Below are 57,671 nucleotides of genomic sequence, written 5' to 3' on the forward strand. Positions count from 1 at the left end.
CCGGAGGCGGTGCCGGCCGCGGAGGTGGTGGGCGATCCGTGTTTCGACCGTGTCGCCGCCAGCCTGCCCCTGCGGGCCCTGTACCGGGAGGCACTGGGCGTCAGGGGCCGCCTGCGGCTGGTCCTCGCCTGCTCCACCTGGGGGCCCGACTCGCTGCTGGGACACGGCTGGAGCACACTGGAGCGCCTGGTCGCCGAACTGCCCAAGGACGAGTACCGGACCGCCGCGCTCCTGCACCCGCACGTCTGGAACGCCCACGGCCACTGGCAGGTCCGCGCCTGGCTCGCCGAACTGGTGCGCGCGGGCCTGATCCTGGTCAGCCCGCACGCCGACTGGACCGGGGCGGTGGTCGCCGCCGACCACATCGTGGGCGACCACGGATCGGTCTCGCTCTACGGCGCGATGACCGGAGCGCCGGTGCTGATGGCCGGCCGCTCGGACGCGGCCGTGGACCCCGGCTCGCCGATGGCCGAGCTGATGTCCTTCGCACCGCGGCTGCGCGAGGACCGCCCGGTGTGGCAGCAGCTCAAACGGAGCTCCGTGCTCCGGCGTGCGCAGCGGTACGAGCGGGTCGCGGCCCGGATCACCTCGGAACCCGGCCGGTTCGCACGCCGGATGCGTGCGCTGCTCTACCGCAAGCTGCGCCTGCGCGCCCCCGCCGTCCGCGGGCCCGTCGCGGAACCCGCGGGCCTGCCCCTGACGGTGCGCTACGACGACCCCGGCGCGGGGGTGTCGCGGTGATGCCGCTCGCCGTGGCCTCTCTGACGGCGACCGCCCTGACGGCGGACCGTGCCGACGGCGGTGCGGTCCACCGGGTGCGGACCGTGCTGGTCGACCCGGTGTCCGGGGCGCTGACCGTGGATGAGCACGTCAGGGTGCGGTGCTCCGCGCCGACCGGATGGGCGATCCTCGGCGACGTGCTGATCGCGCCCGGCGCCGGTGCCCGGTGGACCGCCCGGCTCGCCTACTCCTGCCCCGGCGCCCTGGTGGTGGCGGTGCACAGCGGAGGCCGCTGCTGGCTGCGGGCGGGAGCGGGGGGAGCGGCGGCGGCTGCCGTCGGACCCGTGGCCGTGGCCGTGTCCGTGTTCGAGGTCCGCGGGCCGGGGCGTGCGCGGGGCACCTGGGACCGGCTCGCCTCGCTGGCCCACTCGTGCCTGGTGGCGGGGGTGCCGGGGACGGAACTGGGGGCGGCCGTCGCGGCTCTGGAGCCTGCGGTCGGCAGTCTGTCTCCGGGCCGTGCGGGGGCCGGACCACGGTCGGCCTACCGCCCGGAGGCATCGCCTTCCAGCCGTTCGAGCCGGTCGAGCCGTTCGAGCCGTTCGCGAAGCGCCTCGGCGCCCGCCGAGCCCGACCGGCCCGCCGAGGCGTAGAGATCCAGCGCCTCGCGGCAGCGGTCCGCGGCGAGTTGCCGCCGCCCGTGCCGCTCGGAGACCTCGGCCAGGGCTCCGAGCGCGCGGGCGGCCTCGTACGCCGACGGCGCGCGCAGGGCGGCCAGGGCCTCGGACAACTGCTCCTCCGCTGCTTCGAGCCGGCCCAGCGCGAGGTGCGCGCGCCCCAGGCAGGTGGCGGCGCGCGCGGCGTTGTACGTGTCGCCCGAGGCGGCCAGCGCGCCCCGGGCCGCACCGGCATGACGGAGCGCCTCCTCGGCCCGCCCCTCGTCCAGCGCGAGGTCGGCGAGGTTGAGGCCGGCCAGTGCGCCCGCCCGCCGGTCCCCGTGGGCCGGCAGCTCGGCGGCGGCACGCCGGAAGAGGTCCGCGGCGCTCCGCGGCTGCCCGAGCCGCTGGAGGGCGAGCCCCCGGTAGTTGAGAGTGCGGGCGTGCCCCCGCCCGTCGCCGGCCGCGAGGAAGAGGCGCGCGGCCCGCTCGAACATCTCCAGTGCGCGGCCGGGGCTCCCGGAGCCCAGTTCCCCGACCCCGCCCGACGTGAGCATCCGGCACTCGGCCGCCGTGTCCCCCAGCGCCTGCGCCGCCGCCAGCCCCGCCCGGTGCGAGGCGGTCCACTCGGGGTAGAACTTCCGCCGCAGGAAGAGCGGCCACAGGGCGTCGGCGAGCTGCCAGCAGACCGTGGGGAACCCGGCGGCGGGCGCCTGCTGGAGCACAGCCATCAGGGTCGGCAACTCCCGCTCCAGCCAGTCCAGGGCGGCTTCCGGGCCGGGGCCCACCTCCGCCACGACCACGGGCCCCGGACCGTAGTCCCGGGGCATGGTCCGGTGCTGGGGGTCCAGAATCTCCTCGGCGCGGGTGGCGCTCGCCAGACAGTGGTCGGCGATGCGCCGCAGCGCCCGCGCCCGCGCGTCCGGCGGCTCGTCCTCGGCGGCCTTCGCGGCGGCGTGCAGCCGGACGAGGTCGTGGAAGCGGTGCCGTTCTCCGGCCGCCTCCACCAGCAGACTCGCGTCGTGCAGCGCTTCGAGCAGGGCGGCCGCGTCCTCCGCGCCACGGCCCGCAACGCCTCCTCCGTCCGCACCATCTCGTCCGTCTGCACCATCTCGTCCGTCCGCACCGCCTCCTCCGTCCGCACCGCCTCCTCCGTCCCCTCCGTCCGCGGCCAGCAGGGCGGCGGCCACCGAGCCGTCGAACTCCCGGCCCGGGTGCAGCCCCAGCAGCCGGTAGAGCCGGGCGGCCGGTGCGGGCAGTGCCCGGTAGGACACGTCCAGCGTCGCCAGGACGTCGTGGTCGCCGTCGATGGCCAGTGCCTCCAGTCGCCGTCGTTCCTCGCCCAGGGCGCGGACCATCGTGCTGATCGGCCGCCCGGGACGCGCCGCGAGGCGGGCACCGGCGACCCGGACGGCCAGCGGCAGCCCGGCGCACAGCTCGACCAGGGTGCGGGCGTCGTCGGGCTGCTCGCTCACCCGGTCGTCCGACAGGGTGTCCGCGAGCAGGTCGACGGCCGCCTCGGGGGCCAGCGGCTCCAGATGGACGGGACGGCAGCCGTCGACGGTCAGCCCCGGAAGCCTCCTGCGGCTGGTCACCGCGGTCACGCTGCCGCCCGCCGGCAGCAACGGACGCACCTGGGCCGCGGTCACCGCGTCGTCGAGCAGGACCACCAGCCGCCGGTTCGCGGTCAGCGACCGGTACAGCGCCGTCCGTTCGGCCGGCCGTGCGGGGAGTTGCTGGGCGGAGACGCCCAGGGCGCGCAGGAAGCGGGCGAGCACCTCCGCCGGATGGGCCGGCCCGTCGGACGCCTGCGCCCCGAGGTCCGCGTGGAGCTGGCCGTCCGGGAAGCCGGAACGCAGGGCGTGCAGCCAGCTCAGCGCGAGAGTGGTCTTGCCGACACCGCCGAGCCCGCTCAGCGCGGCCAGGACCGGCCGGTCGTCCCGTGCGGCGCGCGCCCGGTGCCGTTCCAGCGCCGCCAGTTCACGCGAGCGGTCGATCACCTTCAGGAGAGGGGGCAGCTGCCAAGGAGTCCGCTCGGGGCCTCGCGGACCGGTGTGACCGAAGTGGATGCCGCCGTGCACGGACCCCGCCTGTACGACGGGTCCGTGCACCGTCCCGCTCAGCTCGTTGTGCGACTCCTGACCGCCGCTGCGCACCCGCGCCCCCGCCCCGTGCACGTCGCCACCGACCCCTTGGCGGAGTCTTCTGACGGATCGATCCTTTCCGCCAGGGGGCGCGGATATCCCCGGAAACGGGGACGAACACAGAGGGGAACGGTCGCAGGCGGCCACCGGAGGGTCCGATCCGGTCTCCACGCGTCGCGAAGCGCTCAGTGGCCGGTGGCCGGGAGGGTGACGGTGAAGACCGTGGCGCCCGGTTCGCCGGTCAGTTCGACCGTGCCGCCGTGCGCCCGCACCAGGGAGGCCGCGACGGACAGGCCCAGGCCGCTGCCGCCGCGGTCGCGGCTGCGGGCCTTGTCGACGCGGTAGAAACGGTCGAAGATCCGCTCCCGGTCCGCCGCCGGGATGCCCGGACCCGTGTCGGCCACCGACACCCGGGCTGCCTCGGGCGTGCCGGAGAGTGTGACCGAGACCGCGGTGCCGGGCGGGGTGTGCACCGCCGCGTTGGTGAGCAGGTTGTCGAGCACCTGCCGGACGCGCTGCGGGTCCAGGTGCGCCCGCACCGCCGCCGGCCCGGTCCGCAGCGTCAGCGGATGCCCGGGATGCCCGGCGCGGAAGGCGTCGGCGGCCTGCCGCACCAGCTCCGTGAGGTCCGTGTCCTCCCGGCGCAGCGGCGCCTCCACCTCGTCCGCGTCCAGCCGGGCGAGCAGCAGCAGGTCGTCCAGGAGCCCGCCCATCCGGGCCGCCTCGGCGCGCAGGCGGGCCAGGTGCCGCTCCCGTTCGGCGGGTTCGTTGGCCGCCGCGTACTGGAAGAGGTCGGCGTAGCCCCGTACCGACATCAGCGGTGTGCGCAGTTCGTGGGAGGCGTCGGCGACGAACCGGCGCAGGCGCTGCTCGGCCTCCGCGCGGACCGCGAGCGACGCGTCGATGTGCTCCAGCATGGTGTTGAAGGCGGTCCGCAGCTCCGCCACCTCCTGCCCGCCGTCGCGGCCGTCGGCCCGCAGCGGCAGCCGGGCGGCCGACTCGGTCAGGTCGTGCGAGGCGATGCCGTGCGCCGTGCTCGCCATGTCGCTCAGCGGCTTCAGACCGCGCCGCAGCATCCGCCGCCCGAACACCACCAGGGCCGCCAGCGCCAGCCCGAAGACGATCACCTGCACCGTCACCAGCTGGTCCACGGTGTCCTCGACGTCCCCCATGGGCGCGGCGCTGACCAGCACCACGCCGGGCTCCACCTCGCAGGCCCGCAGCAGGTACGGGCCGTGCCCGCCGATCCGCACGGTGCGGGTGATGTCCTTCTCGGAGCGGGCCATCGTCCGGGCCAGCTCGGTCAGGGAGCGGCTGTCCGCCGGCACCTCGGCGGGCGTGCGCAGGTCCGCCGAGCCGCCGGAGACGTCGTACACGGCGGTGTACCAGCCGTAGTACGGCTTGCGCTGCACCGTGCCGTGCGCCGCCGCGTCCTTGGACTGCACGACCTGCACCAGCTTCATCTGGTCGGCGAGCTGCCGCTCCAGGTAGTCCCGCATGTACGCCGTCAGCACCGTGCCGACGACCGCGAACACCACCAGCGACAGCACCCCGAGGCCCAGTGCGAGCCGGGTACCGAGCCGCAGCCCGCGGTAGGCGCGCCAGAGCCGCCGGATCACCGGGCCGCCCGGCGCAGCGCGTAGCCGAAGCCCCGCACCGTCTGGATCAGCGGCTCCGCCCCGTCGGCGTCCGGCGCGGTCTCGTCCAGCTTGCGGCGCAGCCGGCTGACGACCAGCTCCACGACGTTGGACCGGCCGCCGAAGCCGTACTCCCACACGTGGTCGAGGATCTGCGCCTTGGTCAGCACGGTCGGCGACTTGCGCATCAGGTAGCGCAGCACCTCGTACTCGGTCGGGGTCAGCGACAGCCGCCGCTCGCCCCGGCGCACCTCGCGGGTGTCCTCGTCCATGGTCAGGTCCGCCACCCGCAGCACCGACCGCTGGAAACCGGGCCCGGCGCTGCGCCGCAGCACGGTCCGCAGCCGGGCCATCAGCTCCTCCACGGCGAACGGTTTGACCAGGTAGTCGTCGCCGCCCCGGGTCAGCCCCGCCACCCGGTCGGCCACCCCGTCGCGCGCCGTCAGGAACACCACCGGCACCATCGTGCCCGAGCGGCGCAGCCGGTCCAGGACGCCGAAACCGTCGACGTCCGGCAGCATCAGGTCGAGCACCACGATGTCCGGCCGGAAGTCGCCGGCCAGCCGCAGCGCCTGCTCGCCGGAGTTGGCGGTGACCGCCTCCCAGCCCTCGTAGCGGGCGACGGTGGCCACGAGATCGGCGATGGGCGGGTCGTCGTCCACCACGAGCAGTCGTACTTTCTCCACCCGCTCATACTGCGCCACCGGCCGCCCGCGCCCCATACCGCGGGTACGGCCGTTCCGTGATCGATAACTACTTGAAAGTCGCCCGACAGGAAAACGACAGGCCGGCCGGGTGAAGCTCGGTGCCGTGACCACAGTCCCGAGCGCCCCCCACCGCCCGCCGCCGCCCGCACCGGCCCTGCGTCCCAGGGCCGTGGCCCGGACCGGCCTGTACGCGATCCTCGCCGCCAACGCCGTCGCCGTGGCCGTCCTCTTCGCGCAGGCGGGGTTCGCCGCCAACACGCTCGTCGTCCTCGGCCGCCTCACCGGCCTCTACGGGGCCCTGCTCATGGCCTTCCAACTGGTCCTGGTGGCCCGCCTGCCCTGGTTCGACCGGCGGATCGGCATGGACCGGCTGACCTCCTGGCACCGCTGGACCGGCTTCGCCGTCCTGTGGACGCTCCTCGCCCACGTCGTCTTCATCACCTTCGGCTACGGCCGCTCGTCCGGCATGGACCCGCTCAACCAGCTCGTCGACCTCGCCGAGACCGTCGAGGGCGTGCTGCGCGCGCTGGTCGAGCTGGCCCTCCTCGTCGTCGTGGGAGCGGTGTCGGCGCGCGCCGCCCGGCGCAGGATGGCGTACGAGACCTGGCACTTCCTCCACCTGTACACCTACGTCGCGGTGGTCCTCGCCTTCACCCACCAGGTCGCCGCCGGGACGTCGTTCACCTCCTCGCCCGCCGCGACGGCGTACTGGTACACCCTGTGGGGCGCGGCCCTCGGCGCGGTGCTGGCCGGCCGGGTCGTCCTGCCGCTGTGGCGCAACCTGCGCCACCGGCTGCGCGTCACCGCCGTCGTCCCCGAGAACGACCACGTCGTCTCCGTCTACCTCACCGGCCGCGACCTGGACCGGCTGCCCGCGCGGGCCGGGCAGTTCTTCCTCTGGCGCTTCCTGACCCGCGACCGCTGGTGGCAGGCGAACCCCTTCTCGCTCTCCATGGCCCCCGACGGCCGGCAGCTCCGCCTCACCGTCAAGACCGCGGGCGACGGCACCGCCGCCCTGCGCCGCATCGAGCCCGGCACCCGCGTCTTCGCCGAGGGCCCCTACGGCGCCTTCACCGCCCTGCACCGCACCCGCCCCGACACCCTGCTGGTCGCCGGGGGCGTCGGCGTCACCCCGATCCGGGCCCTCCTGGAGGAACTGCCCGGACACGCCGTGCTGGTGTACCGCGTCGCCACCGACCGCGACGCCGTCCTCCACGACGAACTGCGCGACCTCGCGCACGCCAAGGGCGCGGAACTGCACCTGGTCACCGGGCCCGCCGTCCCCGACCGGCTCGGCCCGCGCGGCCTCGCCGCCCTCGTCCCCGACGTCGCCGACCGGGACGTCTACGTCTGCGGCCCGCCCGGCATGACCACCGCGGTCCTCGCCACCCTGCGCGAACTGGGCGTGCCCAAGGCGCAGATCCACGCCGAACGCTTCAGCCTCGCCGGTTGACCCCGCCCCGCCGGACGACCCCGCCCCGCCCCGGTCCGCCGTCGTACCCCGGTCCGCCGTCGTACCCCGGTCCGCCGCCGCGCCCCGTCCCGCCGTCGTACCCCGGTCCGCCGCCGCGCTCCGACCCGCCGTCGTACCCCGGTTCGCCATCGCCCGCCGCCCTGTCCCGCCGCCCCGCCGAGAGGAACCCCGCACCGTGAAGCGCGCACTGCCCGTGCTGGTCCTGAGCATCGCCGGTCTCGTACCGGTCTGGCGCTACGCCCCGTCCCCCGAGGCCGTGACCGCCCCGGCCGCCTCGTCGGAGGCGTCGGTCGCCCCCGCCGCGCCGTCCGGCGGTTCCACCGTCGCCGCCGGTCCCGTCGTCGGCACCGAGAAGGGCCCCGTCCAGGTGGAGGTCACCTTCGAGGAGCGGCGGATCACGGCCGTACGCATGCTCCAGCAGCCCGACCACCCGCAGACCACGGCCGCCGTGCCCCGGCTGATCGAGGAGACGCTCGACGCGCAGAGCGCCGACGTGGACACCGTCTCCGGCGCCACGATCACCAGCGACGGCTACCGCGAGTCCCTGCAGGCCGCCATCGACGCGCAGGCCGCACAGGGCGCCGGTGCCTGACGTGCGGCGCGTCGAGCACGTCATGGGCTTCCCGGTCTCCCTCCGCCTCGACGATCCCGTGGGCCCCGGCGGCGTCCCCGAGGCGGCCGTGGACGGTGTCTTCGCGTGGCTGCGGGAGGTCGACGCGCGCTTCAGCCCGTTCCGGCCCGACAGCGAGGTGAGCCGCCTCGACCGCGGCGAAGTGCCCCGGCCGAGCGCCCAGCTGCGGGAGGTGCTCGACCTGTGCGAGGAGTACCGGGCCGCCACCGGCGGCGCCTTCGACGTCCGGCTGCCGGGCCGGGGCCTGGACCCCTGCGCGGTGGTCAAGGGCTGGTCGGTGCAGCGGGCGGCCGAGTCGCTGCGCGCGGCCGGGGCCCGCGGCTTCTGCCTCAACGCCGGCGGTGACGTGGTCGCCGCCGGCGGGCCCTGGCGGGTCGGCGTACGCCACCCCGAGCACGCCGACCGGCTGTGCACCGTCCTGGAGGTCGCCGACGGGGCGGTCGCGACCTCCGCCCGCTACGAACGCGGCGACCACATCGTCGACGGCCGCACCGGCCGCCCGGCGACCGGGCTGCTCGCCGTCACCGTCGTGGCCCCGACCCTCACCGAGGCGGACGCGGTCGCCACGGCGGCCTTCGCGATGGGCACCGAGGGCGTCGCGTGGGCCGCCGCCCGCGAGGGCTGCGAGGTCTTCGCCGTGGACGCCGGCCGCCGGGTGCTGCGCACCCCCGGGCTGCCGGTCGCGGGGGCGGCCCCCGGCCCCGGGCCCGCGGCCGGAAAGGAGCACACCGCGGCACCGGTGTGAACCCCCGGTCGGCGGGAAGAAGTCGCCCCGAACCGAAGGGCCCCGCAGATCCGCCGTCTACACTCGACCGGCGACGGCCCCACCGACCGCGGCCGGAGCGGGCAGCTTCTGCCAGACCCGAAGGGTATTCGGCGTTTTGATACGCATGGAATCAGTCACCAAACGCTATGCGGACGGGACGGTGGCGGTCGACCGGCTGTCCCTGGAGATACCCGACCGCGCCATCACGGTCCTCGTCGGTCCCTCGGGCTGCGGCAAGACGACCACCCTGAGAATGATCAACAGGATGGTCGAGCCCTCCGAGGGAACGATCCTGCTGGACGGCGAGGACCTCCAGCAGCAGCCCGTCACCACCCTGCGCCGGTCGATGGGCTACGTCATCCAGAACGCCGGGCTCTTCCAGCACCGGACGATCCTCGACAACATCGCCACCGTGCCCCGCATGACCGGCTGGGGCAAGCAGAAGTCCCGGGAGCGGGCCGCGGAGCTGATGGAGCGGGTCGGCCTCGACTCCTCCCTCGGCAAGCGGTACCCGTACCAGCTCTCCGGCGGCCAGCAGCAGCGCGTCGGCGTGGCCCGGGCGCTCGCCGCCGACCCGCCCGTCCTGCTCATGGACGAGCCGTTCTCCGCCGTGGACCCCGTCGTCCGCAAGGGGCTCCAGGACGAGCTGCTGCGCATCCAGGACGAGCTGGGCAAGACCATCGTCTTCGTCACGCACGACATCGACGAGGCCATCAAACTGGGCACCATGGTCGCGGTGATGCGCACCGGCGGCCACCTCGCCCAGTTCGCGCCGCCCGCCGAGCTGCTCTCCGACCCCGCCGACGCGTTCGTCGAGGACTTCCTCGGCGCCGACCGCGGCATCCGGGGGCTGTCCTTCTTCCCGTCCACCGGCCTGGAGCTGGCCACCGGCCCCGTCGTACGGGTGGACGCCACCGCCGAGCAGCTCACCGCGCCCGGCGCGCCCTACCTGCTGGTGACCGACGCGGACGACCGCCCGCTGGGCTGGGCCGAGCCGCGGGAGCTGCGGGCCGGCGAGATCACCGCCGACGCGCTGCTGCCGTACGGGCGGCCGTTCGTGGCCGGCACCGACTCGCTGCGCGCCGCCCTCGACTGCGCCGTCCTGTCGCCCACCGGCTGGGCGGTCGCGGTCGACGCCGAGGGCCGGGTGACCGGCGTCGCCTCGCAGGCGACCATCGGCGAGGCCATCCGTGCGGCCCACGGCACGGGGAGCACCGCCGGCACGCGGGCCGGGGAGCGCACCGGCGACGCGGCGGCCGACGGTCCCGCCGACGTGACGAAGGTCGCGCCGTGAACGGCTTCTTCGACATCCCGAGCGACCTCGACAACACGTACTTCGGCCTGATCGGCCTGCACCTGCGCGAGGCACTGCTGCCGGTGCTCGTCGGCCTGCTGGCCGCGCTGCCCGTCGCCCAGCTCTGCGTGCGCTTCCGCTGGCTGTACCCGCCGGTGCTCGGCGTGACCACCGTCTTCTACGCCGTCCCCTCGCTGGCCGTCTTCGTCGTCCTCATCGACTACACCGGCCAGACCGAGCTGACCGTGATGATCCCGCTGGCCGTCTACAGCCTGGTCGTCCTCGTCCCGGCGATCGTCGACGGTGTGCGGTCGGTGCCCGAGGAGACGCTGGCCGCGTCCACCGCCATGGGCTTCGGACCCGTACGCCGCTACCTCCAGGTGCAGCTGCCGATCGCCGTGCCCGCGATCCTCGCCGGGCTGCGGGTCGCCGTGTCGGCGAGCATCTCCCTGGTCAGCGTCGGCGCCCTCATCGGCAACCAGGGCGCCCTCGGCAACCTGCTCGCGGACGCCCAGAAGTACGGCCGGCCCGAGCTGGCGGTCAACTCCGTCCTCACCACCGCCGTACTGGCCGTCCTGTGCGACGCACTGCTCGTCCTGGTCCGCAACCTGCTGACGCCGTGGATGCCGCGCGGCGGGGGCGGGCGCCGCCCGAAGCAGGCCGCGGAGCGGCCCGAACCGCAGGAGGCGGCGACCCGGTGAACGTCCTCAACTTCGTCAACGCCTTCTTCAGCGACAGCGCCCACTGGCACGGCTACGACGGCATCCCGCAGCGCCTGCTGGAACACGTCCAGTACACGCTGATGGCGCTCGGCCTCGCGGCGGCCGTCGGGCTGCCCGTCGGGCTGCTGACCGGGCACACCGGGCGCGGCGGCAACGCCGTCGCCTTCGTCGCCACCGCCGCCCGCGCCCTGCCCAGCTTCGGCCTGCTGGTACTGATCGCCGTCGTCGTCGGCATCGGCCTGCTGCCCGTGATGGTGCCGCTCGTCGTGCTCGCGATCCCGCCCATCCTGGTCACCACCTACGAGGCGGTCCGCTCCGTCGACCCCTCGCCGGTGGACGCCGCCCGGGGCATGGGCATGCACGAGTCGAGCATCCTCTTCCGCGTCGAACTGCCCGTCGCCCTCCCGCTCGTCCTGAGCGGACTGCGCTCGGCGGCCATCCAGGTCGTCTCCACGGCGACCATCGCCGCCTACGTCAGCCTCGGCGGGATCGGGCGCTACATCATCGACGGGCTCTACCAGCGCAACTACGAGAAGGTGGTCGGCGGCGCCTCGCTGGTGGCCGTCCTGGCACTCGTCACCCTCGCCGTCTTCTGGGCGGCCGGGCGGCTGGCCGTCTCGCCGGGGGTGCGCAGGCGCTGACGCCGGGGCGGGCGGGAGCGGTGGCGGCGGTGGCAGCGGTGGCGGCTGGGAGCGAGTGGGGCAAACCGTAACCAGGCCGTTCTTGACTGTCGTACAGCCGGATCGTTTGGATCGGTGGATGACTTCTAGCACGAAGAGCAGCAGGTCCAGGACCAGGCACACCGGCGCGGCGGCCGTCGCGCTCACCGCTGCGGCGGCGCTGCTCGCGGGCTGTTCCTCCGACTCCGAAGACACCTCCGACAACCCGCTTGCGGGCGACAAGGCGGAGGCGGGCACCGTCGTCGTCGGTTCGAACAACTTCGCCGAGAGCACCCTGCTCGCCGACATCTACGGCGAGGCGCTCAAGGCCAAGGGCCTCAAGGTCACCTACAAGCACAACATAGGCAGCCGGGAGACGACGTACGGCCTGATGAAGAACGGCTCCGTCACAGTGCTGCCGGAGTACAACGGCTCGCTCCTCGCCTACCTCGACCCCAAGGCCGAGCAGGGGTCCGCCGACGCCGTCAACGAGGCGGTGAAGGGCAAGCTCGACAAGAAGCTCACGCTCCTCGAGTCCTCGCCGGCCGAGAACAAGGACTCGGTGACCGTCAACGCCGAGACCGCGAAGAAGCACGGCCTCACCGCCGAGTCGACCCTCGCCGACCTCAAGGACGCCGCACCGGACCTGGTGATCGGCGGCTCGCCGGAGTTCCAGACCCGGCAGCAGGGGCTCAAGGGGCTGGAGTCGGTCTACGGCCTGAAGTTCAAGTCCTTCAAGGCGCTCGACGCGGGCGGCCCGCTGACCCAGTCGGCGCTGACCAAGAACGACGTGCAGGCGGCGGACCTCTTCACCACCGACCCGACCATCGTCAAGGAGAAGTTCGTCGTCCTGAAGGACTCGGAGAACCTCTTCGGCCACGCCAACGTGACTCCGCTGGTCACCAAGGAGGGGCTGTCCGACGAGGGCGTCGCCGCGCTCAACGCGGTCTCCGCCAAGCTGGACACGGAGACGCTCCTCGACCTGGACGCCCAGGTCCAGCTGGACAAGAAGGACCCGCTGGACGTGGCCAAGGAGTGGCTCAAGTCCGCGGGTCTCTCCTGACGCGTTCCGGCACCCTCCCGACGTTCGGCGGCGTCTCCTGACGTTCGCCGACGTCTCTTGACGCCAGACGCCCGTTACGACGCCGCGGCCCCGGTCGCGGCGTCGATCAGCTGGTCGATCAGGGCGATGAGCACGTCCCGGCTGGAGGTCCGCTCCCGCGCGTCGCACAGCAGCACCTGGACGTGGTCCGGCAGCGCGAGCGCCTCGCGGATCTCCGCGGCCGGGTACGGGTGGCGGCCGTGGAAGCCGTTGACGCCGACGACGAAGGGGATGCCCCGCCGCTCGAAGAAGTCGATCGCGGCGAAACTCGACTCGGGCCTGCGGACGTCGACCAGGACCACCGCCCCGAGCGCCCCGATCGCCAGGTCGTTCCACATGAACCAGAACCGCTGCTGTCCGGGCGTGCCGAACAGGTACAGCACCAGGTCCCGGGTGATGGTGATCCGCCCGAAGTCCAGGGCCACGGTCGTGGCCCGCTTCTCCTCGATGCCGGCGAGATCGTCGATGTCGAGTCCCGCCGCGGTCAGCGGCTCCTCGGTACGCAGCGGGGCGATCTCGCTCACCGACCCGACCATGGTGGTCTTGCCGACGCCGAAGCCCCCGGCGATGAGGATCTTGACGGCATCCGGCGCGGCGGAGCGCGCGGTGGGGCGGGGGGATGCCGTGGGCGCCGGAGCGGCGCGGTCAGAGCCGGCCAAGGCCGTCCCTCACTTTCTGCAGCAGGTCCAGGTCCGGTGTGGCGAGGTTGACCGGGTGCGGCGGCCGGGCCGTGATCCGGTCCGCCTCCACCAGGTCCGAGAGCAGGATCACGACCACGCTCACCGGCAGGTCGAGGCGGGCCGCGACCTCCGCCACGGCCACCGGCCTGGCGCACAGCCGCAGGATCCGCAGGTGCTCGGGCTGCGGACGCGCGGCCCGGTCGGGCTGCGGATCGCACGCGGTCACCGTCGTGATGAGCGTGAAGTCGGCGCGGCTGGGCCGGGTCCGGCCGCCGGTCAGGGTGAACGGCCGTACGAGCCGGCCCCCCGCGTCGCCTCCGGTCACGTCACTCGCCGGGGCCGGCGGTGGCCCGCGGTGCCGCGCTCAGGTGCTCGCCGATCTTCTTCACCAGCATGTTCATCTGGTACGCCACGACGCCGACGTCGGCGTTCGGCCCGGTGAGCACGACCAGGTGCGCGCCGGGGCCGGCGGAGGTGAGGATCAGGTAGCTGTTGGCCATCTCGATGAGCGCCTGGCGGACCGGGCCGCCGCGGAAGTCCATGCTGACGCCCTTGCTCAGACTCATCAGCCCCGAGGCGGTCGCCGCCAGCCGCTCCGCGTCGTCCCGCAGGAACCCGGTGGACTTGCTGACGACCAGTCCGTCCTCGGAGAGCACCACCGCCTGGTTCACGTCGGCGACCCGCTCCACGAGTCCGGTGAGCAATTGATCCAGCTCGGTGTGCGTGGCGGGGGAGGGTCGGGTCATCGGCTGTCCTTCGTCGGCGATCGGCGGTCGGCAGGGGGAGTCGAGGGGGCGGCTGAGGAGAAAACCTGGCCGTCGGAGGCGGAGTGGTCGCCGGGGGTGGGGCCGGCGCCGTGGTCGGGGCCGGCGTCGTGGCCGGGGTGGGCCGGAGGCCCGGCGGGGTCGGGGCCGAAGTGGGTGCCGTTCATGCCGTCGTCCGTGCCGTCGTGCGCGTCGTCGTCGGTCTGGGCCCGCAGCGAGCCGCGCTGGAAACCGGCGAGGGAGGAGGCGGCGCGCTCGGCCGTGAAGTCGGCCCAGTCGTCGGACGAACCGTTCCTGCCGCCCCGGCCGCCGAGGTCCTCGTCGCGCAGTTCGGCGGCGAGGCTGGTCTGCGGCACCCTCCGGGGCAGCGGCGCCAGACCGCCCCGCTCGGCGGAGTCGGCGGCCGGCGCGGACCGGCTCACGGGGAGCGGCCGCGGCGGCCGTACGGGCCGTTGCGCGGGAGCAGCGCCGTTCGACGCCGGCCCGGCGGGCGAGGCCGTCCGTCCGGCTCCGCCGACTGCCGCGGTCACGGCGAAGTCACCGGAGGAGCCGGGGGATCCGGGGGAGCCGAGGGAGCCGGAGGGACCCGAAGACGGGGAGGCGGCGGAGGCGGCGGAGGAGACGGACGGGCGGGCCGAGCCGGCCGGGTCCGCCATGTCGGACGTGGGCACCGCGGGTATCCCCCTCCCGTCGCCGGACCCGCTCCCGCCGGTCACGTCACGGACCACGATCTCGTACGGGATCAGCACGATCGCCGTGGTCCCGCCGTACGGCGACGGGCGCAGCGTGACGGTGACGCCGTGCCGGTGCGCGAGGCGTGCCACCACGAACATGCCGAGCCGCAGGTCGTCGGCGAGGGCCACCACGTCGAACTGCGGCGCCACCGCCAGCTGTTCGTTGAAGGAGGCGTAGTCCTCCTCCGACATGCCGAGCCCGCGGTCCTCGATCTCGATCGCCAGACCCTTGGCCACCAGCGCCGCCCGCACACCGACCGGGTTGGGGGCGGGGGAGTACGCGGTCGCGTTGTCGATCAGCTCGGCGAGCAGGTGGATCACGTCCGCCACCGCGGGCGGGGCGAGGCCGACCTCCTCGTCGGCGTGCAGCTCCACGCGCTGGTACTCGGCGACCTCGCCGACGGCGCTGCGCAGGATGTCGACCAGCGAGACGGGCTCGCGCCAGGTGCGCCGGGGCTGCTCGCCGCTGATGATGACGAGGTTTTCCTCGTAGCGGCGCAACTGGCTCGCCGTGGAGTCCAGTTCGTACAGCCCCTTGAGGATCTCGGGGTCGGTGTGCTCGCGTTCCAGCGCGTCCAGCTTGCCGAGCTGCATGTTGACGAGGTTCTGGCTCTGCCGGGCGATGCCCAGGATCACCTTCTGGAAGCCGCGCCGGGTGTCGGCCAGTTCGACCGCGGTGTGCACGGCGGTGCGCTGGGCCGTGTTGAACGCCTGCGCGACCTGGCCGAGTTCGTCGTGCCCGTAGTCCAGCGGCGGCGTCGCCGACTCCACGTCGACCTTCTCGCCCCGCTCCAGCCGGGCCACCACGTCGGGCAGCCGCTCCTCGGCCAGGCCGAGCGTGGCCAGCCGCAGCCCGCGCAGGCGCCGGGAGAGCGAACGGGTGATGCGCCAGGAGATGAAGACGCAGAGCAGCAGGGCCACCAGGCCGCCCGCGCTGAGGATGCCGGCCTTGATCAGCAGGCCGCGGGCCTCACCGGCGCTGCGGTCGAGGAGTCCCTCGGTCTGCTGCCGGATGAGCTGGCCGTACTGGACGCGGATCTTCTCGAAGGCGGTGACCCAGCGCTGCCGCGCGTCGGGCAGGTCGATCCGGTTCTCCCCGCCCGCCGTGCGGGCCGCGAGCACCTGGTCCTCGACGTCCTGCATCGACTTCCACTCGGCGCTCGCGAGGATCCGCTCGGTCTGCGTCTTCGCGCTGCCGCTCAGGGAGGGCACGATCTGGCTCTGCACCAGCCAGCGGCGGGTGTGCACCAGCTGGGTGAATCGCGTCCACTGCTCGTCGTCCATCCGGTCGGACGGCCAGGCCAGCGTGAGCCGGGCGTCCTCCTGGGAGGCCAGCTCGGCGGCCTGCTCCAGGGAGACCAGCGGGCCCGCCTGCGAAGTGAGGTCGCCGTCGTCGACCTGGGAGAGCTCCTGGAAGGCGTGGATCTGGTCGTCGACGATCGAGGTGAACTGGTCGAGCGCCTGCTCGGAGGTGATGTCGGTGGGGTTGTCCACCTGGCTGCGGTAGTACTCCAGGCTGGTCACCGAGCCGAGCACCGAGTACAGCCGGTCCGAGATACGGGAGGGGGCGCGGTCGATCGCGTTGGACTGGCCGACCAGTTGCGCGACCGCCGCGTCCGTCTTCTCGCGCTGCTCGTCCAGTGCCGTCCGGTCGCCGTCCGGCGCGGCCAGCCACGCGGCCGACAGGCTGCGCTCCTGCTGCAGGGCCAGGGTGGCCTCGGTGCCCATGGCGCCGGTGTCGCGGCTCAACTGCGTCTGGGCACGCAGCTGCAGTCCCTCCGAGAACATCTGGATCGTCGTGACGCTCCACATCCCGGCGAGGGTGACGCCCGGAACCAGCGCGAGGAGGATCAGGGAGAGACGTATGGAGCCGAGGCGGCGCCGGGCACCCTTCTTCCGTGTCTTCCGTGCAGGCATTGTCGTCCTAGGCGATCAGTGGGTGGGGGCGGATATGCGCCGGCGTCGGCTGCCGCGGGGCCCGGTCACCGGGTGCCTCCCGCAGCGTACTTGCCGACCTCGTCGGCGTTCTCGCGGGTCACGAACGCGGGCCCGGTCAGGACCGGGGCCTCGGTGCCGCCGCTGACGTTGCCGTTGGTGCGGTACAGCCACAGGGCGTCCACCGAGAGGTAGCCCTGGAGGTACGGCTGCTGGTCGACGGCGAACTGGATGTCCCCGCGCTTGATGGCGGCGATCAGGTCCTCGCTGAGGTCGAAGGTGGCCACCTTCGCCTTGCTGCCCGCATCGTCGACCGAGTCGACCGCGGTCAGGGCGAACGCCGCGCCGTTCATGACCACCTCGTCGATGCTGTTGTCCTGCTTCAGCCGGGCGGTGACGGACGTGCGGACGGCCTCCATGTCGCTGCCCTCGACGTAGAGCATCTCTGTCTCGCCCTCGAAGGTCTTCTTCACGCCGGCGCAGCGTGCCTCCACGGCGACGTTGCCCCGCTCGTGGATGACGCACAGGGCGTGCTTGGCCTTGAGGGAGTTCAGCTTGTCGCCGACGGCGCGGCCGGCGACGCTCTCGTCCTGGCCGAAGTAGGTCAACAGGCCGGTCCCACGCCAGGCGTCCATGCCGGAGTTGAGGCCGACGACGGGGATGCCGGCGGCCTTGGCCTCGGCCACCGGTGCCTTCATGGCCTGCGTTTTGGCCAGCGTCACGGCGATGCCGTCGACCTTGTCGCGGACGGCGTCGCGCACCAGGTCGGCCTGGTCGGCGGTGTCGGCGTCGCCCGCGTAGGTGAGGTCGACGCCGTCCTTCGCGGCCGCCGCCTCCGCGCCCTTGCGGACCCGGTCCCAGAAGGCGTCGCCCTCGTCGCCGTGGGTGACCATGACGATCCTCATCCGGTTGGATCCGGACCCGCCCGCGGCGTCTGCCGCCGAGCCGTCCTCGTCCCCGCCGAATACGGAGCAGCCTGCGGCCAGCAGACAGACGGCCGCGGCGAAGGCCGCGGCGCGCAGAGGTCTGAAGGAGTGGGTGGACGGGTGAGATGTACTCATGGGGGTTGGGGCACCTCGCTGTGCAGCCGAGCAGGAGGAACGGGACGAGCGTCCCGGAGCCGCGGGTCAGTGCGCCAACCGGGTGAAACTCGCCTGGCCGGAGCAAACCGTGTGTGACGGCTGGGAGTCAAGTGATCAGCGACCTGGTGTGAGTCGTCGGTGCCGCATCGTGATGAACGCGGTCGGCGAAAGCGGGCGGAAGCGGAATCCCGGGCGGTATGCAGCCACGGGGGCGCACGTCCGCCGTGCTCGGCACCCGACGTCCGGCACCGGGCGTCCGGCACCGGGTATCCGGCACCGGGTATCCGGAATCGGGTACCGGGCGGGCGGCGCCGGGTATTTGGAATCGGGTGCCGGGCGGGCGGCGCCCGGCGTCCGTGCTCCGGGTGCGTGCCGGAGCGCGGATGCCGGGCGGTCCGTGCGCCGGGTGGTCAGGCGGTGCCGCCCGCGCCCTGCTCCAGGGGCGGCGGGGCCGTGCGTGCGGCCCGTGCCGCCTTCCTGCGGCGTCGGCGGTCGCGGCGCGACTCCTGGTCCGGAAGCCAGCCGAAGACCAGGCAGCTGCCGACGCAGCCGAGGAGCAGCCCGACGAGGAAGCCGCCCAGGTTGGAGGTGATCCAGGTGCCCAGGGAGGCCAGCACGCCGATGAGGGAGTAGAAGAGGCGCTGGGCGGGGTTCACCAGCGCCAGCACTCCGCACAGCAGCATCACGACCGGCAGCAGGTACCCGGCGGCGCCCTGCATGCCGACGTGGATCACGACCTTGAAGGACGCCTTCATGGTGAACAGGACCTCGGCCCCGCCCAGGGCGAGCAGCAGACCGCCCCAGAACGGCCGTCCGGACCGCCAGTCGCGGAACGCGGCCCGGAAGCCCCTGCGCCGGTCGCCGGGCATCAGCAGCCCGACCCGCTGAAGCGCAGCTTGAGGCCGGGCAGCTTGAACACCGCGGCCGTGGTGGCGTAGTTGGTCTGACGCAGGTTCTTGATGTGCACGGTGTCGGCCTGCTGGCTGAAGACGCCGATCGGTCCGCGCCCCTTCGGTCCCGCCTTGTCCAGCGTGCCGGCGTCGTTGCCGATCTCGATGTTGTTGAAGGAGGCGTCGCCCGACAGGAACGTCGAGTCGGTCGTCAGATCGCTCGCGGAGACCCGGGTGCTCCCGTCGCCCGCGGTGATGAGGAGGTTGGTGCCGCCCAGGTCGACGCTCTGGCACAGCTTGGTGAGCTTGGCGTTCTCGATCACCGAGGTGACGACCAGTACCTGGCCGCCGGTGTCGCCGGCGTTCGGACTGCCCTCGGCCATGTTGTCGAGTCCGCCGAACTGGGCGAATCCGTTGCCGTCGAGTTCCGTGGCGGTGACGGTGAAGGGCATGCCGGAGATGGCGAACTGCACGCCGAGGGCGCCCTGGGCGGTGAGGACCGCCAGAGTCGCGGTGACGGCGGCGGCGGGCACCGCGAGGACCGCGGCCCGGCGCAGCCTGACCCGGCCGGGTCTCGCGTGCTCGGAGGTGTTGCCGGCGGACGGGGTGTCGTCCGGGGACGGGGCCATGTCTGCTCCCAGAGGCATAGTGAACGCGGTTCGGGCTTCAGTGGCGCGTTGTCCTGGCGCGGACAGCGGCTGGGGCGCACGTCTCCCGTCAACTCCCGGCGGTTGCAGGGGCGTTCACGTTACGCACCAGTAGCCATTCGGGAAGTTACCGGTGGTTACAGTGCAGGGTCAAGCAAGTTGTGAGTAAAGAGTGGGGGTTGCGTGCCGCCTGCCGCTTTCTCTGTGCGGTGACCTCTGCGTTGCGCGAGAATGCGGGCTTCCTTCGTCCATCTGCTTGACGCAGACACGACATCAGCCTTACAACTGGCTCTGTTTCCCGGATCCGTGGCGCCGGATCCGTTCCCGCGGCGCTCGCCGCTTTCCCGGCCCCGTTCTCCACGGGGGCTCCGCCGCACTCGCGGGTCAGACCCGCGCCCGCCGGTGTCGCACCGTCCGCCGGCGGCTCCGCGCCGCGTGCACCACCGTTCCCACGCTCCGAGCCCGGCACCGCACCGCGCCCGCCGGACCGTCACGGCACCCGTCACGGACGCACGGTTCCCGGACCCCGGCACACCGGCCCGGCCGGGACTCCGCGCGCCGGTCCGATTCCGCTTCACCGAACCCCACTTCAGAGAAGAGGCAGCCGCATGCGTACCCGTACCCTGCTCACCCTCACCGCCGCCGTCGCCGCCCTCGCCCTGCCGGCCGCGGTCCCCGCCGCGGCCGCCGCCGACACCCCGGTCCTCACCACCGGCACCGCCGGCGGCACACCCGTCGCGGTGGGGGACACCCTCACCGCCCCGCTGGCGAGCGGCACCAGTGCCACCTTCCGCTCCAGCGCGGGCGGCAGCAGCGGCGTCTCCTGCACGTCCTCGCAGTTCACCGTCACCGTCACCGACAACCCCACGGCCCCCGGCACGGCCGCCGAGTCGCTCACCGCCCACACCTTCGACAGCGCCAGTTGCTCCAGCAACGTCACCGGCGTCCTCGGTGTCACCGGCATCCAGGTCGCCAACCTGCCCTACACCACCACCGTCTCCTCCGAGGGAGCCGTTGCCGTCACCCCGCCGAGTGGTTCCACCGTCCGCACCACCGTGTCCCTGCGCACCCTGCTCGGCAGCATCAACTGCGTCTACGAGGCCCCGGGCCTGAGCGGGACGGCGGCCAACGACGACAACTCGATCGCCTTCGCCGACCAGCACTTCACCAAGGTCTCCGGCTCCGGACTCTGTTTCGCCGACGGCTACTTCACCGCCACCTACGCGCCCGTGACCGACGGCAGCGCGACCGTCTTCGTCAACTGACGGAAACCGCCCCGGCACCGTCCCGGCACGGCGTCGAAACCCCCGGTCCGCCCGGCCCGCCCCGCAACGGGCGGACCGGGCCCCGGCACGTGCGGACGGCCGGCAAGGGTCCTGATCTGACGGGCAGTTAGCCGGTGAGTTATCGTGTACAGGGGGTGCAGACAGGCGGCACAGCCTGTGAGTTCCAGCCCAGGAGAGATCAGTCGATGGCGAGGCAGCTACGCGCCGAGCAGACCCGCGCGACGATCGTCGGCGCCGCCGCCGACCTGTTCGACCGTCGCGGCTACGAGTCGACCAGCCTGAGCGAGATCGTCGCCCACGCCGGTGTCACCAAGGGTGCCCTGTACTTCCACTTCGCGGCGAAGGAGGACCTCGCCCACGCCATCATGGAGATCCAGTCCACGACCTCGCGCCGACTGGCGACGGAGCTGGCCGCCCGGGGCTACACCGCGCTGGAGTCGCTGATGCGGCTCACCTTCGGCATGGCCCGGCTGTGCGAGGAGGGTCCGGTCCTGCGCGCCGGACTGCGGCTGGCCGCCGGGGGAGTGCCGGTACGGCCGCCGCTGGCGCACCCCTTCACCGAGTGGCGGGAGATCGCCACCTCCCGGCTGCTGGACGCCGTCCGGCAGTCCGACGTGCACCCGGACATCGACGTGGCCTCCGTCGCCCACACCCTCGTCTGCTCCATCGTCGGCACCCGGCTCGTGAGCGGCGCCCTGGAACCTGCCGGGCGGCAGCCGCGCCGGCTGGCCGAGATGTGGCACATCCTGATCCGCGGCATGGTCCCGGTGACCCGGCGCGCCCGCTACGTCACCCTCGCGGCCCGCCTGGAACGCGAGACGCCCACGGCCTGACGGAGCCCGGGGTCCCGCGTGCCCGGCGGGTGCGCGGCCAGGCCGCCGTCCGCCGCGCGGGAGGCGGTTCCCCCGACGGCCCGCGCGGTACGGTGAGGCGCATGCCCGCCACCCCGGCCGAGTCCGCCCCCGTCATCCTCGGCGACGAGCCGGGGTCCTTCCCGCACGGCGTGCTCGCCGAGCGGCACCCCGCCATCGTCCGGCAGGTACGTGCGGCGTTCCCCTACGGCCCCGAAGTGCGGGACGCCCTCGACGCGCTCCTCGCGAGCTGCGCCGACGGGGTGGTCGAACCGGTGCCCGCCGGAGCCGACCCCACCGGCCGCGACCGGGAGCGCTGGGCGGGCTGGGGCATGGACGCCTACGCCGGCCGCTCCTGGTACGACGTGCCCTGGCTGTGGGCCGAGAGCCACTTCTACCGCCGGCTCCTCGACGCCGTCGGGTACTTCGGCCCCGGCGTCTGGCAAGGCGTCGACCCCTTCCGGCCCGCCAAGCTCGCCGAACTCGACGCCCCGGAGACCGGCGAGGAACTCGCCGCCCTCGACACGCTCGCCGACCTGCCCGCCGAGGAGCGGATCCGGGCCCTGCTGCACGGCTCGCTCTGGGGAAACCGCGCGGACCTCGGCTTCCGCCTCTCCGAGGGCGGCACCGGCACCCGGGAACAGGTGGACGCCCTGGTCGCCGACGACAGCGACGCCCTGTGGTCCCTGCTGCCGCCCGCCGGGACCGGCCCCACCGGCCCCACCGGCGCCGCGGGCGCTGCGACACCCGCCCGCCCCAGGACCTTGTGCCTCGTCGCCGACAACGCCGGCCGGGAGCTTGTCCCCGACCTGCTCCTCGTGTCGCACCTGCTCGCCGAGGGCCGCGTCGACCGGGCGGTGCTGCACCTCAAGCCGTACCCCTACTACGTCTCCGACGCCACGCCCGCCGACCTGCTCGACGCGCTGCGGCGCCTCACCGCGGCGGGCGGCACGGCGGCGGCGTACGGCGAACGGCTGTGGAACGCGCTGGCCGACGGCCGCGTCACCGTCCGCGCCCACCCCTTCTCCTGCGCGCCCCTGCCGTACGCGGAGATGCCCGACGACCTGCGCGCGGAGTTCGCCGCGGCCACCGTCACCGTCCTCAAGGGAGACCTGAACTACCGCCGCCTGGTGGGTGACCGGTGGTGGCCGCCGACCACGTCCTTCGCGGACGCCACCGGGTACTTCCCCGGCCCGGTCGCCGCACTGCGCACCCTGAAGTCCGACGTGGTCACCGGCCTGACCGCCGGGACCGAGGCGGCCCTCGAGGCGAGCGGGGAGCGGCGCTGGCGGACGAGCGGGACGCACGCGCTGATCCAGGTGCGGCGCTGAGCGGGTCCGGGCGGTGCGCCGGGCCGGCAGGAGCGAGGTGCTGAGCCGGCCGCGCGAGATGCCGGGCCGATGCGAGCGAGGTACCGAGCGCGGAAAGTTCCCGGATTCGGCGCTTGTTCACGCGATGGTGTGATCATGTGCGGCCCGGGGGATGTGCCCGAAGTGCCCTGGGTAGGGCCCGGCCATGACGCAACAGCCGTTCGAACTCCCGCACTTCTACCTGCCGCATCCCGCGCGCCTCAATCCCCATCTCGACGAGGCCCGCGCCCACTCGACGACGTGGGCCCGCGAGATGGGCATGCTGGAGGGATCCGGGGTCTGGGAGCAGTCCGACCTCGATGCGCACGACTACGGACTGCTCTGCGCCTACACCCACCCCGACTGCGACGGACCGGCGCTCTCCCTGATCACCGACTGGTACGTGTGGGTCTTCTTCTTCGACGACCACTTCCTGGAGAAGTACAAGCGCACCCAGGACCGCCTCGGCGGCAAGGCGCACCTGGACCGGCTGCCCCTGTTCATGCCCCTGGACCCCACCGCCGGCATGCCCGAGCCGGAGAACCCGGTCGAGGCCGGCCTCGCCGACCTCTGGACACGGACGGTGCCGGCCATGTCGGCCGACTGGCGCCGCCGCTTCGCGGTCGCCACCGAGCACCTGCTCAACGAGTCCCTGTGGGAGCTGTCCAACATCAACGAGGGGCGGATCGCCAACCCCGTCGAGTACATCGAGATGCGCCGCAAGGTCGGCGGCGCCCCCTGGTCGGCGGGCCTGGTGGAGTACGCGACGGCGGAGGTGCCCGCCGCCGTCGCCGGGACCCGGCCGCTCAGGGTGCTGATGGAGACCTTCTCCGACGCCGTCCACCTGCGCAACGACCTCTTCTCCTACCAGCGGGAGGTCGAGGACGAGGGCGAGCTGAGCAACGGCGTGCTGGTCCTGGAGACCTTCTTCGACTGCACCACCCAGGAGGCCGCCGAGCTGGTCAACGACGTCCTCACCTCCCGGCTGCACCAGTTCGAGCACACGGCGTTCACCGAAGTGCCCGCGGTGGCCCTGGAGAAGGGGCTGGCGCCGTCCGGTGCCGCCGCCGTCGCCGCCTACACGAAGGGGTTGCAGGACTGGCAGTCCGGCGGGCACGAATGGCACCTGCGCTCCAGCCGGTACATGAACAAGGGCGCGCTGCCCACCGCCGGCTGGCAGGCCCTGACCGGCCCCGGCACCTCGGCCGCGGACGTCGGCGCGCTGCTCGCCGCCGCGGCCGCCGGACGCGCCCGCCCCTACGCCTGGACCCCCTTCCAGAAGGTCGGACCGTCCGTCATCCCGGACATCCGCATGCCGTACCCGCTGGAGCTGAGCCCCGCCCTGGAGGGCGCCCGGCGCCATCTGTTCGAGTGGTGCGCGGAGATGGGCATCCTCAGCGAGGGCGTCTGGGACGAGGACAAGCTCGCGAGCTGCGACCTCCCGCTGTGCGCCGCCGGCCTCGACCCGGACGCCACCCAGGACCAGCTCGACCTCGCCTCCGGCTGGCTCGCCTTCGGGACCTACGGCGACGACTACTACCCGCTGGTCTACGGCCACCGCCGCGACCTGGCCGCGGCCCGCCTGACCACCGCCCGGCTGTCGGCCTGCATGCCGCTCGACGGCGAACCGGTCCCGCCGCCGGCCAACGCCATGGAGCGCTCCCTGATCGACCTGTGGGCGCGTACGACGGCCGGGATGACGCCCGAGGAGCGGGAACCCCTGAAGACGGCCGTCGACACGATGACCGAGGCCTGGGTGTGGGAGCTGGCCAACCAGATCCAGAACCGCGTCCCCGACCCGGTGGACTACCTGGAGATGCGGCGGGCCACCTTCGGCTCCGACCTCACCCTGGGCCTGTGCCGCGCCGGCCACGGCCCCTCGGTGCCGCCCGAGGTCTACCGCAGCGGCCCCGTCCGCTCCCTGGAGAACGCCGCGATCGACTACGCCTGCCTGCTCAACGACGTCTTCTCCTACCAGAAGGAGATCGAGTACGAGGGCGAGATCCACAACGCGGTGTTCGTCGTGCAGAACTTCTTCGGCGTCGACTACCCCGCCGCCCTCCGCGTCGTGCAGGACCTGATGAACCAGCGCATGCGCCAGTTCGAGCACGTCGTCGCACACGAACTGCCCGTCGTCTACGACGACTTCCAGCTCTCCGACGAGGCGCGGGAGATCATGCACGGCTACGTGACCGACCTGCAGAACTGGATGGCGGGCATCCTCAACTGGCACCGCAACGTGCCGCGCTACAAGGCGGAGTACCTCGCGGGGCGCACCCACGGTTTCCTCCCGGACCGGATCCCGGCCGTGCCCGTCTCCGCGTCCCTGTCGGTGCCCGTCTCCGAGTGGGGAAGGAGCCCCGTGCCGACGCCCTGACCGACGTTCAGTCTCACTCTTTCGTGGCTCGTCACGCGCCGGTGCGCCGGGTAGAGCACTTCCCGGAGGCGATCCATGGAACAGACAGCGTTGCGTCCCAAGCCGATGCCCGGCCGGGAACCGGGCCGCGGCACCGAACCCGCCGCCGCCCGGCGTCCGCGGCCCGGGCGCCGGCGCCGCCGGGTCACCACCGTGCTGCTCGGCGTGCTCGCCGCGCTCGTGCTGCTCCTCGCGGGCGTGGGGCTCGGCACGGTGGGTGCCACGGTGGCGGGCATGAGCAGACTCGCCGAGATGCAGCGCGGGCCGGCGGCGCAGGAACCGGGCGCGGGGGCCTCGCCGGGCCACCGGGCAGCCCCGGCGCACCCGTCGGCCGCCCCCTCGCCGTCCCCGGCGCCGGCCGGGGCGACCCTCGGGGTGGAGGCCGTGGACGACCGGAAACCCGGGGCCCGGATCGTGGGCGTCCACATGCCCGGCCCCGGATTCGCGGCGGGGCTGGTCCGGGGCGACGTACTCCTCACCTTCGGTACGACCCGCGTCGACTCGGCCGCCGACCTCGCCCACGCGGTGGCCCGTGCCCGCCCGGGCAAGGGGGTCAGAATCACCGTGCGCCACGAGAGCGGCGGCTACCAGCAGCTCACCGCCGTCCCGGGCGTCGTCACGTGACCGCGGGCGGGCGGCTCGGGACCGGCCGGTGCCGCCCGCACGCGTGCGGCACGCGTGCGGCGCGCACCGGGCCGGGACCGAGGCCCGCGTTGCGGCCGGGCGTCGCCCCTTGACGGGTGATCCACGTCAATTGGCTCGCGCTGACCCCGTGCCGGGGGCAGGATGCTGCTCGTAGTGACTTCGTCCTTCGCACTCGCCCCTTCGCCCAGGGAGGCCCGGATGACCGGCAGCCACGCCGCCGCTTCCTTCACCGCCGACGACTACCGGGCCCGCATGGACCGCGCCGCGCGTGCGGCCGCCGGCGCCGGGCTGGCCGGACTCCTGGTCGCCCCGGGCCCGGACCTCGTGTGGCTCACCGGCTACACGCCGCCGGCCGACACCGAGCGCCTCACCCTCCTCGTCCTTGCCCCCGACCGCGACCCCGTGCTCGTCGTCCCGGCGCTGGAGGCCCCCGACGCCCGGAACGCCACCGGCGCGTCCGCGCTGACCCTGCACGACTGGACCGACGGCAAGGACCCCTACGCGGCCACCGCCGCCCTCCTCGGTGCGTCCGGGCGTTTCGGCATCAGCGACAACGCCTGGGCCATGCATCTGCTCGCCCTCCAGCGGACCCTGCCCGGCACCTCCTACGCCTCCCTCACCGAGGCGCTGCCCATGCTGCGCGCCGTGAAGGACGCGGCCGAGCTGGACCTGGTGGCGGCGGCGGGCGCGGCGGCAGACGCGGCCTTCGAGGAGATCCGCGACGTGCGTTTCGGCGGCCGCCGCGAGTCGGAGGTCGCCGCCGACCTGGCCGGGCTGCTGCGCCGGTTCGGGCACTCCCAGGTCGATTTCACCATCGTCGCCTCGGGGCCGAACGGCGCCAACCCGCACCACGAGGTGGGCGACCGCGTCATCGAGGACGGCGACATGGTCGTTCTCGACTTCGGCGGCCTGAAGGACGGCTACGGCTCGGACACCTCCCGCACCGTCCACGTCGGCGAACCCACCGACGAGGAGCGCCGGGTGCACGACCTGGTGCGCGAGGCGCAGGAGGCCGGCTTCCGCGCGGTGCGGCCCGGCGCCGCCTGCCAGGACGTCGACCGGGCCGCCCGCGCGGTCATCGCCGGCGCCGGATACGGCGAGTACTTCATCCACCGCACCGGGCACGGCATCGGCGTCACCACGCACGAACCGCCCTACATGATCGAGGGCGAGGAGCAGCCCCTCGTGCCCGGCATGTGCTTCTCCGTCGAGCCCGGCGTCTACCTGCCCGGCCGGTTCGGGGTGCGCATCGAGGACATCGTCACCGTCACCGAGGACGGCGGCCGGCGCTTCAACGACACGACCCGGGAGCTGGTCGTCGTGGAGTGACCGGACGCGGCGGGACCCGGGACGTCCGGAAGACGCGGCGCCCCCCGGCGGACGCCGCAGACCTGGCAGACCCGGCAGACCCGGAAGACGGCGGCGCGACCATGACCCAGGCACCGACACCCACCGCGGACACCGTCCGCCGACTGGTCGGCTCCCTGCTCGGCGGAAGCACGGAACCCGACGTCCGGCCCGTCGCCGCGGGCGCCGACCCCGCCACCTGGTGGGTCGGCCCCCGGCACGTGCTGCGGCTGGCCCCCGACCGCGACGCCGCCGTGCGCCAGCGCCGCGAGCTGCGCCTGCGCGAGCTGGTCCGGCCGTGCGTGCCGGTCGCGGTGCCGACGAGCGTGGCGCACGGCGAGTGGGCGCCCGGACTGACCTACACGCTGGACGCCAGGCTGACCGGGGGCTCGGGGGAGGACCACGACGTGTCCGCCCTGGGCGAGGCGGACCTCGCGGCGCTGCTGACCGGGATGCGCGAGGTGCCGGCCCGGCAGGCCGAGGCCCTGGGCGTGCCCCGGGCCGCCCCGCGCTCCCTGGAGACACTGCGCCGGACCGCCGAGCGGGCCGCCCGGCGCCTGGCCGAGGCCGACGAGTTCGACCCGGCCCGGCCCGAGCGGCTGACCGGCCAGGCAGCGGCCCAGCTAGGTGCCCAGCAGGGCACGGCGGTCCTCGTCCACCACGCCCTGGCCGGCGAACACCTCGTGGTCGGCGCCGACGGCCGGGTGCGCGGCGTCCTCGGCTGGACCGACGCGGTCCTCGGCGACCCGGCCGAGGACATCGCGGGGCTGGCCCTCTGCGTCGGCGCACCCGCCGCGGTCCGCGCCGCCACCCTCGCCGGCTACGGCGCCCGCCCCTGCCTGCGCGGCCTGTGGCTGGCCCGCTGCGACACGGTCGTCCAGCTCGCCGACGCGCTCCACGGGCGGTCCGGTCCGCCCCCGGCCGCCCTGCTCAGGACGCGGCTGCGGCGCGCCTGGGAGCCGATCCTGCTGGAACGCGTGACGGAACTACGCGGAGACGACCCGGACGAGGCGCCCTGAAGCCCTTCGGCCCCCGGCCCTCGGCGTCCCCGGGCGCCGCGCCGCCGCCGCGCCCGTGCCGCCCCTCATTCCCCCTCGCTCCTGTCGCCCCCTGTCACCCCTGCACCCCCTGTCACTCCTGTACGAGTACCACGCTCGACTCGCCCGGCAGGTGGAGGAGGCCGTCCGGGCCCGGGCCCGTCACCGGTTCCCACGCGGCCAGGACGCGTGCGGGGCGGTTGCCCAGGGGGATCGCCGCCGGTCCGGGGCCCAGATTGACGGCCACCCGGATGTCGCCGCGCCGGAAGGCCAGCCAGCGGGCCGCCGCGTCGTAGGCCACCCTGCTGTCCGCGAGGTCGGGGTCGGTCAGGTCCGGCTGCCCGGCGCGCAGGGCGACCAGCCGCCGGTACCAGTCCAGCACGCGCGCGTGCGGCTCGCGTCCGGGCTCGGACCAGTCGAGGCAGGAGCGCTCGCGCGTCGCCGGGTCCTGCGGGTCGGGCACGTCCTCCTCCCGCCAGCCGTGCGCGGCGAACTCGCGCCGCCTGCCGTCGCGCACGGCCCGCGCCAGCTCCGGGTCGGTGTGGTCGGTGAAGAACTGCCACGGCGTACCGGCCGCCCACTCCTCGCCCATGAACAGCATCGGAGTGAAGGGCGCCGTCAGCGTCAGGGTGGCCGCGCAGGCCGCCAGGCCGGGGGAGACGAGGGCGGCCAGCCGGTCGCCCTGGGCGCGGTTGCCGATCTGGTCGTGGGTCTGGCTGTAGCCGGTCAGCCGGTGTGCGGCGGTGCGGGCCCGGTCGAGCGGGCGGCCGTGGCCGCGGCCCCGGAAGCTGGACCAGGTGCCGTCGTGGAAGTAGCCGCGGGTCAGCGTCTTGGCGAGCGCCGCCAGCGGATCGCGCGCGAAGTCGGCGTAGTAGCCCTGCGACTCGCCGGTCAGCGCGGTGTGCAGGGCGTGGTGGAAGTCGTCGTTCCACTGCGCGTGCACGCCCAGACCGCCCTCCGCGCGCGGCGTGATGATCCGCGGGTCGTTCAGGTCGGACTCGGCGATCAGGAACAGCGGGCGGCCCAGGTCGGCCGCGAGCGCGTCCACCGCGGCCGACAGCTGCTCCAGGAAGTGGCACGCGCGCGTGTCCACCAGGGCGTGCACCGCGTCCAGGCGCAGCCCGTCGAGCCGGTAGTCCCGCAGCCAGGCCAGCGCGCTGCCCACCAGGTACGCCCGGACCTCGTCCGACCCCGGCGCGTCCAGGTTGACGGCCACGCCCCAGGGCGTGTGGTGGGTGTCGGTGAAGTACGGGCCGAAGGCCGGCAGGTAGTTGCCCGAGGGGCCCAGGTGGTTGTGGACCACGTCCAGGACGACGCCCAGGCCCAGTTCGTGGGCCCGGTCCACGAACCGTTTCAGTGCCTCGGGCCCGCCGTACGGCTCGTGCACCGCCCACAGCGAGACGCCCTCGTATCCCCAGCCGTGCCGGCCGGGGAAGGGGCACAGGGGCATCAACTGCACGTGGGTGACGCCCAGTTCCACCAGATGGTCCAGGCGTGCGGCGGCGGCGTCGAGCGTTCCCCCGGGCGTGAAGGTGCCCACGTGCAGCTCGTACAGGACGCCGCCGGGCAGTGGGCGCCCGGCCCACGGCGTACGCCACGGGTACCGGTCGTGGTCGACGACCGCGCTGAGTCCGTCGGGACCGTCCGGCTGCCGGCGCGAGCGCGGGTCGGGCAGCACCGGCCCGTCGTCCACCGCGAAGCCGTACCGCGAGCCGTCACGCGCCTCGCTCCGGCCGCACCACCACCCCGGCCGCTCCGGATCCTGCTCCAGCGTGCGCGTGACGCCGTCGCACTCCAGCGTCACCCGGCCGGCCTGCGGTGCCCACACCTCGAACTGCACGGACGGTTCCCCTTCGTCTGCCCACCGTGACACAGCCCGTCCATGGTCCTGCATCGGCGGCCGGTCCGCCGGGGAATGCCGCCGCCCGCCGCGGGTGTCGTCGGCGCACCGCGCGCGGCGGCCGTTCCCGCGTCTTCTGGACACGTCGCCGCGACTGACCGACAATCACCTGCGTGACGTCGTCCTTCGAGTTCAACACGTACCCCGCGCGGTTGTCGGACGCGGAGCGCGACAAGGCGCTCAAGGTGCTGCGGGACGGCGCCGCCATGGGACGGCTGTCCCACGACACCTTCGTCCGCAGGATGGAGCTGGCGCTCACCGCCCGCCGCCCGGAGGAGCTGGCGGTGCTCACCGCCGACCTGAACACCGAGGGACGGCTGTCGCGGCTGGTGTTCGGGACCGTCGAGGCGGTGTCCGGGTTCGGCGCCCGGCTCGCCACGGCCTGGCGGGCCGAGCGGCTGCCCAAGCTGCTGCTGCCGCACCCCGGCACCGGTCATCCGCTGCGCATAGGGCGCGATCCGGCGAGCGGGCTGCGGCTGAGCCACGAGACGGTCTCCCGGGTGCACGCGGAACTCAGCCGCCAGGGCGGCATGTGGGTGCTGCGCGACCTGGGTTCGACCAACGGAACCACCGTCAACGGACGGCGGGTCATCGGTGCCGCCGTGGTCCGCGACGGCGACCAGATCGGGTTTGGACGGATGGCCTTCCGCCTCGCGGGGGACTGAGACCGGGCCGCCGCCGAGCACACCCGTGGCCCCGGCTTCACCGGGGGTGATGAGCCCTTGACCGGCGCCATCCCTTTGCGTTTCGCGGTGTTGACGTACCCCCCAAGTCGTGACTGACTGTGCGTACACCGCGCACACCAGGTGTATCGACGGCCCGCATCGTGGAGGTGTGCCCTGCCGCCCCTCCTGCGCTATCCGACCGTAGACGAGCTGGGCGCCCGGGCCGACGCACTCGTCGCACGTCATCCCCGGCACGCCCGGCTGCGCCGCGTCGGCACGTCCCGCGCGGGCGCCCCGCTGCTGCTGCTGTCGGTCGGCCGCGGCAGCCGCCAGGTCCTCGTCGTCGCCGGACCGCACGCCAACGAGCCCGTGGGCGGCGCCACCGCCCTGCGGCTCGCCGAACGGGCCGTCGCCGACCTCCGCCTCACCGAGGGCGCCGACGCCACCTGGAACCTGCTGCTGTGCGTCGACCCCGACGGTCTGCGCCGCAACGAGGGATGGCTGTCAGGCCCATACACGCTCGGCCGCTACGCCCGCAACTTCTTCCGGCCCGGCTTCCTGGAGCAGCCCGAGTGGCTGCCCGACGGACCCGACCGCGCCGCCCTGCCCGAGACGCGCACCCTGCTCGGACTCCAGGAGGAGCTGCGTCCGTTCCTCCAGTGCTCCCTGCACGGCGTCGACGTGGGCGGCGGCTTCGTCGAGCTGACCCACGAGCTGCCCGGCATCGCCGGCCGCGTTTCCCACACCGCCGCCCGGCTCGGCGTACCCCGCGAACTGGGCGCCTACGACACCCTGTACTGGCCCCAGCTCGGGCCCGCCGTCTACCGCATCCCGCCACCCCGCCGCGGCGACTTCACCGCGGCCATCACCGAGGCCGCCGTCGACTCCACGTGGTGCCACCCGCAGCGCTACGGCACCGTCACCGCGGTCGTCGAGGCGCCGATGTGGGGCGTGGCGGCCGTGGCGGACGCCTCTCCCCCCTCCGACCGGGACGCGATGCTGCGCTTCGTGAGCCACACCCTGCGGCAGGACGCCCGGCGGCTGCAGCGCCTCCTCGCCCGGATCCGGCCGCACCTCGCCGCCGTGCCCGGCGCCGCGCACCTGCTCGCCCCGGTCGACGACTACCTGCTCGTCTGCCCCGGACTCGCGGACACCTGGGACCCCGACACCGACGACGGGTCGGGCCGCCCGCTGCCGCCGATGAGCACCGCCCACCTGGTCGCGCTGCGGCTGGCCGGACGGCGCCTCGCCCTGCGGACCGCCGGGCTGCTCCACCAGTTGGTCACCCGCGCGGGGGCCGATCCGGAGGGTGTCCTGCCGGAACTCGACCGGCTCGTCGACGAGGGCTGCGCCGACTACCTGGACGGCTGCGGGGCCCGCTGGATACCCGTCGCCCGGCAGGTGGAGTACCAGACCCGCGTCGTCCTGGCCGCCTTCGAACTGGCCGGGCGGCGCCCCGCGGAGGACCCCCGCCCGGTCGAGGCGGGCCGGGGCCCGGGAGCAGCGGTGCCGATGCACCGGGAGTGACCTCCCCGCCGGGCCGGCGTCATTGGTCCCTCACCCGCTCGAGAAGCGCCACCGGCGTGTCGGCGAACAGCTCCTCCACGCGCGCGTGCCCCGTGAACTCCCGCCCCGGTGCGAGCGTGTCGGCCCACCGTCCCGGCGGCAGCGGCAGCGTCGTCCCGCGCCAGCCGCCCTCCTGGGCCAGCCGCAGCGACAGCCGGGTCACGGCCGTCACCACGTCACCGGAGCGGGCGAACGCCACGCAGTGCTCCGCCGCGGGCCCCTCGGCGCGCACGGGTTCGTACGTCGCCGCGCCGCCGAAGGCCCCGGGCCGCCGCGCCCGCAGCGCGAGCGCCGCCCGGGTCACCACCGTCTTGCCCGCGCCACCCGCGCCACCCGCGCCACCCGCGCCACCCGCGCCACCCGCGCCGCCCGCGCCGCCCGCGCCGCCCGCGCCGCCCGCGCCGCCCGCGCCACCCGCGCTGCCCGCGCCACCCGCGCCATCCATGCTGCCCGCGCCACCCGCGCTGCCCGAGTCGCCCGTGCCGCCCGCGCACTCCCGACTCTCCCCGTCGCTCCCGGTTGCCGGGTGGGACGTCGGGAAGTCGACCGGTCGCCGGTTGTCCGGGTCCACCAGGGTCAGGTACTCGTGCTCGGTGCCCTGGTAGAGGTCCGGCACGCCTGGCATCGTCAGATGGACCAGGGCGGTGCCGAGGACGTTGGCGCGCACGTGCGGTTCCACGGCCTTGCGCAGCTCGGCCACCCGCTCGCCCGGCGCCCCGCACGGCCCCGCCGCCACGAACGCCTCCACCGCCTCCTCGTACGACGCCACCCGCTCCGTCCAGCCGGTGTGCAGGCCCGCCTCGCGCACGTGCTTGAGCAGCGCGTCCCGGACCCGCCCGCCGTCCGCCGGGCCCAGCCCGAACACCGTCTGCCAGGCCGCCCACGCGAGCTGGGGGTCCGGCGCCCCCTCACCCGCGCGGGCGACCTCCGTCAGGACGTCCGCCCACCGCGCGGGACACTCGGTCAGCACCGCGAGGGCCGCGCGCACGTCGGCGCTGCGCTTGGTGTCGTGGGTCGACACCACCGTGCCCGTCGCGGGCCAGTCGCGCTGCACGCGCGCGCAGTAGGCGTGGAAGACCTCCGGATCGAGGGCCGGACCCCCCGGGTTCCCGCCCACCTCCGTCGCCGACAGCAGCGGCACGTAGCGGTAGAAGGCCGTGTCCTCGACGGACTTGGCCCGCAGCGCGGAGGCGGTCTGCGCGAACCGGGCCCGGAACTCCTCGTGGTCGGGTCCGTCCCCGTACCGCCCCAGGACCAGGTCCCGTACGACGTCCACCGCGCCGGCCTCCTCGGGCACCGCGAACGCGAGCCGCGCCTCGGCCGCCGCCTCCCCGGTGACGACCTCCCCGGCGTCGGCCGCCGTGTACGGCCGGTACACCTCCAGCCGCACCAGCAGTTCCCGCAACGCCGTGCCCAGCGCCCACGGTGCCCGGTCGCGCGGCGCGGGCTGCGGCGAGGCGGCGCACAGGCGGTGGGCCAGCCGGGTCAGGCGGTCCAGCTCGGTGGCCAGCTCGTGCGTCAGCACCCGGTACGCCGCCCGCCGCACCGTCGCCGCCCAGTCGCCGCCCCGGTCCGGCTGCGGGGCGGCGAAGGCCCGGTACCGTCCGAGGAGTTCCCCGTACCCCGCCGGGTCGGTGAAGAGCCCGTCGACGTGGCGCAGGGCGTCGTAGCCGGTCGTCCCGGCGACGGGCCAGGCGTCGGGGAGCCGCTCCCCGTCCGCGAGGATCTTCTCGACCACGGTCCACCGCCCGCCGGTCGCCTCGTGCAGCCGCGCCAGGTAGGCGCCCGGGTCGGCGAGCCCGTCGGGGTGGTCGACGCGCAGCCCGTCGACGACGCCCTCGCGCAGCAGCCGCAGCACCGTGGCGTGGGTGGCCTCGAACACCTCCGGGTCCTCCACCCGCAGGCCGATCAGCTCCGAGATGCTGAAGAACCGCCGGTAGTTCAGCTCGGTGCGGGCCAGCCGCCACCACACCGGGCGGTACCACTGCGCGTCCAGGAGCTGCGGCAGCGGCAGGTCCGCGGTGCCGTCCCGCAGCGGGAACGCGTGCTCGTGGTAGCGCAGTACGCCGCCGTCGGCCCGGAGGTCGTCCAGCACCTCGCCGACCGGGGCCCCGAGCACCGGCAGCAGCACCTGGCCGCCGCCCGCCCGCCAGTCGATGTCGAACCACCGCGCGTACGGCGACTCGGGGCCCTCGCGCAGCACCTCCCACAGGGCGCGGTTGTGGCGCGGCGACATCGCCATGTGGTTGGGCACGATGTCCACCACCAGGCCGAGACCGTGCTCCCGCGCGGTGCGCGCCAGCGCGCGCAGCCCCTCCTCGCCGCCCAGCTCCGCGCGCACGCGCGCGTGGTCGACGACGTCGTAGCCGTGCCGCGAGCCCGGGACCGCCTCCAGGACGGGGGACAGGTGCAGGTGCGACACGCCGAGCGAGGCCAGGTACGGCACGGCCGCCGCCGCGGCCTCGAAGCGGAAGTCGGGCTGCAGTTGCAGCCGGTAGGTGGCCGACGGGACGGGGGAGGCGGCCGGGGACGGCACCGGGCCGGGTCGCTCAGGTGTCATGGAGACCTACGTACCCGCCCCGCCGCCTTTCGTGTCACCGGCCCCCTGCACGGGTGAAGGAAGCGCGCCCCGGGCCGGCCCTTCACACCGGCCGCTGCAGCACCGTCAGACTCCGGTCCACCAGGGTCAGCCGGTCCCCGGCCTGCACCTTGGGGCCCGTCTGCGAGGGGACCGGATCCGGGCGGGAGGTGTCCACGACGACCTCCCACTGCCGGCCGTGGTCGACCGGCACGACGAAGTCGAGCGGCTTGGGGGAGGCGTTGAACATCAGCAGGAAGGAGTCGTCGGCGATGCGCTCCCCGCGCGGTCCGGGTTCCGAGATCGCGTTGCCGTTCAGGAACACGGTGAGCGCCGAGGCCCGCGCGGAGTTCCAGTCCCGCTGCGTCATCTCCGTCCCCTCCGGAGTGAACCAGGCGATGTCCGACAGCTCGTCGTGCGTGCCCTGCACCGGCCGGCCGTGGAAGAAGCGCCGTCGCCGGAAGACCGGATGGTCCTTGCGCAGCCACACCATCGCGCGGACGAACTCCAGCAGCCCGGAGCCCGTGTCCCCGCCACCGCCGCTGTTACTGCTTCCGCCGCCACTGCCACCCCGGTCGCCGCCACCACCGCCACGCACGCCACCGCCGTCGTCGGGCCACGCCACCCACGCCAGTTCGTTGTCCTGGCAGTAGGCGTTGTTGTTGCCGCGCTGGGTGCGGGCGAACTCGTCGCCGTGACTGATCATCGGGACGCCCTGGGAGAGCAGCAGCGTGGCGGCGAGGTTGCGCATCTGCCGGGCCCGCAGCTCCAGCACCGCCGGGTCGTCGGTGTCGCCCTCGACGCCGCAGTTCCAGGAGCGGTTGTGGCTCTCGCCGTCCCGGTTGTCCTCGCCGTTGGCCTGGTTGTGCTTGTCGTTGTAGGCCACCATGTCGTGCAGGGTGAAGCCGTCGTGGCAGGTCACGAAGTTGATCGAGGCCAGCGGCCGGCGCCCGTCGTCCTGGTAGAGGTCGGAGGAGCCCGTCAGCCGGGACGCGAACTCCGCCAGGGTCCGCTGCTCGCCCCGCCACAGGTCCCGCACCGTGTCCCGGTACTTGCCGTTCCACTCCGTCCACAGCGGCGGGAAGTTGCCCACCTGGTAGCCGCCCTCGCCCACGTCCCAGGGCTCGGCGATCAGCTTCACCTGCGAGACCACCGGGTCCTGCTGCACCAGGTCGAAGAACGACGACAACCGGTCCACCTCGTGGAACTGCCGGGCCAGAGTGGCCGCGAGGTCGAAGCGGAACCCGTCGACGTGCATCTCGGTGACCCAGTACCGCAGCGAGTCCATGATCATCTGGAGTACGTGCGGCGACCGCATGAGCAGCGAGTTCCCGGTGCCCGTGGTGTCCGTGTAGTAGCGCGGGTCGTCGGCCAGCCGGTAGTACGAGGGGTTGTCGAGGCCCTTGAGGGACAGGGTCGGGCCCAGGTGGTTGCCCTCGGCGGTGTGGTTGTAGACCACGTCCAGGATCACCTCGATCCCGGCCTCGTGCAGCGCCTTGACCGCCGACTTGAACTCCAGCACCTGCTGGCCGCGGTCGCCCCAGGAGGCGTACGCGTTGTGCGGGGCGAAGAAGCCGACCGTGTTGTAGCCCCAGTAGTTGTTCAGCCCCATGTCCACCAGGCGGTGGTCGTTGACGAACTGGTGCACCGGCATCAGCTCCAGCGCCGTCACCCCCAGCTCGGTGAGGTGTTCGACGATCGCCGGGTGCGCGAGGGCCGCGTACGTCCCGCGCAGCTCCTCCGGCAGGCCCGGGTGGCGCATCGTCAGGCCCTTGACGTGGGCCTCGTAGATCACCGTGTGGTGGTACTCCGTCCGGGGGCGCCGGTCGTCGCCCCAGTCGAAGTACGGGTTGACCACGACCGACGTCATCGTGTGCGGCGCCGAGTCGAGGTCGTTGCGCCGTTCGGGTTCGCCGAAGTGGTAGCCGTACACCTCCTCGCCCCACTGGACCGCCCCGCTGATCGCACGGGCGTACGGATCGAGCAGCAGCTTGGCGCTGTTGCAGCGCAGCCCGCGCTCCGGGGCGTACGGGCCGTGCACGCGGTAGCCGTACCGCTGCCCGGGCATCACGCCCGGCACGTAGGCGTGCCGCACGAAGGCGTCGCTCTCCCGCAGCTCGATCGCGGTCTCCGAGCCGTCGTCGTGCAGCAGACACAGCTCCGCTCGGTCGGCGGCCTCCGTGAAGACCGCGAAGTTGGTGCCGGCGCCGTCGTACGTGGCACCCAGTGGATACGCCTCTCCAGGCCAGACCTGCATGGACACGACTCTTTCAGGTATGGGGCGCCCGTGCGGACGCCTTGGCTCCGAGTCCTTCGGAAGTCTCCCCGAAAGTGAGGCGACGACCTGGCACGTATGTCCTCCTACCCACCCACAGGCGTTCCGCTCCGCCCGCGCCCCGGGACGGTCGCGCGGGCCCGGTCGCGGCACCCGGCCGCGTCACCGCTATGAATCCGCTCACTCCCCGGTGTCACGGCGAACGGAACGGGCTTGTGGATCAAGGGAATTGGTAAAACCGGCCCGTCCATCGGGCTGCACCGCGGACCGCTCCCGGAGTACCCTTCCTTGATCGTTGGGACGGGGTGTCCCCGGCAGTGACCGGGGGAGCGGAAGGCGGTACACGGGTGGGCTCGGGAGGGCTGGAGCTGCCTCCTGGTGACGACGGTCACCAGGAGAACTCCACGGACGTCCCGCCCGGTGCGGTGTCCCTGGCGCGGCCGATGAACGCGGGCGCGATCGGTCCGGAACTGGACTGGGACTCCGACGCCTGGCACGAGGTGCGCACCCGTGCGCAGCGGGCGGGCCGGGCCTACATCTGGCTCAACCTCGTCGAACAGCGGCTCCGCGCGGTCGTGGCGGCCGTCCTCAGACCGGTCTACGAGCCCGTCCACGGCGACGACTGGGTGGTCGCCGCGGCCGGACCCGCCGGTCAGGAGTGGGTGCAGCGGGCCGTCGCGGTGCGCGAGGTCAGCCGTCGCAAGGGCTACCTCCTGGACCCGGCCGACGACAACGTCCTCAGCTTCCTCACCCTGCCCCAGCTGCGCGAGCTGATGGTGCAGCACTGGCCCTGCTTCGAGCCCTACGTGGACGAGCGCCGCGACGTCGAACTCGCCCTGGACGAGCTGGAGGTCACCCGCAACGTCGTCTCCCGCAACCGGGCGCTGTCCGAGGCGGTGCTCGCCCAGGCCGAGCGGGCCTCCGGACGGCTCCTGGAGGTCCTCGGCGCGGGCAGCGACGTGCCGTCCGCGCGCCGGCTGCCGGTCGACGCGGTGGAGGACCTGGTCGGCGACCGCTACGCCGACGTCGTCGCCGTGCACTCGGACCGGGTGCGGCTGCTGCGCCAGTTCCCCGCCGAGGACCTGTTCGGCGGCGCCCGCCGCGTGGACGCCCTCGGCATCGGCCTCAACCTGCTCGTGCAGAACTTCTCCGGCCGCCGCCTGCTGCGGATGGCCGAGGCCGGCGGCCGGGTGCGGCTGCTCTTCCTGAACCCGGCCTCCAGCGCCATCAAACGCCGCGAGCGCGAACTGGGCATCAAGCGGGGCGAGCTGAGCCGCGCGGTGGAGATGAACATCCTGCACATGCGCCGGGTGCGGGCCCGGCTGCGGGACCCCGGCGCCTTCGAGATCCAGGTCTTCGACGAGACGCCCCGCTTCACCGCCTACCTCGTCGACGGGGACGGCGCCGACGGCATCGCGGTCGTGCAGTCCTACCTGCGCCGCACCCGGGGCATGGAGGCGCCGGTCCTCGTCCTGCGCAACGGACGCAACGACGCGAAGGTCGTGAAGTCGGACCAGGTGGACGATGCGGGACTCTTCCCCACCTATCGTGAGGAGTTCGAGCTGATGTGGGCGGATTCGCGACCGGTGTCGTGAAGGACGGGTCCCGTGCCCGGCGCGACCGCAAGCGGAATGCGACCCTCTGATTGTCAGTGGCCCGTGGGAAGGTGGAGACCACTGGGGGAACGCACCACCAAGAAGGGGGACCGCCCATGGGCTGGCACCGGGAGCTGCTGATCGGCTTCGACCTGGAGACGACGGGCACCGATCCGCGCGAGGCGCGCATCGTCATGGGTGCGGTGATCGAGGTGAGGGGCGGCGAGCCGCTCGGCCGGCGGGAGTGGCTGGCCGACCCGGGCGTGGAGATTCCGGCCGACGCGGTGGCGGTGCACGGCATCACCGGCGAGCGCGCCGCCCGCGAGGGCCGGCCCGCCGACGAGGTCGCGGACGCCGTCGCCGGCGTGCTCACGGACCACTGGCTGGCGGGCGTCCCGGTCGTCGCCTACAACGCGGCCTTCGACCTCAGCCTGCTCTCGGCCGAACTGCGCCGTTACGGACTGCCGTCCTTGCGCGACCGCCTCGGCGGCCTCGACCCCGCCCCCGTCATCGACCCGTACACCATCGACCGTGCCGTCGACCGCTACCGCAGGGGCAAGCGCAATCTGGAAGCGGTCTGCCGGGAGTACGGGGTCGCGCTCGACACCGCCCACGACGCCACGGCCGACGCCCTCGCCGCCGCCCGGCTGGCCTGCGCGATAGCCGGCCGCCACCCCAAGGTCGCGTCCCTCGGCCCGGCGGAGCTGCACCACCGCCAGATCGAGTGGTACGCCGAATGGGCGGCGGACTTCCAGAGCTTCCTGCGCCGCAAGGGCGACCCCGCGGCCGTCGTCGACGGCACGTGGCCGCTGCGCGAGCCGGCGGACGAACGGGTCTGACGCCCGCGGCGGGTCCGTACGGCCGCGGCGGGTCCGTACGGGCACGGCGCCGTCCGTAGGGGCACGGCGGGTCCGTACGAGCCCAGGCCCAGTCCCCGCCTGTCGGTGTCCGTCCCGCCCCTCCCCGCGTCCTCAGAAGGGGTGCCAGCGCACCGACGTGTCCCCGTCCCGCAGCGACGCCACCCTGCGCCGGAACTCGGCCAGCGCCCGCGGGTTGCCCGGCGCGTGCTGGGCCACCCATGCGCAGCTCGCCGTCTCCCGGGCGCCGCGCAGCACCGCGCAGCCGTCCCACTCGCGCACGTCCCAGCCGTAGGTCGCGGTGAACGCGTCGTACGCCTCGGCGGGCAGCCCGTAGCGGTCCCGGCTGAGGGCGAGGACCACCAGGTCGTGCTCGCGCAGGTCGGCGGAGAAGGTCTCCAGGTCGACCAGGACCGGTCCGTCCGGACCGACGTGCACGTTGCGGGGCAGCGCGTCGCCGTGGATCGGGCCGGGCGCCAGGTGCGGGGTGATCGCCGCGGCGGCCGACGCGAAGCCGTCCCGGCGCTCACGCAGATACGCGGCGTCCGCGGGGTCGATCACGTCGCCCGCGAGGCGCAGCCACCGCTCCACACCGCCCAGCAGTTCGCGGGGCGGCAGTTCGAAGTAAGGGAGGGGCAGTTCGTGGACGAGCCGGAGCAGCGCGGCCACGTCCCGGGGCTCGGCGGGCCGCACCGGGTCGGGCAGCCGCCGCCACACGGTCACCGGGTGCCCGTCGACGGACAGCGCCGTCGGATCGGCCGCCCGCACCGCCGGCACGCCGGCCTCCGCGAGCCACACCGCGACGGCCAGTTCCCGGCGGGCCCGCTCCAGGAGTTCCGCGTCGCGGCCCACCTTGACCACGAGGTCACCGGCGGTGAAGACGGCGTTCTCGCCGAGGGCCAGCAGCCGCGCCTCGCGCGCCGGGCCGGGCAGTACCCCCGCCGCGGCCAGCACCTCCCGAGCCCGTGCCTCGTCCATCGTGCTGCGCCTCCGTGCCCTCGGTGTGCTCGTCGTTCTCGTCGTGCGTCGCTCAGTGTCGCATTCGCACTGGTCGAGGCGGATGCGTGGTCCCTTGACTGACCGCGGTCACTTCACGACCATGACGAGGCCCGACCGAGCAGCGCAAAGGGGTTGAATACGTGACATTGGTGACCGATCCGAGAGGACCGGCACGCCGTGCGCCCGGCGGAGGCCGCCCGGGCGGCGGGGCCGGCCACGGCGCCTGGTTCCTCGTGCTGCCCGCGCTGATCCCCATCCTGGTGCTCAGCGTGGGACCGCTGCTCTACGGCATCCTGCTGGCGTTCACCGACGCTCAGTCCGGCCGCACGGAACCCACCCGGTGGATCGGCACGCTGAACTTCCAGGACCTGCTGCACGACACGCTGTTCTGGGAGTCGTTCCGCATCGGCCTGGTGTGGGCGGCCGGGGTGACGGTGCCGCAGTTCCTGCTCGCGCTCGGTCTCGCCCTCCTCCTCAACCAGAACCTCCGCCTGCGCTGGCTGGCCCGTGCCCTCGCGATCATCCCCTGGGCCATGCCCGAGGTGGTCGTCGGCATCATGTGGCGGCTGGTCTACAACGCGGACGCGGGCATCCTCAACGAGACCCTGCGCGACCTCGGCCTCGGCAACGGCCACGACTGGCTCAGCGGTCTCGCCACCGCCCTGCCCGCCGTCATCGTCGTCGGCGTCTGGGCCGGGATGCCGCAGACGACCGTCGCCCTGCTCGCCGGGCTCCAGAACACCCCGCGCGAACTGCACGAGGCGGCCGCCGTCGACGGCGCCGGAGCCTGGCGCCGCTTCCGCACGGTCACCTGGCCCGCGCTCAGACCCGTCGCCCTCGCCATCACCGCGCTCAACCTCATCTGGAACTTCAACTCCTTCGCCCTGGTCTACGTCCTCACCAGCGGCGGCCCCGGCGGACGCACCCGGCTGCCCATGCTCTTCGCCTACGAAGAGGCCTTCCGGTACGGGCAGTTCGGCTACGCGGCGGCTATGGGGTGCGTCATGGTCGCCCTGATCTCGGTGCTGCTCGCCGTCTTCCTGGCCGGCCGGCTGCGGGGAGGTGACGAGGCGTGAGGACCTCGACCGCGGCCCGCGCCGGCCAGTACGTGGCGCTGCTCGCCTACCTCGTCTTCCTGGCCTTCCCGTTCCTCTGGCTGATCTCCACCGCGTTCAAACCGCCGCGCGAACTGGGCAGCCTGCATCCCACCTGGATCCCCGAGCACCCCACCCTCGACAACTTCCGCCAGGCCTTCGACGAGCAGCCGCTGCTGCACGCCGCGCTCAACTCCCTGCTGGCCGCAGTCGGCGCCGCCGTGATCGCGGTGCTGATCGCGACACCGACGGCGTACGTCATGGCCCGCTACCGCGGCCGGTTCGCCAAGGCGGCCACCGGGTGGGTCGTGGTCAGCCAGGCCTTCCCCTTCGTTCTGCTGATCATCCCGCTCTTCCTGGTCCTGAAGAACCTCCGGCTGATCAACTCCGTCCCCGGCCTCGTGATGGTCTACGTCGTGTGGTCGCTGCCGTTCGCGCTGTGGATGCTCGCGGGGTACGTCCGCGCCGTGCCGGCCGAGTTGGAGGAGGCGGCGGCGGTCGACGGCGCCGGACGGCTGCGGATCCTGGTGTCGGTGACCGCGCCGCTGCTCGCACCGGGGATCGTGGCGACGGCCCTGTTCGCGTTCGTCACCGCCTGGAACGAGTTCTTCTTCGCACTGGTGCTGCTGAAGACACCGGAGAAACAGACGCTGCCCGTGATCCTCACCCACTTCATCGGAGCCGAGGGCGTGGCCGACCTCGGGCCGCTCGCCGCGGCGGCCTTCCTCGCGACGCTCCCCTCCCTGCTCGTCTTCGCGCTCATCCAGCGGCGGATCACGGGCGGCATGCTCGCCGGGGCGGTGAAGAGCTGATGCGCACCAGAACCGTCACGCTGCTCACCGCCCTCGTCCTGCTCCTCGCCGGCTGCTCGGCGGGCGGCGACGAGACCGACGACGGCCGGATCACCCTGCGCTTCCAGTCCCTCGCCTGGCAGGACGAGTCCGTGCGGGTCAACAGGGAACTGGTGCGGGAGTGGAACGCCACCCACCCGGACGTACGCGTCGAGTACGTCCAGGGCAGCTGGGACAGCGTCCACGACCAGCTCCTCACCTCCTTCGAGGGAGGGGAGGCGCCCGACATCATCCACGACGCCTCCGACGACCTCGCGGACTTCGCCCACGGCGGCTACCTCGCCGACCTGACGGACCTGCTGCCCGGGCGGCTGAAGTCGGACATCCCGCAGCGCACCTGGGAGACGGCCGCCTTCGGCGACGGGGTGTACGGCGTGCCGTTCCTCCAGGAGCCGCGCGTCCTCATCGCCAACGCCACCCTGCTCGAACGGTCGGGCGTGCGGATCCCGACGCCGGAACACCCGTGGACCTGGGCGGAGTTCCGGCAGGTGACGAAGAGACTGAGCGGCGACGGCAGGTACGGGGTGGCCTGGCCGCTCAAGGAACCCGTCTCCGCCACGCTCAACCTCTCCCTGTCCGCCGGCGGCGAGCTGTTCCACCGGGGCGCGGACGGGCGGGTCACGGTGCGCTTCGAGGAGGGCGACCGCGTGGTGCCCCGCACCATCCACGACCAGGTCAACACCGACCGCAGCGCGTCCTCCACCACCCTGGGCAGCGGCGGCTCCGACACCCTGCCCGGGTTCTTCGCCGGCAAGTACGCCATGGTGCCGCTCGGCTTCTCCTACCGGCAGCAGATCGAACAGCAGGCCCCCGAGGGCTTCGACTGGCGGGTGCTGCCCGCCCCGGCGGGCGCCGACGGGCTCGCCCAGGGCGTCAGCCCGCAGACCCTGTCGATCGCCGAGGACACCCCGCACAAGAAGGAGGCCGCCGCGTTCCTCGACTTCCTCCTCCAGCCCGGCAACATGGTGCGCCTCGCCCTCGGCGACTGGATGCTGCCGACCGGCGAACAGGCCCTGAAGGACCCCGCCCTGCACACCGCCGAGCGCGGCTGGGCCACCGGCACCGCCCTCGCCGCCCACCTGCGCCCGGCGCCCGCGCAGTCCGTCCGGGGCTACGCCGAGTGGAAGGACAAGGTGGCGACACCGGCGCTCCAGGAGTACTACAGCGGCGCCATCGGCCTGGACGAACTGCGCGAGAGACTGGAGGAGGACGGAAACCTCGTACTCGCCCGCTACCAGCGCTGACGGCCGTATACGGCCTGCGCCGACGGTCGCACGTGGCCCGAGCCGACAGCTGCCCGCCGCCCGTACCCGCCTGCGTCGGCTGTACCCGCCCGTGTCGGCTGTACCCGCCCGTGTCGGCTGTACCCGCCCGTGTCGGCCAGGGCCGCCCGTGTCGGCCGGGGCCGCGCGCGGGAAAACCGGTTGCCCGGCGGGCGCCGGGCGGCCTAGCGTCGCCTCCGTGGCAGCTTTCAACGCGATCTTCAACTCCGGTCTCGGCCGGGGCTGCACGTACTCCATCAGGATGCGTCGTGGCCCCGGTGCCCTGACCGGCCCGGGGTCCCCCCGCCGCTGACGCACGACGCGTCCGGCGCGTCCGACGTGTGTCCGACGCGCGTGCGGCGGGGCTGAGCCTCCGCATCCCTTTTCGCCTTCGTCTTCCGGTCAGGGCCTTCGGCTGCCCTTTTCCCCTTCACGGAAGACAAGGACCGCAGGCCATGGCCCGCCCCACTTCGCGTGCCCGCACGCTCTCGCAGAACTTCCTCGCCGACCGCGCCACCGCCGAGCACGTCGCCCGGCTCGCCGCCCCCGACCGCGGACACCCGCCCCTGCTGCTCGAAGTAGGCGCGGGCCGGGGCGCCCTGACCGAACCGCTCGCCCGCCGCAGCCGGGAGCTGCACGCCTACGAGATCGACGCCCGGCTCGTCCCCGGACTCCGCGCCCGGTTCGCGTCCGCCCCGCACGTACGGGTCGTCGCCGGTGACTTCCTCGCCGCCCGGCCCCCGCACCGGCCGTTCTCGGTCGCCGGGAACGTGCCCTTCTCGCGCACCGCGGACATCGTCGACTGGTGCCTGTCCGCCCCCGGCTGCACCGACGCCACCCTCCTCACCCAGCTCGAGTACGCCCGCAAACGCACCGGCGACTACGGCCGCTGGACGCTGCTGACGGTACGCACCTGGCCGAGCCACACCTGGCGTTTGGCGGGCCGGGTCGACCGGTACCGCTTCCGGCCCGCGCCGCGCGTCGACGCCGGCCTCCTCCGCATCCGGCGCCGCCCTGTCCCGCTGCTCACCGGCGCCGCACTCCGCGGCTGGACCGACCTGGTCGAGCTGGGCTTCTCCGGCGTCGGCGGCTCCCTGCACGCCTCCCTGCGACGGGCCCACCCGCGCCGCCGGGTGGACGCCGCCTTCCGCGCCGCGCGGCTCGATCCCGGCCTGCTCGTCGGAGAGGTCGCGCCGGACCGGTGGCTGCGGCTGTACGAGGAGCTGGCGCCGTGACGCGAATTGAGTTGCACGAGACGTCTCGTCTCGCATACGGTCGCCGCATGACCAGTCCCGCTCACATCGCCATGTTCTCCATCGCCGCCCACGGCCACGTGAACCCCAGCCTGGAGGTGATCCGCGAGCTCGTCGCGCGAGGGCACCGGGTGACGTACGCGATCCCGCCGCTGCTCGCGGACAAGGTCGCCGGGGCGGGCGCCGAGCCCAAGCTCTGGAACAGCACCCTGCCCGGCCCCGACGCCGACCCGGAGGCGTGGGGGAGCACCCTGCTCGACAACGTCGAGCCGTTCCTGGACGACGCGATCCAGTCGCTCCCGCAGCTCGCCGAGGCGTACGAGGGCGACGAACCGGACCTGATCCTGCACGACATCGCCTCCTACACCGCCCGCGTCCTCGGCCGCCGCTGGGACGTGCCCGTGGTCTCCCTGTCGCCCTGCATGGTCGCCTGGGAGGGGTACGAGCAGGAGGTCGGCGAGCCGATGTGGGAGGAGCCGCTGAAGACGGAGCGCGGGCAGGCGTACTACGCCCGCTTCCACGCGTGGCTGGAGGAGAACGGGATCACCGACCACCCCGACCCGTTCGTCGGCCGCCCCGACCGCTCCCTGGTGCTGATCCCCAAGGCGCTGCAGCCCAACGCCGAAAGGGTCGACGAGGAGACGTACACCTTCGTCGGCGCCTGCCAGGGAGACCGCACCGCCGAGGGCGACTGGACGCGTCCCGAGGGCGCGGACAAGGTCGTGCTCGTCTCCCTCGGGTCCGCCTTCACCAAGCAGCCGGCGTTCTACCGGGAGTGCGTCAGGGCGTTCGGCGAGCTGCCAGGGTGGCACACGGTGCTCCAGGTCGGCAGGCATGTCGACCCGCCCGAGCTGGGCGACGTACCGGACAACGTCGAGGTCCGCACATGGGTACCGCAGTTGGCGATCCTCCAGCAGGCCGACCTGTTCGTCACCCACGCGGGCGCCGGCGGCAGCCAGGAGGGCCTGGCGACCGCCACCCCGATGATCGCCGTACCGCAGGCCGCGGACCAGTTCGGCAACGCCGACATGCTCCAGGGCCTCGGCGTCGCCCGCACGCTCCCGACCGAGGAGGCCACCGCCGAGGCGCTGCGCACCGCCGCCCTCGCCCTGGTCGACGACCCGGAGGTGGCAGGGCGCCTGACGGAGATCCGGGCGCAGATGACCCAGGAGGGAGGCACCCGGCGCGCCGCCGACCTCATCGAGGCGCAGCTGCCCGCCGCGCGGCGCTGACCCTGCCGGGATGCTGCCGCGCTGCCACCCCCGTGGAGAGAACTGTCGACCAAGTCACAGGTGCGCATAGTGGTTGAAGGCTGCACACGTATCGGCGAGAGTGGCGGACACGGCCGCCGCGCTCGCCCCCACGGGGCGCGGCGGCCGTAGGGCCTGTCGTCACATTCCCGTCTGCCCGGCGACGCCATGCACGCTCCCCCACTGCCTTAAGGGCGTGGGAGGTGCTCCCACTCGCCGCACCGGGCGCCGACCACGTACGACCAGTACGCCGGTCGACGCCCGGCACTCCCCCAGCCTCCGGCCGGGGGGACCCCCAGAGCACGCACCTGACGCCGCCTGGCCCGCCCTTCGGGCGGACGCAGAGCGGGCAGGCCGTGTTCACGTCCGAGCACGGTGACGAGGAGTCGCTGGCCGCCGAGTTGGCGCGGGCGATCGAGAAGCGCTTCGGCTTCCCCGTGGACGTCCTCGTCCGCGACCACGCCTACCTCCGGGCGGTCGCCGAGGCCTGCCCCTTCCCGGCCGCCGACCTGGAGCCCAAGCAGCTCCACGTCACCTACTTCTCCGCACCGGTCGACGAGGAACGCTTCGCGCCGGTCGACCGGTCCGCCTTCCGGCCGGAGGAGTTCCGCCTCGGCGACCGTGCCCTGTACCTGTACGCGCCGGACGGCCTCGGCCGCTCCAGGCTCGCCGAGGCACTGGCCAGGCCGCGGGTGAACAAGGGCCTGACCGCCACCACCCGCAACTGGAACACCGTCACCAGGCTCGTGGAGCTGACCGGCGCCTGAGCGCGGGCGTGCCCTCAGGCCACGACCGCCGCCGGCACCGGCACCCGCGCCGCGTCGTACCGCTCCAGCAGGACCCGCGCCACCTCCGGCGAGGGCCCCAGGACGTCCGCAAGCACGTCCGCCCCGGCCGCGCCCCGCGCGATGCGGTCCGGCAGGAAGCCGGGCGCCAGTACGTACGGCGCGACCGCGACGCGGGCGCAGCCCAGCTCGCGCAGCTGCCGTACGGCGTCCTCGGTGCGCGGGAGGGATGCGGAGGCGAACGCAGGCCGCACGGCGCACCAGCCGGTGCGCCGCCACTCCCGCGCGATGTCAGCGATCACTGCGCTCGCCTCCGGGTCGGAGGACCCCGCCGAGGCCAGCACGACCCCGGTCGAGGACTTGTCGGCGGGCGCGAGCCCCGCCTCGTACAGCCGCCGCTCCAGCGCCGCGAGGAGCAGGGGGGAGGGCCCGAGCACCTCCGCCTGGCGGACCCTGAGCCGCGGCGGCGCGTCCGCGAGGACCGCCGGGATGTCCGCCTTGGCGTGGAAGGCGCGGGTCAGCAGCAGCGGGAGGGCCACCACGTCCCGCACGCCCTCCGTCTCCAGGGACTCCAGGACGCCCCGCACCGAGGGCACGTTGAAGTCCAGGAAACCGGTCTCCACCCGTACGTCGGGGCGCAGCGCCCTGACCCGGCGGACCAGGGCGTGCACGGTCGCGGCGTGCCGCGGATCGCGGCTGCCGTGGGCGATGACCAGGAGTACGGGGCGGCCCGGCGCGGACATGGCGTACCTCAGCTCTTCACCAGCAGGCCGCGGCTGCGCAGGACCCACCGCTCCAGCGGACTGAAGATGATCAGATCGATGGCGATGCCGACGACCAGGATGAGCAGGATCGCCTCGAAGACCATGGCCATGTCGCTGGCGTTGCGGCCGTTCTCCAGGAGCTGGCCGAGGCCCACCCCGAGGTCCGGGAACGAGGCGATGATCTCGGCGGCCATCAGGGAGCGCCACGAGAACGCCCAGCCCTGCTTGAGTCCGGCGACGTAACCGGGCAGCGCGGCCGGCAGGACGATGTGCCAGGTGCCCTTCAGCCCGGTCGCGCCCAGCGTCCGGCCGGCCCGCAGGAAGAGCGGGGAGATCTGGTCGACGCCGGAGACCAGGCCGTTGGCGATCGAGGGGACCGCGCCGAGCAGGATCACGGCGTACATCATCGAGTTGTTCAGGCCCAGCCAGATCACGGCCGGCGGCACCCAGGCCACCGACGGCAGCGACTGGAGGCCGGACAGGATGGGCCCGATCGCCGCGCGCACCACCTTCACCCGTGCCACCAGCAGCCCCAGCGGGGTGCCGATGACCAGCGCGAGGCAGAAGCCGAGCAGCCCGCGCGAGACGCTGGTCCAGATGTAGCCGAGCAGCTCGCCCTGGAGCCAGGCGTCCTGCACGACCGACCAGACGTCCGACGGGGCGGGCAGCTTGGACGGGTCGTCGACGATCTTGAAGGAGACCAGCGCCTGCCACACCGCGAGCACCAGCAGCACGGCGACGGCGGGCGGCAGGATCTTCTGCGTGAACGTCTGCCGGAAGGGCGTACGGCCGCTCTGCCGGGTCTCCAGGGCGTCGAGGCCCGCCTCCAGACCGGCGAGATCTCCCGCGTCCCCGCCGGCGCGACCGCCCGCGTCCTCGGCGGGCGTCGTGGTCTCAGTGCTGGCCATGGCGGCGGATCTCCCCACGCAGTTCTTCGGTGATCTCGACGGACAGCTCGGCGACCTGGCCATCCTCGATCCGGCGCGGCTGCGGGATGCCGACCGTCCACTCGCGCGCCACGCGCCCGGGACGCGACGACAGCAGTACGACGCGTTCGGCGAGGCGGACGGCCTCGCGGACGTTGTGCGTGACGAACAGGACGGACACCTGCGTCTCGCGCCAGATACGGGTCAGTTCGTCGTGCAGCACGTCGCGCGTGATGGCGTCCAGGGCCGCGAACGGCTCGTCCATCAGCAGCAGCTTGCTCTCCTGGGCGAGCGCGCGGGCCAGGGCGACGCGCTGGCGCATGCCGCCCGACAGCTCGTGCACCCGCTTGCCGTGCGCGCCCTTGAGCCGGACCAGCTGGAGCAGCTCCTCCGCCTTGCCTCGGCGCTCGGGCTTGGGAACGCCCCGCAGCTTGAGGGCCAGCTCGATGTTCTTGCCGGCGGTGAGCCAGGGGAACAGGGCGTGCTCCTGGAACATGAGGGCCGGGCGGCCGTCCGTGGTGATGCCGCCCGCGCTGGGCCGGTCCAGGCCCGCCACCAGGTTGAGCAGCGTGGACTTGCCGCAGCCGGAGGCTCCCAGGAGGGTGACGAACTCGCCGGGCGCGACATCGAGGGTGATGTCGTCCAGGACGAGCTGCTGCCCGGCGGGGCCCGCGAAGGACTTCGACACGTGGTCGATCCGGGCGGCGGGGGCGGCCGGCTCCGTGCCGTCGGCGGCCTTGGCGAGGGTCGTGGTCGTGGCCATGGTCGTCACCTCCTGGGGTGGTCGGATCCGGGGCTTACTTGGCGCCGAGTCCGGCGTCGTCGACCGCGGGCTCGCCCTTGGCCTTGAGGACCTTGTTGAGCAGCGTGAGGTCGTAGATGCCGTTCAGGTCGGGCTTCTCCAGCAGACCGGCCTTGACGGCGTGCTCGGCCTGGGCGTCGAGGGTGGCGGCCAGCGGGTCGTCGGTGAGCTTGATCGACTCCCACGACGGGTCGAGCACGTCGGCCGGCAGGGCCTTGCCGGAGTCCTTCTTCAACTGCTCGTTGGCCGCGGCCTTCGCCTCGTCCGGGTTGTCCGCGATCCACTTGTTGGTGTCGACCGAGGCGCCCAGGACCGCCTCGACGGCCTTCGGGTGCTCCTTGAGGAACTTCTGGGACACGATGATGTTCGTGATCACGAACTTCTCGTCCGGCCACAGCGAGGACTCGTCGAGCAGCACCTTGCCGCCCTCGGCGACCAGCTTGGACGCGGTCGGCTCCGGCACCCAGGCGCCGTCGAGGGAGCCGGACTTGTAGGCGTCCGGGGTGACCTTGTTGTCGCTGCGGACGACGGTGACGTCGCCCTTGCCGCTCTGCGCGTCGACCTTCCAGCCCTGCTCGGCGATCCAGTTGAGGAACGCCACGTCCTGCGTGTTGCCCAGCTGCGGCGTCGCGATCCGCTTGCCCTTGACGTCGTCCAGGGACTTGATCTTGTCCGGATTGACGACGAGCTTCACGCCGCCCGAGGCCGAACCGCCGATGATGCGCAGGTTCTTGCCGCCGGACTTGGTGTAGCCGTTGACCGACGGGGAGGGGCCGATCCAGCCGATGTCGATGGAGCCGGAGTTCAGCGCCTCGATCTCGGACGGACCCGCGTTGAACACCGCGTACTTGGCCTCGGTGCCGCCCAGCTCCTTCTGGAAGAAGCCCTTCTGGTTGGCGACCAGCGGCGTGGCGTGGGTGATGTTGCCGAAGTAGCCGATCCGGACGGAGTCGAGACCGTCGATCTTCTCGGCGCCGTCGGCGACCTTGGCGCTGTCGTCGTCCTTGGACTCGGAGCCGTAGCCGCAGGCGGCCAGGGTGAGCAGGGGCAGGGCGGCTACGACCGCGAGAGTGCGGCGCAGAGCGGTGCTGGCAGGCACGGGAGGGGTTCCTCTCGTTGGCCCGGAGCTCACGCCTGTCGGTTGGTCCGAGAAGTCAGGTCGCGGCCGGGAGGTCGGCAGGTCTTCGGCGGTACGGGTGGGGGGTCAGGGCGCGTCGTTCGGATCTTGCCGGGGTCGCGGGGTCTGGCACGCACATCTGCGGCGTTGTCGTCGGTTGCCAGGGCTCCGCCCTGTCGCCCTCCTCCGCCTTGCAGCTGCACGCACCAGACCCCGCTCGGCCCGGTGCAAAGGTGCCGTGGGCCGTAGCCGGCCTGATCCGAACGACACCCCCTTGGGCGCGCGAGCAGTGCGCGTACGTCAGCACGCACATCGCGCCACTCCGCCCTGGCCCGCGCCGAGGGCGCCGCTGCCGACGCGGCCGCCCTCCTTCGCGAACGTGGAGTAGAAGTCGGGGGAGTTCATCGTCAGAAGTCCCATCCGGCGTCGTCCGCCTCGTCCTTGACCGGCTCGGGCGCGGCGAAGGACTCGCCGGCCATGCCGGCGGTGAGCGTGGTGCCGTCGCCGGGGTCGATCAGGATGAAGGAACCCGTGCGGCGGGAGTCGGCGTAGGAGTCGGCGGGCAGCGGCTCGGCGGTGCGGATCTTGACGCGGCCGATGTCGTTGGCGACGAGCTGCCCCGGGTGCGGGTGCAGGGACAGGTCGTCCAGGGTGAGCCGGGCCGGGATGTCCTTGACGATCGCCTTGACGGTGCGGGTGCCGTGCTTGAGGAGCACCCGGTGGCCGACGGTGAGCGGCGCGTCGGCGACGTGGCAGACGGTGGCCTCGACGTCCTGCGTGGTGGCCGGGGCGTCCTCGCGGGGCACGATCAGGTCGCCGCGGGAGACGTCGATGTCGTCCTCCAGGAGCAGCGTCACCGACTGCGGCGTCCACGCGGCCTCCACCGGCTCGCCCAGCAGGTCGATGCCGGAGACCTTCGAGGTGCGGCCGGACGGCAGGACGGTGACCTCGTCGCCGACGCGGAAGGTGCCGGCGGCTATCTGGCCCGCGTAGCCCCGGTAGTCGGGGTGCTCGGCGGTCTGCGGGCGGATCACGTACTGCACGGGCAGCCGGGCGTGGCAGTGCGCCAGGTCGTGGCTGACCGGGACGGTCTCCAGGTGTTCGAGGACGGTCGGGCCGCCGTACCAGTCCATGACCGCGGACGCCTCGACCACGTTGTCGCCCTCAAGGGCCGAGATCGGGATCGCGGTGACCTCGGGGACGCCCAGCTCGGTGGCGTACGCCGTGAACTCCTCGGCGATGGCGGCGAACACGGGCTCCTTGTAGTCGACCAGGTCCATCTTGTTGACGGCGAGGACGACGTGCGGGACCCGCAGCAGGGCGGCGATCGCGGCGTGCCGGCGGGTCTGCTCGACGACGCCGTTGCGGGCGTCGACGAGGATGACCGTCAGCTCGGCGGTGGAGGCGCCGGTGACCATGTTCCGCGTGTACTGCACGTGCCCCGGGGTGTCGGCCAGGATGAACCGGCGGCGCGGGGTGGCGAAGTAGCGGTAGGCCACGTCGATGGTGATGCCCTGCTCGCGCTCGGCCCGCAGGCCGTCGGTGAGCAGCGCGAGGTCCGGGGTCTCCTGGCCGCGGCTCGCGGAGGCGCGCTCCACGGCCTCCAGCTGGTCGGTGAGGACCGACTTGGAGTCGTGCAGCAGGCGGCCGACCAGCGTGGACTTGCCGTCGTCGACCGAGCCGGCGGTGGCGAACCGCAGCAGGGTCGTCTCCGACAGCTGCCAGACCAGCGCCTCGGCGGAGGCGGAGGCGGCGGACGCCCGGGACGCGGTGGATCCGCCGGACGCGGTGGGCGCGCCGGGCTCGATGGGTTCGGTGGTGCTGGTCATGGCTAGAAGTACCCCTCGCGCTTGCGGTCTTCCATCGCGGCCTCGGACATCTTGTCGTCGGCACGGGTGGCGCCGCGTTCGGTGAGGCGGGAGACGGCGATCTCGGCGATCACCTTCTCGATGCTGTCGGCGTCCGAGTCGACGGCTCCGGTGCAGGACATGTCGCCTACCGTGCGGTAGCGGACCTTGCGCTCGACCACCGTCTCGCCGTCCTTCGGGCCGCCCCACTCGCCCGCGGTCAGCCACATGCCGCCGCGCCCGAAGACCTCGCGCTCGTGGGCGTAGTAGATCGCCGGCAGTTCGATGCCCTCGCGGGCGATGTACTGCCACACGTCCAGCTCGGTCCAGTTGGAGAGCGGGAAGACGCGGACGTGCTCGCCGGGGGCGTGGCGGCCGTTGTACAGGTTCCACAGCTCGGGGCGCTGGCGGCGCGGGTCCCACTGGGAGAACTCGTCGCGCAGCGAGAACACCCGCTCCTTCGCCCGCGCCTTCTCCTCGTCCCGGCGCCCGCCGCCGAACACGGCGTCGAACTTCTCGGCCTGGATCTTCTCGGTCAGCGGCAGGGTCTGCAGCGGGTTGCGGGTGCCGTCCGCGCGCTCCTTGAGCACGCCCCGGTCGATGTAGTCCTGCACGGACGCCACGTGCAGGCGCAGACCGTGCTTCTCGACGGTGCGGTCGCGGTAGTCCAGGACCTCGGGGAAGTTGTGCCCGGTGTCCACGTGCAGCAGCGAGAACGGCACCGGTGCCGGCGCGAACGCCTTCAGCGCCAGGTGCAGCATCAGGATGGAGTCCTTGCCGCCGGAGAAGAGGATCACCGGACGCTCGAACTCGCCCGCGACCTCGCGGAAGATGTGCACCGCCTCGGACTCCAGGGCGTCGAGGTGGGAGAGGGCGTACGGGCTGTCCGCCTCCTCCGCCTCCTGCGCGGCGGCCGCGGACGTCAAGGACGTCGTCATGCCAGTCCCCTTTCGGTGAGCAGCGCGTGGACCGCCGCGGCGGACTCCTGCACGGTCTGGTCCTGCGACTCGATGCGCAGGTCGGGCCTGACGGGTTCCTCGTACGGGTCGTCCACCCCGGTGAGCCCCGTCAGCTCGCCCGCGGCCTGCTTGGCGTACAGGCCCTTCACGTCGCGCACCGAGCACACCTCGACGGGCGTGGCCACGTGCACCTCGACGTACGCCGTGCCGCCTGCCTCGTGGCGTTCGCGGACCGCGTCGCGGCTGTCCGCGTAGGGCGCGATCACCGGGACCAGCGCGACGACGCCGTTGCGGGCGAGCAGCTCGGCGACGAAGCCGATGCGCTGCACGTTGGTGTGCCGGTCCGCCCGGCTGAAGCCGAGGCCCCGGGAGAGGAACTCGCGGATCTCGTCGCCGTCGAGCAGCTCGACGCGCCGGCCCTCCTCGCGAAGGCGCCCGGCCAGCTCGTGGGCGATAATGGTCTTCCCGGCGCTGGGCAGCCCCGTGAGCCAGACGGTGGCTCCGGTCGTCACGTGGTTCTCCCTGGATCTCGAAGGGCCCGATGGGGTCGGTCCGGTGGTCGTCATGTCAGCCGTGCAGTCCGCACTCGGTCTTGGAGCGGCCCGCCCAGCGTCCGGCGCGGGCGTCCTCGCCCTCCAGCACCCGCCGGGTGCAGGGCGCGCAGCCCACGGAGGCATAGCCGTCGGTCAGCAACGGGTTGGTGAGGACGCCGTGCTCGTCGACGTACGTTTGCACATCTTCCTGTGACCACCTGGCGATGGGAGAGACCTTCACCTTGCCCCGCTTCTCGTCCCAGCCGACGACCGGCGTGTTCGCCCTGGTCTCCGACTCGTCGCGGCGCAGCCCGGTCGCCCAGGCCTGGTAGCCCCGCAGCCCCTCCTCCAGCGGCTTCACCTTGCGCAGCGCGCAGCACAGGTCGGGGTCGCGGTCGTGCAGCCGCGGGCCGTACTCGGCGTCCTGCTCGGCGACGGTCTGGCGCGGGGTGAGCGTAATGACGTTCACGTCCATCACGGCCTCCACCGCGTCCCGGGTGCCGATGGTCTCCTCGAAGTGGTAACCGGTGTCGAGGAAGACCACGTCCACGCCGGGCAGGGCGCGGGAGGCGAGGTGGGCGACGACGGCGTCCTCCATGGACGAGGTCACGCAGAACCGGGGGCCGAAGGTGTCCGCCGCCCACTGGAGGATCTCCAGCGCGGAGGCGTCCTCCAGCTCGCGGCCCGCCCGCTCGGCGAGTGCCTTGAGATCGTCGGTCGTACGCTCTTCCTGAACCGCGGTCATATCGGTTCCCCTCCCGTGGGGTTGGGCTGCAGCCCCCGGGCGAGCAGCCCGAGGAACTTCAGCTGGAATGCGCGGTTGCACGCCCCGCATTCCCAGGCGCCGTGGCCCTGCTCGCCCGGACGCAGGTCCTCGTCGCCGCAGTAGGGGCAGTAGAAGGGCGCGGCGCGCTCGCTCACGACAGGGCCTCCTCGGAGGCGCGGGCCGCCCAGGTGGCGAACCGCTCGCCGTCCTCGCGCTCGGCCCGGTAGCGGGTGAGCACCCGCTCCACGTAGTCCGGCAGCTGCTCGGCCGTGACCTTCAGTCCGCGCACCTTGCGGCCGAAGCCCGGCTCCAGGCCGAGCGCGCCGCCCAGGTGCACCTGGTACCCCTCGACCTGCTCGCCGCTCTCGTCGAGCATCAGCTGGCCCTTGAGGCCGATGTCCGCGGTCTGGATGCGGGCGCAGGCGTTCGGGCAGCCGTTGAGGTTGATGGTGAGGGGCTCGTCGAAGTCCGGGAGGCGGCGCTCCAGTTCGTCGATGAGCGAGGCGCCGCGCGCCTTGGTCTCGACGATCGCGAGCTTGCAGAACTCGATGCCGGTGCAGGCCATGGTGCCGCGCCGGAAGGTGGAGGGGCGGGCGGTGAGGTCCAGCGCCTCCAGGGACTCCACCAGGGAGTCGACCTGTCCCTCCTCGACGTCGAGAATGATCATCTTCTGTTCGACCGTGGTGCGCACGCGCTGCGAGCCGTGCGCCTCGGCCAGGTCGGCGACCTTGGTCAGGACCGTGCCGTCGACCCGGCCCACGCGCGGGGCGAAGCCGACGTAGTAGCGGCCGTCGCGCTGCCGGTGCACGCCGATGTGGTCGCGCCAGCGGCTGGTGGGGTCGGCGGGCGCAGGACCGTCGGTCAGCTTCCGCTGCAGGTACTCGTCCTCCAGCACCTGCCGGAACTTCTCCGCGCCCCAGTCGGCGACGAGGAACTTCAGGCGGGCGCGGTTGCGCAGCCGCCGGTAGCCGTAGTCGCGGAAGATGGAGATGACGCCCTCGTAGACGTCCGGGACGTCCTCGATCGGCACCCAGGCGTTCAGCCGCACGCCCAGCTTGGGGTTGGTGGACAGACCGCCGCCGACCCACAGGTCGAAGCCGGGTCCGTGCTCGGGGTGCTCGACGCCGACGAAGGCCACGTCGTTGATCTCGTGCACCACGTCGAGGACCGGCGACCCGGAGATCGCGGTCTTGAACTTGCGGGGGAGGTTCGAGTACGCCGGGTTGTTCAGGACCCGGCGCTTCATCTCCTCCAGGGCCGGCGTGCCGTCGATGATCTCGTCCTCGGCGATGCCGGCCACCGGGGAGCCGATCATCACCCGGGGCGTGTCGCCGCAGGCGGTCACCGTGGAGAGGCCGACGCCCTCCAGGCGGTTCCAGATCTCCGGCACGTCCTCGATCCGGATCCAGTGGTACTGGACGTTCTGCCGGTCGGTGATGTCGGCCGTGCCGCGCGCGAACTCCTGCGAGATCTCGCCGACCACCCGCAGCTGGGCGGTGGTCAGCGCGCCGCCGTCGATGCGGACGCGGAGCATGAAGTACCGGTCGTCCAGCTCCTCCGGCTCCAGAACGGCCGTCTTGCCGCCGTCGATGCCCTGGCGGCGCTGGGTGTAGAGCCCCCACCAGCGCATGCGTCCGCGCAGGTCACCGGGGTCGATCGAGTCGAAACCGCGCTTGGAGTAGATCGTCTCAATGCGTGTCCGCACGTTGAGACCGTCGTCGTCCTTCTTGGTCTGCTCGTTCCCGTTGAGCGGAGTGAAGTGCCCGGCCGCCCACTGGCCCTCGCCGCGGTGACGGCTCACCTTGCGGCGCGGGGTCGCGGCAGCGGGTTCGGGCGGGGTGGCGGCCATGGGTGACACGTCCTTTGGAAGCAGCATCGAACAGGTGCCGGCGCGCAGCGCCGTCGATGAGGGGTGGCGGTCGGGTGGCGGGTGGGAGGCTCTGACCTGCGCGCGGGGCGCACGGGCACTACGTGGGCATACGTGAGGACACGCGTGCGCGTCGTTGCGCAGAGCGAGACGAGGGGGGGATCCGGTGGTGCTGGAGGGTGCTCTCAGCGGCCCGGACAGATGGCGCTGGACATGCGGCCGAGGTCGACGTGGCGCCGACTCACCAAGGCAATTCCAGTTCCAGACATGACGGAAGCGTGGCACGGCGATCTGGAGGCAGTCCAGCATTATCCGAGATGTGGACACCCCTGTCTCGCTGTACGAGACACGGTGTCGTTGGTCACACGGACGGCCGCGCGTCCCGTCATCCGGGGGAAAGGGCAGGTGTCGGTGCAGGTCAGGAGGGGAAGGCACCCGGCCACGGTCCAGGAGTCGCCACCTCCGCCTCCTCCTCGACCCTGGTGTCGAACAGCCGGAAGCCCCGGCGCTGGTAGTTGTCCATCGCGTACGCGCCGTCCTTGCTGCAGGTGTGCAGCCAGACCCGCTTGGTGCCGGCCAGCCCCGGCCAGCGCTCCGCCAGGTCCCAGGCGCGGGCCGTGCCGTACGACAGGAGGTGGCCGCCGATGCGCCGCCCGCGGAAGGCGGGGATCAGGCCGAAGTACTCGATCTCCACGACCCCGTCGTCCCCGGGCGCCAGTTCGACGAAACCGGCGGGGGTGCCGCGGTCGTGGGCGACCCAGGTCTCCACACCCGGCCGCTCCAGGTGCTCCCGCCACCGCGCGTGGGTCCAGCCGAGCCGGTCCGTCCAGCGGATGTCGCCGCCGACCGAGGCGTACAGGAAGCGGCTGAACTCGGGGGAGGGCACCTCGGCGCGGACGATCCGCACGTCCCCCTCCGGCGCGGCGGCCGGCAGCAGGTCGGTGGGTGCCGTCTGCTCCAGGGACCACGTGGTCACGGCGATGTTGGT

General features: G+C 73.4%; 51 protein-coding genes and 1 pseudogene (2 of these 52 cut by a window edge). 26 read left to right on the forward strand and 26 right to left on the reverse strand.

The features are described from left to right. Together IG94_RS0127775 and IG94_RS0127780 are read left to right on the forward strand one after the other, a co-directional pair. Positions 1–741: the 3' portion of a hypothetical protein gene (locus IG94_RS0127775; protein WP_031042990.1), read on the forward strand. 519 nt of this gene lie to the left of the window's left edge; only the last 741 of its 1,260 coding nucleotides appear in the window; its start codon lies off the left edge, out of view; the stop codon is at positions 739–741. 11 nt (positions 742–752) lie between these two features. Continuing rightward, the gene (locus IG94_RS0127780; RefSeq protein WP_157852325.1) at positions 753–1,370 is read left to right on the forward strand and encodes a hypothetical protein; all 618 of its coding nucleotides are present in this window, start codon (positions 753–755) and stop codon (positions 1,368–1,370) included. Here IG94_RS0127780 and IG94_RS0127785 read toward each other — a convergent pair. The 3 genes from IG94_RS0127785 to IG94_RS0127795 form a co-directional block, all read right to left on the reverse strand. After that, positions 1,262–3,550, reverse strand: coding sequence for a tetratricopeptide repeat protein (locus IG94_RS0127785; protein ID WP_043484667.1), 2,289 nt, complete (start codon positions 3,548–3,550; stop codon positions 1,262–1,264). The two genes, IG94_RS0127780 and IG94_RS0127785, sit on opposite strands and share 109 nt — an antisense overlap. A 152-nt stretch (positions 3,551–3,702) precedes the next feature. Then, positions 3,703–5,136, reverse strand: coding sequence for a sensor histidine kinase (locus IG94_RS0127790; RefSeq protein WP_031042997.1), 1,434 nt, complete (start codon positions 5,134–5,136; stop codon positions 3,703–3,705). After that, positions 5,133–5,876 carry a response regulator transcription factor gene (locus IG94_RS0127795; RefSeq protein ID WP_031043000.1) on the reverse strand — a complete coding sequence of 248 codons (744 nt, stop codon included), beginning with the start codon at positions 5,874–5,876 and terminating at the stop codon, positions 5,133–5,135. Before IG94_RS0127795 ends, IG94_RS0127790 begins: the two co-directional genes overlap by 4 nt. An 88-nt stretch (positions 5,877–5,964) precedes the next feature. Here IG94_RS0127795 and IG94_RS0127800 point away from each other — a divergent pair, with 88 nt between their 5' ends. The 7 genes from IG94_RS0127800 (at position 5,965) to IG94_RS0127830 (ending at position 12,470) form a co-directional block, all read left to right on the forward strand. Next, a complete protein-coding gene (locus tag IG94_RS0127800) occupies positions 5,965–7,314 on the forward strand; it encodes a ferredoxin reductase family protein (RefSeq protein WP_031043002.1) in 1,350 nt (449 codons plus the stop codon). Positions 7,315–7,510: 196 nt separating this feature from the next. Continuing rightward, positions 7,511–7,927 (forward strand): FMN-binding protein, encoded by a 417-nt coding sequence (locus IG94_RS0127805; protein ID WP_031043005.1) that lies wholly within the window; start codon positions 7,511–7,513, stop codon positions 7,925–7,927. Between the two features lies 1 nt (position 7,928). Next, positions 7,929–8,711: an FAD:protein FMN transferase gene (locus IG94_RS0127810; protein ID WP_052410887.1), complete on the forward strand. Its 783-nt coding sequence runs from the start codon at positions 7,929–7,931 to the stop codon at positions 8,709–8,711. A gap of 136 nt (positions 8,712–8,847) precedes the next feature. Beyond that, positions 8,848–10,026, forward strand: coding sequence for an ABC transporter ATP-binding protein (locus IG94_RS0127815; RefSeq protein WP_078892451.1), 1,179 nt, complete (start codon positions 8,848–8,850; stop codon positions 10,024–10,026). After that, complete coding sequence (locus IG94_RS0127820) at positions 10,023–10,727, forward strand: ABC transporter permease (protein WP_031043013.1); 705 nt, start codon at positions 10,023–10,025, stop codon at positions 10,725–10,727. The genes IG94_RS0127815 and IG94_RS0127820 overlap by 4 nt, the downstream gene beginning before the upstream one ends. Beyond that, on the forward strand, positions 10,724–11,389 hold the full coding sequence (locus IG94_RS0127825) for an ABC transporter permease (RefSeq protein WP_031043016.1): 666 nt from the start codon (positions 10,724–10,726) through the stop codon (positions 11,387–11,389). Before IG94_RS0127820 ends, IG94_RS0127825 begins: the two co-directional genes overlap by 4 nt. A 118-nt stretch (positions 11,390–11,507) precedes the next feature. Further along, complete coding sequence (locus IG94_RS0127830) at positions 11,508–12,470, forward strand: ABC transporter substrate-binding protein (RefSeq protein ID WP_031043019.1); 963 nt, start codon at positions 11,508–11,510, stop codon at positions 12,468–12,470. Positions 12,471–12,544: 74 nt separating this feature from the next. On the opposite strand, the gene IG94_RS0127835 is transcribed toward IG94_RS0127830, so the two are convergent. The 7 genes from IG94_RS0127835 to IG94_RS0127865 form a co-directional block, all read right to left on the reverse strand. After that, on the reverse strand, positions 12,545–13,168 hold the full coding sequence (locus IG94_RS0127835; protein ID WP_031043022.1) for a GTP-binding protein: 624 nt from the start codon (positions 13,166–13,168) through the stop codon (positions 12,545–12,547). Further along, complete coding sequence (locus IG94_RS0127840) at positions 13,155–13,514, reverse strand: DUF742 domain-containing protein (RefSeq protein WP_031043024.1); 360 nt, start codon at positions 13,512–13,514, stop codon at positions 13,155–13,157. Before IG94_RS0127840 ends, IG94_RS0127835 begins: the two co-directional genes overlap by 14 nt. A gap of 1 nt (position 13,515) precedes the next feature. Continuing rightward, positions 13,516–13,935, reverse strand: coding sequence for a roadblock/LC7 domain-containing protein (locus tag IG94_RS0127845; protein WP_003972853.1), 420 nt, complete (start codon positions 13,933–13,935; stop codon positions 13,516–13,518). Beyond that, complete coding sequence (locus tag IG94_RS0127850; protein WP_031043026.1) at positions 13,932–16,604, reverse strand: sensor histidine kinase; 2,673 nt, start codon at positions 16,602–16,604, stop codon at positions 13,932–13,934. Before IG94_RS0127850 ends, IG94_RS0127845 begins: the two co-directional genes overlap by 4 nt. A gap of 65 nt (positions 16,605–16,669) precedes the next feature. Next, positions 16,670–17,683, reverse strand: a complete 1,014-nt coding sequence (locus IG94_RS0127855; protein WP_031043029.1) for a substrate-binding domain-containing protein — start codon at positions 17,681–17,683, stop codon at positions 16,670–16,672. Positions 17,684–18,114: 431 nt separating this feature from the next. After that, a complete protein-coding gene (locus IG94_RS0127860; RefSeq protein ID WP_031043030.1) occupies positions 18,115–18,573 on the reverse strand; it encodes a DUF6114 domain-containing protein in 459 nt (152 codons plus the stop codon). Then, complete coding sequence (locus tag IG94_RS0127865) at positions 18,573–19,223, reverse strand: DUF6230 family protein (protein ID WP_031043032.1); 651 nt, start codon at positions 19,221–19,223, stop codon at positions 18,573–18,575. The genes IG94_RS0127860 and IG94_RS0127865 overlap by 1 nt, the downstream gene beginning before the upstream one ends. A gap of 626 nt (positions 19,224–19,849) precedes the next feature. On the opposite strand from IG94_RS0127865, the gene IG94_RS0127870 reads away from it, so the two are divergent. The 7 genes from IG94_RS0127870 to IG94_RS0127900 all read left to right on the forward strand — a co-directional run bounded on the left by IG94_RS0127870 (position 19,850) and on the right by IG94_RS0127900 (position 28,154). Continuing rightward, the gene (locus IG94_RS0127870) at positions 19,850–20,506 is read left to right on the forward strand and encodes a hypothetical protein (protein ID WP_031043035.1); all 657 of its coding nucleotides are present in this window, start codon (positions 19,850–19,852) and stop codon (positions 20,504–20,506) included. Positions 20,507–20,712: 206 nt separating this feature from the next. Then, complete coding sequence (locus IG94_RS0127875) at positions 20,713–21,360, forward strand: ScbR family autoregulator-binding transcription factor (RefSeq protein ID WP_031043038.1); 648 nt, start codon at positions 20,713–20,715, stop codon at positions 21,358–21,360. Positions 21,361–21,461: 101 nt separating this feature from the next. Continuing rightward, positions 21,462–22,709, forward strand: a complete 1,248-nt coding sequence (locus IG94_RS0127880; protein ID WP_031043040.1) for a damage-control phosphatase ARMT1 family protein — start codon at positions 21,462–21,464, stop codon at positions 22,707–22,709. A 184-nt stretch (positions 22,710–22,893) separates the two neighbouring features. Beyond that, complete coding sequence (gene cyc2, locus IG94_RS0127885) at positions 22,894–25,104, forward strand: germacradienol/geosmin synthase Cyc2 (protein WP_052410888.1); 2,211 nt, start codon at positions 22,894–22,896, stop codon at positions 25,102–25,104. Between the two features lie 75 nt (positions 25,105–25,179). After that, a complete protein-coding gene (locus IG94_RS0127890) occupies positions 25,180–25,767 on the forward strand; it encodes a PDZ domain-containing protein (RefSeq protein ID WP_031043046.1) in 588 nt (195 codons plus the stop codon). A gap of 219 nt (positions 25,768–25,986) precedes the next feature. After that, positions 25,987–27,117, forward strand: a complete 1,131-nt coding sequence (locus tag IG94_RS0127895; protein ID WP_031043048.1) for an aminopeptidase P family protein — start codon at positions 25,987–25,989, stop codon at positions 27,115–27,117. A gap of 101 nt (positions 27,118–27,218) precedes the next feature. Continuing rightward, entirely contained in the window at positions 27,219–28,154 is a 936-nt protein-coding gene (locus IG94_RS0127900) for a phosphotransferase family protein (protein ID WP_031043050.1), read from the forward strand. Positions 28,155–28,266: 112 nt separating this feature from the next. Here IG94_RS0127900 and treZ read toward each other — a convergent pair whose 3' ends face one another. Continuing rightward, entirely contained in the window at positions 28,267–30,012 is a 1,746-nt protein-coding gene (gene treZ, locus IG94_RS0127905) for a malto-oligosyltrehalose trehalohydrolase (RefSeq protein ID WP_031043052.1), read from the reverse strand. A 173-nt stretch (positions 30,013–30,185) separates the two neighbouring features. On the opposite strand from treZ, the gene IG94_RS0127910 reads away from it, so the two are divergent. Then, entirely contained in the window at positions 30,186–30,737 is a 552-nt protein-coding gene (locus IG94_RS0127910; protein WP_031043055.1) for an FHA domain-containing protein, read from the forward strand. Positions 30,738–30,878: 141 nt separating this feature from the next. Beyond that, entirely contained in the window at positions 30,879–32,264 is a 1,386-nt protein-coding gene (locus tag IG94_RS0127915; protein ID WP_052410889.1) for a M14 family zinc carboxypeptidase, read from the forward strand. Positions 32,265–32,283: 19 nt separating this feature from the next. On the opposite strand, the gene treY is transcribed toward IG94_RS0127915, so the two are convergent. Both treY and glgX read right to left on the reverse strand, forming a co-directional pair. Then, positions 32,284–34,863 carry a malto-oligosyltrehalose synthase gene (treY, locus tag IG94_RS0127920; protein ID WP_031043060.1) on the reverse strand — a complete coding sequence of 860 codons (2,580 nt, stop codon included), beginning with the start codon at positions 34,861–34,863 and terminating at the stop codon, positions 32,284–32,286. Positions 34,864–34,945: 82 nt separating this feature from the next. Further along, a complete protein-coding gene (gene glgX, locus IG94_RS0127925; protein WP_031043063.1) occupies positions 34,946–37,138 on the reverse strand; it encodes a glycogen debranching protein GlgX in 2,193 nt (730 codons plus the stop codon). A 365-nt stretch (positions 37,139–37,503) separates the two neighbouring features. Between glgX and IG94_RS0127930 the strand changes: the two genes are divergently transcribed. Further along, entirely contained in the window at positions 37,504–38,751 is a 1,248-nt protein-coding gene (locus tag IG94_RS0127930; RefSeq protein WP_031043066.1) for an SAV2148 family HEPN domain-containing protein, read from the forward strand. 116 nt (positions 38,752–38,867) lie between these two features. Further along, positions 38,868–39,590, forward strand: coding sequence for a 3'-5' exonuclease (locus IG94_RS0127935; RefSeq protein WP_031043069.1), 723 nt, complete (start codon positions 38,868–38,870; stop codon positions 39,588–39,590). Between the two features lie 132 nt (positions 39,591–39,722). Here IG94_RS0127935 and IG94_RS0127940 read toward each other — a convergent pair whose 3' ends face one another. After that, positions 39,723–40,586, reverse strand: a complete 864-nt coding sequence (locus IG94_RS0127940) for a phosphotransferase enzyme family protein (RefSeq protein WP_031043071.1) — start codon at positions 40,584–40,586, stop codon at positions 39,723–39,725. Positions 40,587–40,747: 161 nt separating this feature from the next. Here IG94_RS0127940 and IG94_RS0127945 point away from each other — a divergent pair, with 161 nt between their 5' ends. The 6 genes and pseudogenes from IG94_RS0127945 to IG94_RS0127970 form a co-directional block, all read left to right on the forward strand. Further along, complete coding sequence (locus tag IG94_RS0127945) at positions 40,748–41,683, forward strand: carbohydrate ABC transporter permease (RefSeq protein ID WP_031043073.1); 936 nt, start codon at positions 40,748–40,750, stop codon at positions 41,681–41,683. Beyond that, positions 41,680–42,513, forward strand: a complete 834-nt coding sequence (locus IG94_RS0127950; RefSeq protein ID WP_031043075.1) for a carbohydrate ABC transporter permease — start codon at positions 41,680–41,682, stop codon at positions 42,511–42,513. Before IG94_RS0127945 ends, IG94_RS0127950 begins: the two co-directional genes overlap by 4 nt. Beyond that, entirely contained in the window at positions 42,513–43,796 is a 1,284-nt protein-coding gene (locus IG94_RS0127955; protein WP_031043076.1) for an ABC transporter substrate-binding protein, read from the forward strand. Before IG94_RS0127950 ends, IG94_RS0127955 begins: the two co-directional genes overlap by 1 nt. Before the next feature lie 473 nt (positions 43,797–44,269). Continuing rightward, positions 44,270–45,049, forward strand: coding sequence for a 23S rRNA (adenine(2058)-N(6))-methyltransferase Erm(O) (erm(O), locus tag IG94_RS0127960; RefSeq protein WP_031043078.1), 780 nt, complete (start codon positions 44,270–44,272; stop codon positions 45,047–45,049). Then, positions 45,046–46,299 carry a glycosyltransferase gene (locus IG94_RS0127965; protein ID WP_043484675.1) on the forward strand — a complete coding sequence of 418 codons (1,254 nt, stop codon included), beginning with the start codon at positions 45,046–45,048 and terminating at the stop codon, positions 46,297–46,299. The genes erm(O) and IG94_RS0127965 overlap by 4 nt, the downstream gene beginning before the upstream one ends. A 359-nt stretch (positions 46,300–46,658) precedes the next feature. Beyond that, positions 46,659–47,084 (forward strand): annotated as a pseudogene (locus tag IG94_RS0127970) (DUF1697 domain-containing protein); the annotation flags it as partial. Between the two features lie 14 nt (positions 47,085–47,098). Here IG94_RS0127970 and IG94_RS0127975 read toward each other — a convergent pair. From IG94_RS0127975 to IG94_RS0128030, 12 genes are all read right to left on the reverse strand, one after another. Then, complete coding sequence (locus IG94_RS0127975; RefSeq protein WP_031043084.1) at positions 47,099–47,845, reverse strand: sirohydrochlorin chelatase; 747 nt, start codon at positions 47,843–47,845, stop codon at positions 47,099–47,101. An 8-nt stretch (positions 47,846–47,853) separates the two neighbouring features. Next, positions 47,854–48,774 (reverse strand): ABC transporter permease, encoded by a 921-nt coding sequence (locus IG94_RS0127980; RefSeq protein WP_031043087.1) that lies wholly within the window; start codon positions 48,772–48,774, stop codon positions 47,854–47,856. Beyond that, positions 48,761–49,555 (reverse strand): ABC transporter ATP-binding protein, encoded by a 795-nt coding sequence (locus IG94_RS0127985; RefSeq protein WP_031043091.1) that lies wholly within the window; start codon positions 49,553–49,555, stop codon positions 48,761–48,763. Before IG94_RS0127985 ends, IG94_RS0127980 begins: the two co-directional genes overlap by 14 nt. 34 nt (positions 49,556–49,589) lie before the next feature. Next, positions 49,590–50,693 (reverse strand): aliphatic sulfonate ABC transporter substrate-binding protein, encoded by a 1,104-nt coding sequence (locus IG94_RS0127990; RefSeq protein ID WP_031043093.1) that lies wholly within the window; start codon positions 50,691–50,693, stop codon positions 49,590–49,592. 425 nt (positions 50,694–51,118) lie between these two features. Next, positions 51,119–52,540, reverse strand: a complete 1,422-nt coding sequence (locus IG94_RS0128000; protein ID WP_224219648.1) for a sulfate adenylyltransferase subunit 1 — start codon at positions 52,538–52,540, stop codon at positions 51,119–51,121. A gap of 2 nt (positions 52,541–52,542) precedes the next feature. Beyond that, positions 52,543–53,496: a sulfate adenylyltransferase subunit CysD gene (gene cysD / locus IG94_RS0128005; protein ID WP_078535735.1), complete on the reverse strand. Its 954-nt coding sequence runs from the start codon at positions 53,494–53,496 to the stop codon at positions 52,543–52,545. After that, positions 53,493–54,083, reverse strand: a complete 591-nt coding sequence (gene cysC / locus IG94_RS0128010; protein ID WP_078892454.1) for an adenylyl-sulfate kinase — start codon at positions 54,081–54,083, stop codon at positions 53,493–53,495. The genes cysD and cysC overlap by 4 nt, the downstream gene beginning before the upstream one ends. A 1-nt stretch (position 54,084) precedes the next feature. Next, positions 54,085–54,795: a phosphoadenylyl-sulfate reductase gene (locus IG94_RS0128015; protein ID WP_031043107.1), complete on the reverse strand. Its 711-nt coding sequence runs from the start codon at positions 54,793–54,795 to the stop codon at positions 54,085–54,087. After that, positions 54,792–54,971 carry a hypothetical protein gene (locus tag IG94_RS0128020; RefSeq protein WP_031043109.1) on the reverse strand — a complete coding sequence of 60 codons (180 nt, stop codon included), beginning with the start codon at positions 54,969–54,971 and terminating at the stop codon, positions 54,792–54,794. Before IG94_RS0128020 ends, IG94_RS0128015 begins: the two co-directional genes overlap by 4 nt. After that, entirely contained in the window at positions 54,968–56,665 is a 1,698-nt protein-coding gene (gene sirA, locus IG94_RS0128025; protein ID WP_031043112.1) for a sulfite reductase SirA, read from the reverse strand. Before sirA ends, IG94_RS0128020 begins: the two co-directional genes overlap by 4 nt. Before the next feature lie 203 nt (positions 56,666–56,868). Next, complete coding sequence (locus IG94_RS44395) at positions 56,869–56,952, reverse strand: putative leader peptide (protein ID WP_350890428.1); 84 nt, start codon at positions 56,950–56,952, stop codon at positions 56,869–56,871. A gap of 149 nt (positions 56,953–57,101) precedes the next feature. Further along, positions 57,102–57,671: the 3' portion of a GNAT family N-acetyltransferase gene (locus IG94_RS0128030; protein WP_031043115.1), read on the reverse strand. 3 nt of this gene lie beyond the right edge of the window; the window shows 570 of its 573 coding nt (coding positions 4–573); the start codon falls outside the window, past its right edge; its stop codon occupies positions 57,102–57,104.

It is taken from the genome of Streptomyces olivaceus, from assembly GCF_000721235.1.
Taxonomy (GTDB): domain Bacteria; phylum Actinomycetota; class Actinomycetes; order Streptomycetales; family Streptomycetaceae; genus Streptomyces; species Streptomyces olivaceus.

What these genes read in the sequence shown, in the direction of transcription:
- IG94_RS0127795 (WP_031043000.1), bottom strand. Translation starts at nt 5,876, where the DNA reads ATGGGGCGCGGGCGGCCGGTGGCGCAGTATGAGCGGGTGGAGAAAGTA.
- IG94_RS0127830 (WP_031043019.1), top strand. Translation starts at nt 11,508, where the DNA reads ATGACTTCTAGCACGAAGAGCAGCAGGTCCAGGACCAGGCACACCGGC.
- IG94_RS0127845 (WP_003972853.1), bottom strand. Translation starts at nt 13,935, where the DNA reads ATGACCCGACCCTCCCCCGCCACGCACACCGAGCTGGATCAATTGCTC.
- IG94_RS0127850 (WP_031043026.1), bottom strand. Translation starts at nt 16,604, where the DNA reads ATGCCTGCACGGAAGACACGGAAGAAGGGTGCCCGGCGCCGCCTCGGC.
- IG94_RS0127855 (WP_031043029.1), bottom strand. Translation starts at nt 17,683, where the DNA reads ATGAGTACATCTCACCCGTCCACCCACTCCTTCAGACCTCTGCGCGCC.
- IG94_RS0127860 (WP_031043030.1), bottom strand. Translation starts at nt 18,573, where the DNA reads ATGCCCGGCGACCGGCGCAGGGGCTTCCGGGCCGCGTTCCGCGACTGG.
- IG94_RS0127865 (WP_031043032.1), bottom strand. Translation starts at nt 19,223, where the DNA reads ATGGCCCCGTCCCCGGACGACACCCCGTCCGCCGGCAACACCTCCGAG.
- IG94_RS0127870 (WP_031043035.1), top strand. Translation starts at nt 19,850, where the DNA reads ATGCGTACCCGTACCCTGCTCACCCTCACCGCCGCCGTCGCCGCCCTC.
- IG94_RS0127875 (WP_031043038.1), top strand. Translation starts at nt 20,713, where the DNA reads ATGGCGAGGCAGCTACGCGCCGAGCAGACCCGCGCGACGATCGTCGGC.
- IG94_RS0127880 (WP_031043040.1), top strand. Translation starts at nt 21,462, where the DNA reads ATGCCCGCCACCCCGGCCGAGTCCGCCCCCGTCATCCTCGGCGACGAG.
- cyc2 (WP_052410888.1), top strand. Translation starts at nt 22,894, where the DNA reads ATGACGCAACAGCCGTTCGAACTCCCGCACTTCTACCTGCCGCATCCC.
- IG94_RS0127890 (WP_031043046.1), top strand. Translation starts at nt 25,180, where the DNA reads ATGGAACAGACAGCGTTGCGTCCCAAGCCGATGCCCGGCCGGGAACCG.
- IG94_RS0127895 (WP_031043048.1), top strand. Translation starts at nt 25,987, where the DNA reads ATGACCGGCAGCCACGCCGCCGCTTCCTTCACCGCCGACGACTACCGG.
- IG94_RS0127900 (WP_031043050.1), top strand. Translation starts at nt 27,219, where the DNA reads ATGACCCAGGCACCGACACCCACCGCGGACACCGTCCGCCGACTGGTC.
- treY (WP_031043060.1), bottom strand. Translation starts at nt 34,863, where the DNA reads ATGACACCTGAGCGACCCGGCCCGGTGCCGTCCCCGGCCGCCTCCCCC.
- glgX (WP_031043063.1), bottom strand. Translation starts at nt 37,138, where the DNA reads ATGCAGGTCTGGCCTGGAGAGGCGTATCCACTGGGTGCCACGTACGAC.
- IG94_RS0127935 (WP_031043069.1), top strand. Translation starts at nt 38,868, where the DNA reads ATGGGCTGGCACCGGGAGCTGCTGATCGGCTTCGACCTGGAGACGACG.
- IG94_RS0127940 (WP_031043071.1), bottom strand. Translation starts at nt 40,586, where the DNA reads ATGGACGAGGCACGGGCTCGGGAGGTGCTGGCCGCGGCGGGGGTACTG.
- IG94_RS0127955 (WP_031043076.1), top strand. Translation starts at nt 42,513, where the DNA reads ATGCGCACCAGAACCGTCACGCTGCTCACCGCCCTCGTCCTGCTCCTC.
- IG94_RS0127975 (WP_031043084.1), bottom strand. Translation starts at nt 47,845, where the DNA reads ATGTCCGCGCCGGGCCGCCCCGTACTCCTGGTCATCGCCCACGGCAGC.
- IG94_RS0127980 (WP_031043087.1), bottom strand. Translation starts at nt 48,774, where the DNA reads ATGGCCAGCACTGAGACCACGACGCCCGCCGAGGACGCGGGCGGTCGC.
- IG94_RS0127985 (WP_031043091.1), bottom strand. Translation starts at nt 49,555, where the DNA reads ATGGCCACGACCACGACCCTCGCCAAGGCCGCCGACGGCACGGAGCCG.
- IG94_RS0128000 (WP_224219648.1), bottom strand. Translation starts at nt 52,540, where the DNA reads ATGACCAGCACCACCGAACCCATCGAGCCCGGCGCGCCCACCGCGTCC.
- cysD (WP_078535735.1), bottom strand. Translation starts at nt 53,496, where the DNA reads ATGACGACGTCCTTGACGTCCGCGGCCGCCGCGCAGGAGGCGGAGGAG.
- cysC (WP_078892454.1), bottom strand. Translation starts at nt 54,083, where the DNA reads ATGACGACCACCGGACCGACCCCATCGGGCCCTTCGAGATCCAGGGAG.
- IG94_RS0128015 (WP_031043107.1), bottom strand. Translation starts at nt 54,795, where the DNA reads ATGACCGCGGTTCAGGAAGAGCGTACGACCGACGATCTCAAGGCACTC.
- sirA (WP_031043112.1), bottom strand. Translation starts at nt 56,665, where the DNA reads ATGGCCGCCACCCCGCCCGAACCCGCTGCCGCGACCCCGCGCCGCAAG.
- IG94_RS44395 (WP_350890428.1), bottom strand. Translation starts at nt 56,952, where the DNA reads ATGTCTGGAACTGGAATTGCCTTGGTGAGTCGGCGCCACGTCGACCTC.